The following is a 56,125-nucleotide window of genomic DNA, read 5'->3' as shown; positions in this document are numbered from 1 at the left end:
GCCGATGGTCCGATGCCTCAAACCCGTGAGCACATCCTGCTGTCCCGTCAGGTAGGCGTTCCGTACATCGTGGTCTTCCTGAACAAGGCTGACCTGGTAGACGACGCTGAGCTGCTGGAACTGGTCGAGATGGAAGTTCGCGACCTGCTGTCCACCTATGACTTCCCAGGCGACGACACCCCGATCATCATCGGTTCGGCTCGTATGGCGCTGGAAGGCAAAGACGACAACGAAATGGGCACTACCGCTGTTAAGAGGCTGGTAGAAACTCTGGACAGCTACATTCCTGAGCCAGTTCGTGCTATCGACCAGCCGTTCCTGATGCCGATCGAAGACGTGTTCTCGATTTCGGGTCGTGGTACCGTTGTTACCGGTCGTATCGAGCGTGGTATCGTCCGCGTTCAGGATCCGCTGGAAATCGTTGGTCTGCGTGACACCACCACCACCACCTGCACCGGTGTTGAGATGTTCCGCAAGCTGCTGGACGAAGGTCGTGCTGGCGAGAACTGCGGCGTTCTGCTGCGTGGCACCAAGCGTGACGACGTTGAGCGTGGTCAGGTTCTGGTCAAGCCAGGTTCGGTCAAGCCGCACACCAAGTTCACCGCAGAAGTCTACGTCCTGTCGAAGGAAGAAGGCGGCCGTCACACTCCGTTCTTCAAAGGCTACCGTCCACAGTTCTACTTCCGTACCACTGACGTGACTGGTAACTGCGAACTGCCGGAAGGCGTTGAAATGGTAATGCCAGGTGACAACATTCAGATGACTGTTACCCTGATCAAGACCATCGCAATGGAAGACGGTCTGCGCTTCGCTATCCGTGAAGGCGGTCGTACCGTCGGTGCCGGTGTCGTAGCAAAAATTATTGAATAAGTAGTTGATTTACTTGATCAGGCCGGTATAATGGCCGGCCTGATACAGCGTTACAGGTCAGTAGCTCAATTGGCAGAGCGACGGTCTCCAAAACCGTAGGTTGGGGGTTCGATTCCCTCCTGACCTGCCATTTCACCTCGGTGTGATGGCTTTCTTCTTACAGGATCCTCCTCGATGACCCCCAAAACTGAAGCCCAAGAATCGCGTTTTGATCTGTTCAAGTGGCTGGCTGTAGTGGCTTTGGTGGTTGTTGGTGTTGTGGGTAATCAATATTACTCCGCCTCTCCAATCCTGTATCGCGTTCTTGTGCTTCTCGTCCTTGCTGCTGTCGCGGGCTTTGTAGCTCTGCAGACTGCGAAGGGCAAGTCGTTCTTTGCGTTGGCGAAGGAAGCTCGTACCGAGATTCGTAAAGTCGTGTGGCCGACCCGCCAGGAAACCACCCAGACCACGCTGATTGTCGTGGCTGTCGTGCTGGTTATGGCACTGCTGCTGTGGGGGCTCGACTCCCTGCTCGGCTGGGCGGTCTCCTTGATCGTTGGCTAAAGGTGTCCCGTGGCTAAGCGTTGGTATGTTGTGCATGCTTACTCGGGTTACGAGAAGCATGTAATGCGCTCCCTCATCGAGCGCGTCAAGCTGGCTGGCATGGAAGACGGTTTCGGCGAGATCTTGGTCCCGACCGAAGAAGTCGTCGAAATGCGCAATGGCCAGAAGCGCAAGAGTGAGCGTAAATTCTTCCCTGGCTATGTACTGGTCCAGATGGAGATGAATGAAGGGACTTGGCACTTGGTCAAGGACACCCCTCGCGTGATGGGCTTTATCGGCGGTACTGCTGACAAGCCTGCGCCGATTACCGATAAAGAAGCTGAGGCCATCCTGCGTCGCGTTGCCGACGGTAGCGATAAGCCGAAGCCCAAGACGCTGTTCGAGCCAGGTGAAGTGGTTCGAGTCATTGATGGTCCGTTCGCTGACTTCAATGGTAGTGTCGAAGAAGTTAACTACGAAAAGAGTCGCCTGCAGGTTGCGGTGCTCATTTTCGGTCGCTCTACTCCGGTGGAGCTCGAGTTCAGCCAGGTCGAAAAGGTCTAGGCGGACGAAGCATCCCATACCCCGCAGCCCTGTGTGCTGCGGGGTTTTGTCGTCACTGGGATAAAACGCAAGTCATCCGGGGAGCCATCAGGCGTTCGTACCCGATTTTGGAGTAGCTCATGGCTAAGAAGATTCAGGCTTACATCAAGCTGCAAGTTAAGGCCGGCCAGGCCAACCCAAGCCCACCCGTTGGTCCAGCTCTGGGTCAACATGGTGTGAACATCATGGAATTCTGCAAGGCCTTCAACGCCCGTACTCAGGGTCAAGAAGCCGGCCTGCCGACTCCAGTGATCATCACTGTCTACAGCGACCGTAGCTTCACCTTCGAGACCAAGAGCACCCCTGCCTCGGTTCTGCTGAAGAAAGCTGCTGGCCTGACCAGTGGTTCGGCTCGCCCGAACACCGTTAAAGTCGGTACCGTTACCCGTGCTCAGCTGGAAGACATCGCGAAAGCCAAACAGGCTGACCTGACTGCCGCTGACCTGGACGCTGCTGTACGCACCATCGCTGGCTCTGCCCGCAGCATGGGCCTGAACGTGGAGGGTGTGTAATGGCTAAGCTGACCAAACGCCAAAAGGCAATCGCCGAGAAAATCGAAGCAGGCAAGGCCTACAACTTCGAAGAAGCGGCAACTCTGCTGGCCTCGCTGCCTGCTGCCAAGTTCGTCGAGTCCTACGACATCGCTGTTAACCTCGGTGTTGACCCGCGTAAATCCGACCAGGTCGTACGTAGCGCTACCGTGCTGCCACACGGCACTGGCAAGACCGTTCGCGTTGCTGTCTTCACCCAGGGTCCAGCTGCTGAAGCTGCTCTGGCTGCCGGCGCTGATCGCGTAGGTATGGACGATCTGGCTGCCGAAATGAAAGGCGGCGACCTGAACTATGACGTCGTTATCGCATCGCCTGATGCCATGCGCGTTGTAGGTCAGCTGGGTCAGGTTCTGGGTCCTCGCGGCCTGATGCCTAACCCGAAAGTTGGTACCGTGACCCCAGACGTAGCCACTGCCGTGAAAAACGCCAAGGCTGGTCAGGTTCGCTACCGTACCGACAAAAACGGTATCATCCACACCTCCGTTGGCAAGATCGGCTTTGAAGCTGACAAGCTGAAGGAAAACGTTGAAGCCCTGATCGCTGATCTGAAGCGTATCAAGCCAGCTTCCTCGAAAGGTATCTACGTTAAGCGCGTTACCCTGAGCACCACCATGGGCCCAGGTCTGGTCATCGATCAGAGCTCGCTGAACGTGTAAGAACATGGCGGCGCGACCAGTCGCGCCGCCAGCAAAAATTGGGGTCCCTGCCTGGCGGGGGCTATCCAAGACCGTAGGCGGCGCAAGCCTTAAAATATCAGCCCACGCAGATGGTGCTCCCGATTCGTTACCGAATCAGACACCAAAACGACATCCGGCCTCGGCCAGATGAAACGGTAAAAACCAGGAGTAAACCCGTGGCAATTAAACTCGAAGACAAGAAGGCCATCGTCGCTGAAGTCAACGAGGCTGCCAAAGTCGCTCTGTCCGCTGTCGTGGCTGATGCCCGTGGTGTGACTGTAAGCGCAATGACCGGACTCCGTAAAGAGGCCCGCGAAGCTGGCGTATACGTACGTGTAGTGCGTAATACCCTGCTCAAGCGCGCTGTTGAAGGCACCGAATTCTCGATCCTCAACGACGCGTTCAAAGGCCCGACCCTGATTGCTTTCTCCAACGAACACCCGGGCGCTGCTGCTCGTCTGTTCAAAGAGTTCGCCAAGGGTCAGGACAAGTTCGAGATCAAGGCAGCTGCGTTTGACGGCAATTTCATTGCAGCGAACCAGATCGACGTGTTGGCTACCCTGCCGACCCGCGACGAAGCTATTGCACGACTGATGAGCGTTATTCAAGGCGCCACCAGCAAGCTGGCTCGTACTCTGGCAGCCATTCGCGACCAGAAAGAAGCTACCGCCGCCTAAGGCGTGCGAACTCTTTCAAAATCATACGTTTAATTTGATGGCTGCGTAGGCTGTCACCCCAATACAGGATTGAGTCATGTCTCTGACTAACGAACAAATCATCGAAGCAATCGGCCAGAAAACCGTTCTGGAAGTTGTTGAGCTGATCAAAGCAATGGAAGAAACCTTCGGCGTTACCGCTGCTGTTGCCGCTGCTGGCCCAGCTGCTGCTGCTGCCGTTGTTGAAGAGCAGACCGAGTTCAACGTTGTTCTGGTTGAAGCCGGCGACAAGAAAGTGAACGTGATCAAAGCCGTTCGCGAACTGACCGGTCTGGGCCTGAAAGAAGCCAAAGAGAAAGTCGATGGCGCTCCTCAGGTTGTAGCTGAAGGCGTTTCGAAAGAAGCCGCTGAAGACGCTAAGAAGAAGCTGGAAGAAGCAGGCGCTAAAGTCGAGCTGAAGTAATCTCGACCTTGCGATGCCAGCCTGAGCGTTGAGCGAAAGGCTGATGGCTGGTGGCTTATGCCACCGGCCTTTTTCCGTTATTGGTGGCCGGTCAGGCCGGTCCCGATAACGAGCTGCAAGACACCCATGTGGGTGGCGCAAACCAAGGGGTTTGCACGATTTTCTGGCTGCTCCCGCCGGGAGAAGCCAAACAAGCAGGTGACCAAGCTGGGGAACGCTGATGGCTTACTCATACACTGAGAAAAAACGTATCCGCAAGGACTTTAGCAAGTTGCCGGACGTCATGGATGTGCCTTACCTCCTGGCCATCCAGCTGGATTCGTATCGCGAATTCCTGCAAGCGGGAGCATCCAAGGATCACTTCCGCGACGTCGGCCTGCACGCGGCCTTCAAATCGGTATTCCCGATCATCAGCTACTCCGGCAATGCTGCCCTGGAGTACGTAGGCTATCGCCTGGGCGAACCCGCCTTCGATGTGAAGGAATGTGTCCTGCGTGGCGTGACCTTCGCGGTCCCACTGCGGGTCAAGGTGCGCCTGATCATCTTCGACAAGGAATCGTCGAACAAAGCGATCAAGGACATCAAAGAGCAAGAAGTCTACATGGGTGAAATCCCCCTGATGACTGAGAACGGTACCTTCGTTATCAACGGTACCGAGCGTGTGATCGTTTCCCAGCTGCACCGTTCGCCTGGTGTGTTCTTCGACCACGACCGTGGCAAGACCCACAGCTCGGGCAAGCTGCTGTACTCCGCTCGCATCATCCCTTACCGCGGTTCCTGGCTGGACTTCGAGTTCGACCCGAAGGACTGCGTGTTCGTGCGTATCGACCGTCGCCGCAAACTGCCGGCCTCGGTGCTGCTGCGCGCCCTGGGTTACAGCACTGAAGAAGTGCTGAATACCTTCTACACCACCAACGTGTTCCACATTTCCGGCGAAAAACTCAGCCTGGAACTGGTGCCACAGCGTCTGCGTGGTGAAGTTGCAGTCATGGACATCCATGACGAAACCGGCAAAGTCATCGTCGAGCAAGGCCGCCGTATTACCGCGCGCCACATCAACCAGCTCGAGAAGGCCGGCGTCAAGCAACTGGACGTTCCAATGGAATACGTCCTGGGCCGCACTACCGCCAAGGCTATCGTGCATCCGGCTACCGGCGAAATCCTCGCCGAATGCAACACCGAGATGACCACCGAGCTGCTGATCAAGGTCGCCAAGGCGCAGGTTGTCCGTATCGAGACCCTGTACACCAACGACATCGATTGCGGTCCGTTCATCTCTGACACGCTGAAGATCGATACCACCAGCAACCAGCTGGAAGCTCTGGTCGAGATCTACCGCATGATGCGTCCAGGCGAGCCGCCAACCAAGGATGCAGCCGAGACCCTGTTCAACAACCTGTTCTTCAGTGCCGAGCGTTACGATCTGTCCGCCGTAGGCCGCATGAAGTTCAACCGTCGTATCGGTCGTACCGAGATCGAGGGTTCGGGCGTGCTGAGCAAGGAAGACATCGTCGAGGTTCTGAAGACCCTGGTCGATATCCGTAACGGCAAAGGTATCGTCGACGACATCGACCACCTGGGTAACCGCCGCGTACGTTGCGTCGGCGAGATGGCCGAGAACCAGTTCCGTGTTGGCCTGGTGCGTGTCGAGCGCGCGGTCAAGGAACGCCTGTCGATGGCGGAAAGCGAAGGCCTGATGCCGCAAGACCTGATCAACGCCAAGCCGGTAGCGGCGGCGGTGAAAGAGTTCTTTGGTTCCAGCCAGCTGTCCCAGTTCATGGACCAGAACAACCCTCTCTCGGAGATTACCCACAAGCGTCGCGTCTCTGCACTCGGCCCTGGCGGTCTGACTCGTGAGCGTGCCGGCTTCGAAGTCCGTGACGTACACCCGACCCACTATGGCCGTGTGTGCCCGATCGAGACCCCTGAAGGTCCGAACATCGGTCTGATCAACTCCTTGGCGGCCTACGCCCGCACCAACCAGTACGGCTTCCTGGAAAGCCCGTACCGCGTGGTGAAGGAAGGCGTTGTCAGTGACGACATCGTGTTCCTGTCGGCAATCGAAGAGGCGGATCACGTCATCGCACAGGCTTCGGCCGCGATGAACGACAAGAAGCAACTGATCGATGAGCTGGTAGCAGTTCGTCACCTGAACGAATTCACCGTCAAGGCGCCGGAAGACGTCACCCTGATGGACGTTTCGCCGAAGCAGGTTGTTTCCGTTGCAGCGTCGCTGATTCCGTTCCTCGAGCACGACGACGCCAACCGTGCGTTGATGGGTTCGAACATGCAGCGTCAGGCTGTACCAACCCTGCGTGCCGACAAGCCGCTGGTAGGTACCGGCATGGAGCGCAACGTTGCCCGTGACTCCGGTGTCTGCGTGGTTGCTCGCCGCGGTGGTGTGATCGACTCGGTCGACGCTAGCCGTATCGTTGTTCGCGTTGCCGACGACGAAGTGGAAACCGGCGAAGCAGGTGTGGATATCTACAACCTGACCAAGTACACCCGTTCGAACCAGAACACCTGCATCAACCAGCGTCCGCTGGTGAGCAAAGGTGACAAGGTTCAGCGTGGTGACATCATGGCCGACGGCCCGTCCACCGATATGGGTGAGCTGGCTCTGGGTCAGAACATGCGCATCGCGTTCATGGCGTGGAACGGCTTCAACTTCGAAGACTCCATCTGCCTGTCCGAGCGTGTGGTTCAGGAAGATCGCTTCACCACCATCCACATTCAGGAACTGACCTGTGTGGCGCGTGACACCAAGCTCGGCCCAGAGGAAATCACTGCGGACATCCCGAACGTGGGTGAAGCCGCACTGAACAAGCTGGACGAAGCCGGTATCGTTTACGTAGGTGCTGAAGTTGGCGCTGGCGACATCCTGGTTGGCAAGGTCACGCCAAAAGGCGAAACCCAGCTGACTCCGGAAGAAAAACTGCTGCGCGCAATCTTCGGTGAGAAGGCCAGCGACGTTAAGGACACCTCCCTGCGTGTGCCAACTGGCACCAAGGGTACTGTCATCGACGTACAGGTCTTCACCCGTGATGGCGTGGAGCGCGATAGCCGCGCGCTGGCCATCGAGAAGATGCAGCTCGACGAGATCCGCAAGGACCTCAACGAAGAGTTCCGCATTGTTGAAGGTGCAACCTTCGAGCGTCTGCGTTCTGCCCTGAACGGCCAGGTGGTTGATGGTGGTGCGGGCCTGAAGAAAGGTACCGTGATCACTGACGAGGTGCTGGACGGTCTGGAGCACGGCCAGTGGTTCAAACTGCGCATGGCTGAAGATGCACTGAACGAGCAGCTGGAAAAGGCTCAGCAGTACATCGTCGACCGTCGCCGTCTGCTGGACGACAAGTTCGAAGACAAGAAGCGCAAGCTGCAGCAGGGCGATGACCTGGCACCGGGCGTACTGAAGATCGTCAAGGTTTACCTGGCAATCCGCCGTCGCATCCAGCCGGGTGACAAGATGGCCGGTCGTCACGGTAACAAGGGTGTTGTCTCGGTCATCATGCCGGTTGAAGACATGCCGCACGATGCCAACGGTACTCCGGTTGACGTCGTACTGAACCCGCTGGGTGTACCTTCGCGTATGAACGTTGGTCAGATCCTTGAAACCCACCTGGGCCTCGCGGCCAAGGGTCTGGGCGAGAAGATCGACCGCATGCTCGAAGAGCAGCGTAAAGCTGCTGAGCTGCGCGTGTTCCTGACCGAGGTCTACAACGAGATCGGCGGTCGTCAGGAAAACCTCGACGAGTTCACCGACGAAGAGATCCTGGCCCTGGCTAACAACCTGAAGAAAGGCGTGCCGATGGCTACCCCGGTCTTCGATGGTGCCAAGGAGCGCGAGATCAAGGCCATGCTGAAGCTGGCCGACCTGCCAGAGAGCGGCCAGATGGTGCTGTTCGACGGCCGTACCGGCAACAAGTTCGAGCGTCCTGTGACCGTTGGTTACATGTACATGCTCAAGCTGAACCACTTGGTGGACGACAAGATGCACGCGCGTTCCACTGGTTCCTACAGCCTGGTTACCCAGCAGCCGCTGGGTGGTAAGGCGCAGTTCGGTGGTCAGCGTTTCGGGGAGATGGAAGTGTGGGCGCTGGAAGCATACGGCGCGGCATACACCCTGCAAGAAATGCTCACAGTGAAGTCGGACGACGTGAACGGCCGTACCAAGATGTACAAGAACATCGTGGATGGCGATCACCGTATGGAGCCGGGCATGCCCGAGTCCTTCAACGTGTTGATCAAAGAGATCCGTTCGCTCGGTATCGATATCGATCTGGAAACCGAATAACACGTGACGCGAAGGGGAGTGGGGCAGGTAATGCCCGCTCCCTGCTCCGCCAGGAGGAAAGGCCTTGAAAGACCTACTGAATTTGCTGAAAAACCAGGGTCAAGTCGAAGAGTTCGACGCCATCCGCATCGGTCTGGCGTCGCCTGAAATGATCCGTTCGTGGTCGTTCGGTGAAGTTAAGAAGCCGGAAACCATCAACTACCGTACGTTCAAGCCTGAGCGTGACGGCCTGTTCTGCGCCAAGATCTTTGGCCCAGTCAAGGACTACGAGTGCCTGTGCGGCAAGTACAAGCGCCTCAAGCACCGCGGCGTAATCTGCGAGAAGTGCGGCGTTGAAGTTGCCCTGGCGAAGGTTCGTCGTGAGCGCATGGCGCACATCGAGCTGGCCTCGCCGGTTGCCCACATCTGGTTCCTGAAGTCGCTGCCGTCCCGTATCGGCCTGCTGATGGACATGACCCTGCGTGATATCGAGCGCGTGCTCTACTTCGAGAGCTATGTCGTTATCGACCCGGGCATGACTACCCTGGAAAAGGGCCAGCTGCTGAACGACGAGCAGTACTTCGAAGCGCTGGAAGAGTTCGGTGACGACTTTGACGCCCGCATGGGTGCCGAGGCTGTCCGCGAGCTGCTGCACGCTATCGACCTGGAGCACGAGATCGGCCGCCTGCGCGAAGAAATTCCGCAGACCAACTCGGAAACCAAGATCAAGAAGCTTTCCAAGCGTCTGAAGCTGATGGAAGCTTTCCAGGGCTCGGGCAACCTGCCTGAGTGGATGGTCCTGACCGTCCTGCCAGTGCTGCCGCCGGACCTGCGTCCGCTGGTTCCGCTGGATGGTGGCCGTTTCGCGACTTCCGACCTGAACGACCTGTATCGTCGGGTGATCAACCGTAACAACCGTCTGAAGCGCCTGCTGGATCTGTCGGCGCCGGACATCATCGTGCGCAACGAAAAGCGCATGCTGCAGGAAGCGGTCGACGCCCTGCTGGACAACGGCCGCCGTGGTCGCGCCATCACTGGCTCGAACAAGCGTCCGCTGAAGTCCCTGGCCGACATGATCAAAGGTAAGCAAGGTCGCTTCCGTCAGAACTTGCTCGGTAAGCGTGTTGACTACTCCGGCCGTTCGGTAATTACCGTAGGTCCGACCCTGCGTCTGCACCAGTGCGGTCTGCCGAAGAAGATGGCCCTCGAGCTGTTCAAGCCGTTCATTTTCGGCAAGCTGGAAATGCGTGGTCTGGCGACCACCATCAAGGCTGCCAAGAAGATGGTCGAGCGCGAGCTGCCAGAGGTGTGGGACGTTCTCGCCGAAGTGATTCGCGAACACCCCGTACTGCTCAACCGTGCACCGACTCTTCACCGTCTGGGTATCCAGGCGTTTGAACCCGTACTGATCGAAGGTAAGGCTATCCAGCTGCACCCGCTGGTCTGTGCTGCGTACAACGCCGACTTCGACGGCGACCAGATGGCCGTTCACGTGCCGCTGACCCTGGAAGCCCAGCTCGAAGCGCGTGCGCTGATGATGTCGACCAACAACATCCTGTCGCCAGCCAACGGTGAGCCAATCATCGTTCCGTCGCAGGACGTTGTACTGGGTCTGTATTACATGACCCGTGAAGCGATCAATGCCAAGGGCGAGGGTCGCGTGTTCGCCGACCTGCAGGAAGTCGACCGCGTATTCCGCGCCGGCGAAGCCGCCCTGCACGCGAAAATCAAGGTTCGTATCAACGAAACCGTGAAGGAGCGTGATGGCTCGGTGGTCAAGAACACCCGCATCGTCGACACCACCGTCGGCCGTGCGCTGCTGTTCCAGGTTGTGCCAGCAGGTCTGCCGTACGACGTGGTCAACCAGCCGATGAAGAAAAAGGCGATCTCCAAGCTGATCAACCAGTGCTATCGCGTGGTTGGTCTGAAAGAGACCGTTATCTTCGCCGACCAGCTGATGTACACCGGTTTCGCTTACTCGACCATTTCTGGCGTTTCCATCGGTGTTAACGACTTCGTTATCCCGGACGAGAAAGCCCGCATCATCGGTAACGCTACCGACGAAGTGAAGGAAATCGAGAGCCAGTACGCCTCCGGTCTGGTAACCCAGGGCGAGAAGTACAACAAGGTCATCGACTTGTGGTCGAAGGCGAACGACGAAGTGTCCAAGGCGATGATGGCCAACCTCTCGAAAGAGAAGGTCATCGACCGCGAAGGCAAGGAAGTCGAGCAAGAGTCCTTCAACTCGATGTACATGATGGCTGACTCGGGTGCGCGGGGTTCCGCAGCCCAGATCCGTCAGCTGGCCGGTATGCGTGGTCTGATGGCCAAGCCGGACGGCTCCATCATCGAGACGCCGATCACTGCGAACTTCCGTGAAGGTCTGAGCGTACTTCAGTACTTCATCTCGACTCACGGTGCTCGTAAGGGTCTGGCGGATACCGCACTGAAAACCGCTAACTCCGGTTACCTGACTCGTCGTCTGGTGGACGTTGCCCAGGATCTGGTTGTGACCGAGATCGACTGCGGTACCGATCAGGGCCTGGTGATGACGCCACACATCGAAGGCGGCGACGTTGTAGAGCCGCTGGGTGAGCGTGTATTGGGTCGTGTCATCGCCCGTGACGTGTTCAAGCCAGGCACCGAGGACGTTATCGTTCCGGCCGGTACCTTGGTCGACGAGCAGTGGGTTGAGTTCATCGAGCTGAACAGCATCGACGAAGTGATCGTGCGTTCGCCGATCAACTGCGAAACCCGCTACGGCATCTGCGCCAAGTGCTACGGTCGTGACCTGGCTCGCGGTCACCAGGTGAACATCGGTGAAGCTGTCGGCGTTATCGCTGCCCAGTCGATCGGTGAGCCGGGTACCCAGCTGACCATGCGTACGTTCCACATCGGTGGTGCCGCAAGCCGTACTTCGGCTGCCGACAGCGTCCAGGTGAAGAATGGCGGTATGGTGCGTCTGCACAACCTGAAGCAGGTTGAGCGTGCCGACGGTAACCTGGTTGCCGTATCGCGTTCGGGTGAGTTGGCGATTGCCGACGAGTTCGGTCGTGAGCGTGAGCGCTACAAGCTGCCTTACGGTGCGGTGATTTCGGTCAAGGAAGGTGAAAAGGTCGAAGCTGGCGCCATCGTCGCCAAGTGGGACCCGCACACTCACCCGATCGTTACCGAGCTGAAAGGTACCGTGACCTTCGTGGGCATGGAAGAAAACATCACCATCAAGCGTCAGACCGATGAACTGACTGGCTTGACCAACATTGAAGTACTGGACGTCAAGGATCGCCCTGCCGCGGGCAAGGAAATCCGTCCAGCAATCAAGATGGTCGATGCCTCAGGCAAGGACCTGTACCTGCCAGGTACCGACGTACCTGCCCAGTACTTCCTGCCAGCCAACGCCCTTGTCGGTGTGGCTGACGGTGCGCAGATCGGTGTTGGTGACGTTATCGCGCGTATCCCGCAAGAAACGTCGAAGACCCGTGACATTACCGGTGGTCTGCCGCGTGTTGCCGACCTGTTCGAAGCGCGTCGTCCGAAAGAAGCCTCGATTCTGGCTGAAGTCAGCGGCACCATCGCATTCGGTAAAGAGACCAAGGGCAAGCGTCGCCTGGTAATCACTCCGACCGACGGTAGCGATCCGTACGAAGAGCTGATTCCGAAGTGGCGCCACCTGAACGTCTTCGAAGGTGAACAGGTAAACCGCGGCGAAGTTATCTCCGACGGCCCGAGCGATCCGCATGACATCCTGCGTCTGCTGGGTGTGAGCGCGCTGGCGAAGTACATCGTCAACGAGATCCAGGATGTTTACCGTCTGCAAGGCGTGAAGATCAACGACAAGCACATCGAGACCATCCTGCGTCAGATGCTGCGCAAGGTCGAGATCTCCGAGTCGGGCGATTCCAGCTTCATCAAGGGCGACCAGATGGAACTGACCCAGGTGCTGGTAGAGAACGAGCGTCTCGCTGGCGAGGACAAGTTCATCTCCAAGTTCACCCGTGTGCTGCTGGGTATCACCAAGGCCTCGCTGTCCACCGAGTCGTTCATCTCCGCGGCTTCCTTCCAGGAAACCACCCGCGTACTGACCGAAGCGGCTGTAACCGGCAAGCGCGACTACCTGCGCGGCCTGAAAGAGAACGTGGTCGTGGGTCGTCTGATCCCGGCTGGTACTGGTCTGGCCTACCACAGCGAGCGTAAGCGTCGCCGTGATGCCGACAAACCGCTGCGTGTAAGCGCCAGTGAAGTGGAAGCTGCACTGACCGAAGCGCTGAATTCCAGCGGTAACTAAGTACAGGGCAAGGCCCCGGCAAGCCTCGGGCGAGCATCGGCGACATGAAATGTTGCCGATGATCGGGCGGGGAGGGCCGGGGCCTCGTCTTGACTGGGTGCAAGATCCTCTTTAGACTTTTGTACCCTTAAATTTGGTGAGGCTCCGTCTCGCCAATTTTTGGCTTTCTTGCAAGACAATAGAGTCGCAAGACAATCAGTGGAGCTAGTAGATGGCAACTATCAACCAGCTGGTACGTCAGCCGCGTAAGCGTTCGGTCGAGAAGTCCGACGTTCCTGCGCTGCAGAACTGCCCGCAGCGTCGTGGCGTGTGCACCCGTGTGTACACCACCACGCCGAAAAAACCTAACTCGGCACTGCGTAAAGTATGCCGTGTGCGTCTGACCAACGGTTTCGAGGTTTCCTCGTACATCGGTGGTGAAGGCCACAACCTGCAAGAGCACAGCGTCGTCCTGATTCGTGGCGGCCGTGTAAAAGACTTGCCAGGTGTTCGTTACCACACCGTTCGCGGCTCTCTGGATACTTCGGGCGTTAAAGGCCGTAACCAGGGTCGTTCGAAGTACGGTACCAAGCGTCCGAAGTAATCGGTCGTTTGCAGACATCCATTTTTTTGAGTCGATAAGAGTAAGGTCGGGCGTGGGTCGAATGACCTGGTCCCGGGCTAACCTGAAGACCGTTTGAGGGCTTATCATGCCAAGACGTCGTGTAGCAGCAAAACGTGAGATCCTTGACGATCCGAAGTACGGATCCCAGATCCTCGCGAAGTTCATGAACCACGTGATGGAAAGCGGCAAGAAGGCCGTAGCCGAGCGCATCGTTTACGGTGCCCTGGATACCGTCAAAGCACGCAAGAACAGCGACCCCCTGGAAATCTTCGAGAAAGCTCTCGACGCCATCGCTCCGCTGGTCGAAGTAAAGTCCCGTCGTGTCGGCGGTGCCACTTACCAGGTTCCGGTTGAAGTTCGTCCATCCCGTCGTAACGCTCTGGCAATGCGCTGGCTCGTAGACTACGCCCGCAAGCGCGGCGAGAAGTCGATGGCTCTGCGTCTGGCCGGCGAGCTGCTGGATGCTGCCGAAGGCAAGGGTGCTGCAGTCAAGAAGCGTGAAGACGTTCACCGTATGGCTGAAGCCAACAAAGCGTTCTCGCACTACCGCTTCTAATTCAAGCATCAATCTTTTTGCGAGGGCTTTATGGCTCGTACTACAGCAATTAACCGCTACCGTAACATTGGTATCTGTGCCCACGTTGACGCGGGCAAGACCACCACTACCGAGCGGATCCTGTTCTACACAGGTCTGAGCCACAAAATGGGCGAGGTGCATGACGGCGCCGCGACCACCGACTGGATGGTGCAGGAGCAGGAGCGGGGTATCACCATTACCTCCGCTGCCGTTACCACCTTCTGGAAAGGTTCCCGTGGTCAGTATGACAACTACCGCGTAAACGTCATCGATACCCCTGGCCACGTTGACTTCACCATTGAAGTAGAGCGTTCGCTGCGTGTACTCGACGGCGCGGTCGTTGTGTTCTGTGGCACCTCCGGCGTTGAGCCGCAGTCCGAAACCGTATGGCGTCAGGCCAACAAGTACGGCGTTCCGCGTGTTGTTTACGTGAACAAGATGGACCGTGCTGGTGCAAACTTCCTGCGCGTCGTAGGTCAGATCAAGAACCGTCTGGGTCACACTCCGGTTCCTGTTCAGCTGGCCATCGGTTCGGAAGATAACTTCCAGGGTCAGGTTGACCTGATCAAGATGAAGGCTATCTACTGGAACGACGACGACAAGGGTACTACCTACCGCGAGGAAGAAATTCCTGCGGATATGGTCGAGCTGGCTAACGAATGGCGCAACAACATGGTTGAAGCCGCCGCCGAAGCCACCGAAGAGCTGATGAACAAGTACCTTGAAGAAGGTGAGCTGTCCGTCGAAGAGATCAAGGCAGGCCTGCGCGCGCGCACCCTGGCCAGCGAGATCGTTCCGGCTGTCTGCGGTTCGTCGTTCAAGAACAAGGGTGTTCCCCTGGTTCTCGACGCCGTTATCGACTTCCTGCCAGCTCCGACCGAGATCCCTGCGATCAAGGGTATCCACCCTGACCTGATCGATGTGCCTAAGGACGAAGTCAAGCCAGAGCAATTCGACGAGCGTCATGCTGACGACGACGAGCCGTTCTCGGCCCTGGCCTTCAAGATTGCCACCGACCCGTTCGTTGGTACTCTGACCTTCGTTCGCGTTTACTCGGGCTTCCTGACCTCCGGTGACTCCGTCATCAACTCGGTCAAGGGCAAGAAAGAGCGCGTTGGTCGTATGGTCCAGATGCACGCCAACCAGCGTGAAGAGATCAAAGAAGTACGTGCAGGCGACATCGCTGCTCTGATCGGCATGAAGGACGTCACCACTGGTGATACCCTGTGCAACGCCGACAAGCCGATCATCCTTGAGCGTATGGACTTCCCTGAGCCTGTGATTTCGCTCTCTGTAGAGCCGAAAACCAAGCAGGACCAGGAGAAGATGGGTATCGCACTGGGCAAGCTGGCTCAGGAAGACCCATCGTTCCGCGTCAAGACCGATGAAGAAACCGGTCAGACCATCATCTCCGGTATGGGTGAGCTGCACCTGGATATCCTCGTTGACCGCATGAAGCGCGAATTCAACGTCGAAGCCAACATCGGCAAGCCGCAGGTTTCGTACCGCGAGAAGATCACCAAATCCAACGTCGAGATCGAAGGCAAGTTCGTTCGTCAGTCGGGTGGTCGTGGTCAGTTCGGTCACTGCTGGGTTCGCTTCTCCGAGCCGGACGTGGACGACAAGGGCAACATCACTGAAGGTCTGGTGTTCTCCAACGAAGTCGTTGGTGGTGTGATTCCTAAGGAATACATCCCTGCGATCCAGAAGGGTATCGAAGAGCAGATGAAAAACGGCGTTGTTGCCGGTTATCCTCTGATCGGCCTGAAGGCCGCGGTATTCGACGGTTCGTACCACGACGTCGACTCCAACGAAATGGCGTTCAAAATCGCTGCTTCGATGGCGACCAAGCAACTGGCCCAGAAGGGCGGTGGCGTGGTTCTCGAGCCGATCATGAAAGTCGAAGTTGTAACCCCGGAAGACTACCTGGGTGACGTGATGGGTGACCTGAACCGTCGTCGTGGTCTGGTCCAGGGTATGGATGAGTCGGTCTCTGGCCGTGTCGTCCGTGCTGAAGTACCGCTCGGAGAGATGTTCGGTTACGCAACCGACGTTCGTTCCATGTCTCAGGGTCGCGCAAGCTACTCCATGGAATTCTCCAAATACGCCGAAGCTCCGTCGAACATCGTCGAAGCACTCGTTAAAAAACAAGGCTAATCCCCTTTAGGCAAGAGGTTCACTGTCGTGGCTAAAGAAAAATTTGATCGTTCCCTTCCCCACGTTAACGTCGGCACCATCGGCCACGTTGACCACGGTAAGACCACTCTGACCGCAGCTCTGACTCGCGTTTGCTCCGAAGTTTTCGGTTCGGCAATCGTTGAGTTCGACAAGATCGACTCGGCTCCGGAAGAAAAAGCGCGCGGTATCACCATCAACACCGCTCACGTTGAGTACAACTCGACCATTCGTCACTACGCTCACGTTGACTGCCCAGGTCACGCTGACTACGTGAAGAACATGATCACCGGTGCTGCCCAGATGGACGGCGCGATCCTGGTTTGCTCGGCCGCCGATGGTCCGATGCCACAAACCCGTGAGCACATCCTGCTGTCCCGTCAGGTAGGCGTTCCGTACATCGTGGTCTTCCTGAACAAGGCTGACCTGGTAGACGACGCTGAGCTGCTGGAACTGGTCGAGATGGAAGTTCGCGACCTGCTGTCCACCTATGACTTCCCAGGCGACGACACCCCGATCATCATCGGTTCGGCTCGTATGGCGCTGGAAGGCAAAGACGACAACGAAATGGGCACTACCGCTGTTAAGAAGCTGGTAGAAACTCTGGACAGCTACATTCCTGAGCCAGTTCGTGCTATCGACCAGCCGTTCCTGATGCCGATCGAAGACGTGTTCTCGATTTCGGGTCGTGGTACCGTTGTTACCGGTCGTATCGAGCGTGGTATCGTCCGCGTTCAGGATCCGCTGGAAATCGTTGGTCTGCGTGACACCACCACCACCACCTGCACCGGTGTTGAGATGTTCCGCAAGCTGCTGGACGAAGGTCGTGCTGGCGAGAACTGCGGCGTTCTGCTGCGTGGCACCAAGCGTGACGACGTTGAGCGTGGTCAGGTTCTGGTCAAGCCAGGTTCGGTCAAGCCGCACACCAAGTTCACCGCAGAAGTCTACGTCCTGTCGAAGGAAGAAGGCGGCCGTCACACTCCGTTCTTCAAAGGCTACCGTCCACAGTTCTACTTCCGTACCACTGACGTGACCGGTAACTGCGAACTGCCGGAAGGCGTTGAAATGGTAATGCCAGGTGACAACATTCAGATGACTGTTACCCTGATCAAGACCATCGCAATGGAAGACGGTCTGCGCTTCGCTATCCGTGAAGGCGGTCGTACCGTCGGCGCCGGCGTTGTGGCCAAAATCATCGAGTAATCACTCGACCGATTGAAAAAAACCCCCGCTCAGCGGGGGTTTTTTTTATTGGGTTGACACTAATTGGGGGCGTCTATAGAATCACGCCTCCTTTTAGCGGGCGTAGTGCGTCCGTTGGGAACAGCCTGGAGTCTGAAATCCAATGCAAAATCAGCAAATCCGTATCAGGTTGAAGGCTTTCGACCATCGCCTGATCGACCAATCCACCCAGGAAATCGTGGAAACCGCGAAACGTACTGGTGCACAAGTGCGTGGTCCAATTCCACTGCCTACCCGCAAAGAGCGTTTCACCGTTCTGGTTTCCCCGCACGTCAACAAAGACGCGCGTGACCAGTACGAGATTCGCACTCATAAGCGTGTTCTGGACATCGTCCAGCCAACGGATAAAACCGTTGACGCGCTGATGAAGCTTGATCTGGCGGCAGGTGTGGAAGTACAGATCAGCCTCGGCTAAGACTTCGGTCTAGTCGTGTAACGCTCTGAAATGGGCGGCCATAGCGGGTGAAAGCCCCGTACACTCATGAGGTTTACAACATGACTATTGGTGTAATCGGTCGCAAGTGCGGTATGACCCGCATTTTCACCGAAGAAGGTGTCTCCATTCCGGTCACGGTCATTGAGATCGAGCCGAATCGCGTCACCCAGTTCAAAACTGAAGAAACCGATGGCTACCGTGCAGTGCAAGTCACTGTCGGCGAGCGTCGTGCTTCGCGTGTGACTGCCGCTCAGGCAGGCCACTTCGCCAAGGCCAACGTTGCCGCTGGTCGCGGTGTTTGGGAGTTCCGTCTTGAAGAAGGCGATTTCCAGGCTGGCGATCTGATCAAAGCTGAACTCTTCACTGCAGGCCAGCTGGTTGACGTTACTGGTCAGTCCAAAGGTAAAGGCTTCGCCGGTACCATCAAGCGCTGGAACTTCCGTGGTCAGGACAACACCCACGGTAACTCCGTGTCGCACCGTGTTCCTGGTTCCATCGGCCAGTGCCAGACTCCTGGTCGTGTGTTCAAGGGCAAGAAAATGTCCGGTCACATGGGCGCCGAGCGCGTGACTGTTCAGTCCCTGGAAGTAGTTCGCGTAGACGCTGAACGCAACCTGCTGCTGATCAAGGGTGCCGTACCTGGCGCTACTGGCGGCGACGTGGTTGTACGTCCAGCTGTCAAGGCTCGCGGTTAAGGGGAAACTGACATGCAACTTAATGTAAATGACGCTCAGGCGATCGAAGTTTCCGAACTGACTTTCGGTGGCGAATTCAACGAGACGCTGGTTCACCAAGCAGTCGTGGCCTACATGGCTGGCGGCCGTCAGGGTACCAAGCAGCAGAAGACCCGTTCCGACGTGGCTGGTGGCGGTAAGCGCCCATGGCGTCAGAAGGGTACTGGCCGTGCTCGTGCTGGTACCACTCGTGGTCCGATCTGGCGTGGCGGTGGTGTAACCTTCGCAGCTCGCCCTCAAGATCACTCGCAAAAGCTCAACAAGAAGATGTATCGCGCAGCACTGCGCTCCATCCTCGCTGAGCTGGTGCGTAGCGACCGTCTGGTCGTGGTTCAGGACTTCGCTGTTGAAGCACCGAAAACCAAAGATCTGCTGAACAAGCTGAACGGCATGGGTCTGAGCGACGTATTGATCGTTTCCGACGCTGTTGATCAGAACCTGTACCTGGCTGCTCGTAACCTGCCGCACGTCGATGTACGTGACGTACAAGGTTCCGACCCGGTCAGTCTGATCGCATACGAGAAAGTGTTGATCACTGTCTCGGCCGTGAAGAAATTCGAGGAGCTGCTGGGATGAACCAGGAACGCGTATTCAAAGTCCTCCTTGGCCCGCACGTTTCCGAGAAGGCTACCGTTCTGGCTGAGAAAAAAGGCCAGTTCGTATTCAAGGTTGCTACTGATGCAACCAAGCTGGAAATCAAGAAAGCTGTCGAAGGCCTGTTCAACGTAAAAGTTGAAAACGTGTCGACTGTTAACGTTCTGGGTAAAACCAAGCGTACCGCACGTGGTCTGGGCAAGCGTAATGACTGGAAGAAGGCGATCGTCTCCCTTCAGCCAGGCCAAGATCTCGATTTCAGCAGCAGTGCTGAGTAAGGAAGGGGTGCATCATGGCAATCGTTAAATGCAAACCGACTTCCCCTGGCCGCCGTTTCGTGGTCAAGGTGGTCAACAAGGAGCTGCACAAAGGCGCTCCTCACGCACCGCTGATCGAGAAAAAATCGAAGTCTGGTGGTCGTAACAACAATGGCCGCATTACCACTCGTCACGTTGGTGGTGGTCACAAGCAGCATTACCGTCTGGTCGACTTCCGTCGCAACGACAAAGATGGCATTCCAGCCACTGTCGAGCGTATCGAATACGATCCAAACCGTACTGCTCACATCGCCCTGCTGTGCTACGCAGACGGTGAGCGTCGCTACATCATCGCGCCTAAAGGCGTGAGCGCTGGCGACCAGCTGATCGCAGGTGCCCTGGCCCCAATCAAGGCCGGTAACTCCCTGCAGCTGCGCAACATTCCAGTAGGTAGCACCATTCACGGCATCGAACTGAAGCCGGGTAAAGGTGCTCAGATCGCTCGTTCCGCTGGTGCTTCGGCTCAGCTGATCGCTCGCGAAGGTGTCTACGTGACCCTGCGTCTGCGCTCTGGTGAAATGCGTAAAGTCCTGGCTGAGTGCCGTGCGACCCTGGGCGAAGTCTCGAACTCCGAGCACAGCCTGCGTTCGCTGGGTAAAGCTGGTGCCAAACGCTGGCGCGGCGTTCGCCCAACCGTTCGTGGTGTTGCCATGAACCCGGTTGACCACCCACACGGTGGTGGTGAAGGTCGTACCTCCGGTGGTCGTCATCCGGTATCGCCATGGGGCTTCCCAACCAAGGGTGCTAAAACCCGTGGTAATAAGCGTACCGACAACATGATCGTCCGTCGTCGCAAGTAACTAGAGGGATACGACAGTGCCACGTTCTCTGAAAAAAGGTCCTTTTATCGATCTTCACCTGTTGAAGAAGGTCGAAGTGGCGGTGGAGAAGAACGATCGCAAGCCAGTTAAAACCTGGTCGCGCCGTTCGATGATCCTGCCACAAATGGTCGGTCTGACCATCGCGGTTCACAACGGTCGCCAGCATGTTCCAGTTCTCGTGAACGAAGACATGGTCGGCCACAAACTGGGCGAGTTCGCCGGTACCCGCACCTATCGCGGGCACGTGGCTGACAAGAAAGCCAAGCGTTAAGGGGTAAGGAAATGGAAGTAGCCGCTAAGTTGTCGGGCGCTCGCATCTCCGCCCAGAAAGCCCGCTTGGTCGCCGACCAGATCCGCGGGAAGAAGGTGGGCGAAGCGCTCAACCTGTTGGCCTTCAGCAGCAAAAAAGCCGCTGAAATCATGAAGAAAGTCCTCGAGTCGGCCGTAGCCAACGCCGAACACAACGAAGGCGCAGACGTTGATGACCTGAAGGTCTCCACCGTCTTCGTCAACGAAGGGCGTTCGCTGAAGCGCATCATGCCACGTGCCAAAGGCCGTGCTGATCGCATCGTCAAGCGGTCTTGCCATATCACTGTCAAGGTTGCGGACAAGTAACGGAGTCGATCAGATGGGTCAGAAAGTACATCCCACTGGCATTCGCCTGGGAATCGTCAAGGAGCACACCTCCGTCTGGTACGCAGACGGTGCTACTTACGCAGATTACCTGTTGAAGGATCTGAAAACGCGTGAGTACCTCCAAGACAAACTAAAAAGCGCGTCCGTAAGCCGTATCGATATTCATCGTCCGGCTCAAACTGCACGCATCACCATCCACACCGCTCGTCCCGGTATCGTTATCGGTAAGAAAGGTGAAGATGTCGAGAAGCTGCGTCAGGACCTGACCAAGCAGATGGGTGTGCCTGTGCACATCAACATCGAAGAGATCCGCAAGCCGGAACTCGACGCTATGCTGGTTGCGCAGAGCGTAGCTCAGCAGCTGGAACGCCGTGTAATGTTCCGTCGCGCCATGAAGCGCGCGGTACAGAACGCCATGCGTATTGGTGCCAAGGGCATCAAGATCCAGGTGAGCGGTCGTCTCGGCGGTGCTGAGATTGCTCGTACCGAGTGGTATCGCGAAGGTCGTGTGCCTCTGCACACCCTGCGTGCCGATATCGACTACAACACCTACGAAGCTCACACCACTTATGGTGTGATCGGTGTGAAGGTTTGGATCTTCAAAGGCGAAGTTATTGGTGGTCGCCAAGAAGAACTGAAACCACAAGCACCAGCGCCTCGTAAAAAAGCTGCTAAGTAAGGGGTACGCCAAATGTTGCAACCAAAGCGTACAAAATTCCGCAAGCAGATGACTGGCCACAACCGTGGTCTGGCACTGCGCGGTAGCAAAGTCAGCTTCGGCGAATTCGCCCTGAAAGCTGTTGCTCGCGGTCGCCTCACCGCTCGCCAGATCGAGTCCGCACGTCGTGCGCTGACCCGTCACGTTAAGCGTGGCGGTAAGATCTGGATCCGTGTGTTCCCGGACAAGCCGATCTCCAAAAAACCTCTTGAGGTTCGTATGGGTAAAGGTAAGGGCTCCGTGGAATACTGGGTTGCCCAGATCCAGCCAGGCAAAGTCCTGTACGAGATCGAGGGTGTTTCTGAAGAGCTGGCGCGCGAAGCTTTCGCCCTGGCTGCTGCAAAGCTGCCTCTCGCCACCTCCTTTGTTAAGCGGACGGTGATGTGATGAAAGCGAATGAACTTCGTGAAAAATCGGCACAGCAACTGAACGAGCAACTGCTCGGCTTGCTGCGCGACCAGTTCAATCTGCGTATGCAGAAAGCAACTGGCCAGTTGGGGCAGTCGCACCTGCTCTCGCAAGTTAAGCGTGACATCGCTCGCGTGAAAACTGTGCTCAACCAGCAGGCAGGTAAGTGATCATGGCTGAAGCTGAAAAAACCGTCCGTACGCTGACTGGCCGTGTCGTCAGCGACAAAATGGACAAGACCATCACCGTTCTGATCGAGCGTCGCGTAAAGCACCCGATCTACGGTAAATACGTTAAGCGTTCGACTAAGCTGCACGCGCACGACGAAGCCAACCAGTGCAAGATCGGCGACAAGGTTTCCATCCGTGAAACCCGTCCGCTGGCCAAGACCAAGTCCTGGGCACTGGTTGAAGTCCTCGAACGCGCTGTTGAAGTCTAAGGGCTAGGGGTCGGAGAAATTTTATGATTCAGACTCAATCCATGCTCGATGTGGCCGATAACAGCGGCGCTCGTCGCGTCATGTGCATCAAGGTGCTCGGCGGTTCGCACCGCCGTTACGCCGGTATCGGTGACATCATCAAAGTAACCGTCAAGGAAGCAATTCCGCGCGGTAAGGTCAAAAAAGGCCAGGTGATGACCGCTGTCGTCGTACGTACCCGTCATGGTGTTCGTCGCGCTGACGGTTCCATCATTCGTTTCGACGGCAACGCTGCTGTTCTGCTGAACAACAAGCAAGAGCCGATCGGCACTCGCATCTTCGGGCCAGTGACCCGTGAACTTCGTACTGAGAAGTTCATGAAGATCGTCTCGCTCGCCCCTGAAGTGCTGTAAGGAGATCCGACATGCAAAAGATTCGTCGTGACGACGAGATCATCGTGATCGCCGGCAAAGACAAAGGTAAGCGCGGTAAGGTGCTGAAGGTTCTGGCTGATGACCGTCTGGTTATCGGTGGCGTGAACCTGGTCAAGCGTCATACCAAGCCTAACCCGATGGCGGGCGTACAGGGCGGTATCGTCGAGAAAGAAGCGCCTCTGCACGCTTCCAACGTTGCCATCTTCAACGGTGAAACCAACAAGGCTGACCGCGTTGGTTTCAAAGTAGAAGACGGTAAAAAAATTCGTGTCTTCAAGTCGACCCAAAAAGCGGTTGATGCTTGAACACTGCTAGGTAGAAGACCATGGCACGACTGAAAGAGATTTACCGGAACGAAATCGCTCCTAAGCTTAAGGAAGAACTTAAGCTGTCGAACGTGATGGAAGTTCCGCGCGTTACCAAGATCACCCTGAACATGGGTCTGGGCGAAGCGATCGGCGACAAGAAAGTCATCGAGCACGCTGTTGCCGACCTGGAAAAGATCACCGGTCAAAAGCCGGTCGTGACTTTCGCTCGCAAATCCATCGCTGGCTTCAAAGTCCGCGAAGGCTGGCCGATCGGCGTCAAGGTGACCCTGCGTAGCGACAAGATGTACGAATTCCTGGACCGCCTGCTGGCGATCTCCCTGCCTCGGGTCCGCGACTTCCGCGGCCTGAATGCCAAGTCCTTCGATGGTCGTGGCAACTACAGCATGGGCGTGAAAGAGCAGATCATCTTCCCGGAAATCGACTACGACAAGATCGATGCTCTGCGCGGTTTGGACATCACCCTGACCACCACTGCTCGTTCGGACGACGAAGGCCGCGCTCTGCTGCGTGCTTTCAAGTTCCCGTTCCGCAACTGATTGGAGTAGGAAAATGGCCAAGAAGAGCATGAAAAACCGCGAGCTGAAGCGTCAGCTCACGGTAGCAAAGTTCGCTAAGAAGCGTGCTGAGCTGAAAGCGACCATCGTCAACCTGAACGCCTCTCCAGAAGAGCGTTTCGCTGCCGTTGTCGCTCTGCAGAAGCAGCCACGCGACGCTAGCGCCTCGCGCCTGCGCAACCGTTGCCGCCTGACCGGTCGTCCTCACGGTGTATACCGTAAGTTCGGCCTGGGCCGTAACATGCTGCGTCAAGCTGCAATGCGCGGTGACGTACCAGGCCTGGTCAAGGCCTCCTGGTAATCGCTGCAGGCAAGGCACGGGTGGAAGGGGAGCAATCTTCCGACCGCCGGTGACCTTGCCAACAAACAAGCCCCTATATGGGGCTTGTTTCGTTTCTGCCTTGTGTCTAGAATGACCGGCTCACCTGAGCCTGGGTTTTTGCCCAAACCGTTCGGGTGGTTGTCATAGCCGCAAGGCTAATAATTCTTGTATCAGGAGCATCTAGCCCATGAGTATGCAGGACCCGTTAGCGGACATGCTAACTCGCATCCGTAATGCCCAGATGGCTGAAAAGTCCGTCGTAAGCATGCCTTCCTCTACCCTGAAGGTCGCGGTTGCCAAAGTTCTGAAGGACGAAGGTTACATCGCTGGCTACCAGGTAACTGGTGAGGCCAAGCCTTCCCTGTCGATCGAACTGAAGTACTTCGAAGGCCGTCCGGTCATCGAGGAACTGAAGCGCTCCAGCCGTCCAGGCCTGCGCCAGTACAAGGCCGTCACCGATCTGCCGAAAGTACGTGGCGGTCTGGGCGTGTCTATCGTCTCCACCAACAAAGGTGTGATGACTGATCGCGCTGCGCGCGCTGCCGGTGTCGGCGGCGAAGTTCTGTGCACAGTGTTCTAAGGGGGGATAGACATGTCTCGCGTCGCTAAGAACCCCGTTAAGCTGCCATCCGGTGTCGAAGTCAAATTCGCCGGTCAGCAGCTTTCGGTGAAGGGTGCCAAAGGTACTCTCGAACTGAACGTTCACTCGTCTGTTGAAGTTACCGAAGAGTCTGGTGAGCTGCGTTTCGTCGCTCGCAATGGTGACCAGCAAGCTCGTGCCATGGCCGGTACCACCCGCGCTCTGGTCAACAACATGGTCCAAGGCGTAAGCCAAGGCTTCGAGCGCAAGCTCCAGCTGGTCGGTGTTGGTTACAAGGCACAGGCTAAAGGCACCGTCCTGAACCTGGCCCTGGGCTTCTCTCACCCAGTGGACTACGAACTGCCAGCCGGTATCACCGCTGAAACACCTAGCCAGACCGACATCCTGATCAAGGGTATCGACAAGCAGCTGGTAGGTCAGGTGGCCGCTGAAATCCGCGACTTCCGTCCGCCAGAGCCTTACAAAGGTAAAGGTGTGCGTTACGCGGACGAAGTAGTCCGTCGTAAAGAAGCCAAGAAGAAGTAGGGCCTAGTAAATGACCGACAAAAAAGTTATTCGACTGCGTCGCGCTCGCAAAGCACGTCTCAAGATGCACGAACTCGAAGTCGTGCGCCTGTGCGTGTTCCGCTCCTCGCAGCACATCTACGCCCAGGTCATTTCGGCCGACGGCAGCAAGGTTCTGGCAAGCGCCTCGACCTTGGACAAAGACCTGCGTGATGGCGCCACTGGCAACATCGACGCGGCCACTAAGGTTGGCAAGCTGGTAGCTGAGCGTGCGAAAGCCGCCGGTGTATCTCAAGTTGCCTTTGACCGTTCCGGCTTCAAGTACCATGGCCGCGTCAAAGCGCTGGCTGATGCTGCTCGTGAAGGCGGGCTGGAGTTCTAAGTTATGGCAAATAACGATCAAAAGCGCGACGAAGGCTACATCGAGAAGCTGGTTCAAGTTAACCGCGTTGCCAAAACCGTAAAAGGCGGCCGTATCTTCACCTTCACCGCGCTGACCGTGGTTGGTGATGGTAAAGGTCGTGTTGGCTTCGGCCGTGGCAAGTCGCGCGAAGTACCAGCCGCGATCCAGAAGGCCATGGAAGCTGCTCGCCGCAACATGATCCAGGTTGACCTGAAGGGCACCACCCTGCAGTACGCCACCAAGGCTGCCCACGGCGCCTCGAAGGTTTACATGCAGCCTGCCTCGGAAGGTACCGGTATCATCGCCGGTGGCGCAATGCGTGCTGTCCTGGAAGTTGCTGGTGTTCAGAACGTTCTGGCCAAGTGCTACGGTTCGACCAACCCAGTGAACGTGGTTTACGCCACCTTCAAGGGTCTGAAAGCCATGCAATCTCCTGAATCCATTGCCGCCAAGCGTGGCAAGAGCGTCGAGGAGATCTTCTGATCATGGCAACCGTAAAAGTAACGCTGATCAAGAGCGTCTCGGGCCGTCTGCCTAACCACAAGCTGTGTGTTAAAGGCCTGGGTCTGCGTCGCATCGGTCACACTGTAGAAGTCCAGGATACTCCCGAGAACCGCGGGATGATCAACAAGGCTTACTACATGCTGAAGGTCGAGGGCTAATCGATGAAACTCAATGATCTGAGTCCAGCGCCGGGTTCCCGTCGCGAGAAGCATCGTCCAGGTCGTGGTATCGGTAGCGGTCTGGGTAAGACCGGCGGCCGTGGCCACAAAGGTCAGACTTCCCGTTCGGGTGGTTCGATCGCTCCTGGCTTCGAAGGCGGTCAACAGCCGCTGCACCGTCGCCTGCCGAAGTTCGGCTTCGTTTCCCTGAAAGCCATGGACCGCGCTGAAGTGCGTCTGTCCGAGCTGGCCAAAGTGGAAGGCGACGTGATCTCCGTGCAATCCCTGAAGGATGCCAACGTGATCAACCAGCACATTCAGCGTGTGAAAATCATGCTGTCTGGCGAAGTTACTCGCGCAGTCACCATCAAGGGTATCGCAGCCACCAAGGGTGCGCGTGCGGCTATCGAAGCAGCTGGCGGCAAATTCGAGGAATAAATGGCTAAGCAAGGTGCTCTCTCTTCGCTCGGTAAGGGCGGGATGTCGGAACTCTGGGCTCGTCTGCGCTTTCTGTTCATGGCGATCATCGTCTATCGGATAGGTGCGCATATCCCGGTTCCCGGCATCAATCCGGACCGTCTGGCGGATCTGTTTCGGCAGAATGAGGGGACCATTCTTAGCTTGTTCAACATGTTTTCCGGTGGCGCGCTCGAGCGCATGAGCATCTTTGCACTGGGGATCATGCCGTACATCTCGGCATCGATCATCATGCAGTTGATGACGGCGGTCAGCCCGCAACTGGAGCAGTTGAAGAAGGAAGGTGAAGCTGGCCGTCGCAAGATCAGCCAGTACACCCGCTACGGCACCGTTATCCTGGCACTGGTCCAAGCCATTGGCATGTCCATTGGCCTGGCCAACCAGGGCGTGGCGTTTTCTGCAGGCCTGGGCTTCCACGTCGTCGCTGTTTCCACTTTCGTGGCAGGCGCGATGTTCATGATGTGGCTGGGCGAGCAGATCACCGAGCGCGGTGTGGGCAACGGTATCTCGATGTTGATCTTCGCAGGTATCGTTGCCGGTCTTCCGAGAGCAATCGGGCAGTCTTTCGAGTCTGCACGCACAGGCGATATCAACATTTTCGCCTTGGTCGCCATCGGTTTGCTGGCAGTAGCGATTATCGGTTTTGTGGTGTTCATTGAGCGTGGTCAGCGTCGTATCGCCGTTCATTACGCCAAGCGTCAGCAGGGCCGCAAGGTCTTCGCTGCGCAGACTAGCCACTTGCCGCTGAAGGTGAACATGGCGGGGGTTATCCCGGCCATTTTCGCGAGCAGCATTTTGCTGTTCCCGGCTTCGCTGGGTGCCTGGTTTGGTCAGTCCGAAGGTATGGGCTGGCTGCAGGACATCTCGCAGTCGATCGCTCCTGGTCAGCCGTTGAACATTCTGCTGTTTAGTGCAGGGATCATTTTCTTCTGCTTCTTCTACACAGCGTTGATGTTCAACCCGAAAGACGTAGCGGAAAACCTGAAGAAGTCCGGTGCCTTTATTCCGGGTATCCGTCCTGGTGAGCAGTCGGCGCGCTACATTGATGGCGTTCTGACCCGTTTGACCATGTTCGGTGCTCTTTACATGATGGCCGTCTGCCTTCTGCCCCAGTTCCTGGTGGTGGCAGCAAATGTGCCGTTCTACCTTGGCGGGACCTCGTTGCTGATTGTGGTAGTGGTTGTGATGGACTTCATGTCCCAAGTACAATCGCACCTCGTTTCGCACCAGTACGAATCCCTGATGAAGAAAGCCAACCTGAAAGGCTACGGTGGCAGCGGTTTGCTGCGCTGATACGCCCCTAAGGTTCGAGGAGTCGGTAATGAAAGTTCGTGCATCGGTGAAAAAGCTGTGCCGTAACTGCAAGATCATCCGTCGCGAAGGCGTCGTACGAGTGATCTGCAGCGCGGAACCGCGTCACAAACAGCGCCAAGGCTGAGTGTGATCTGCGCTTCAAACCCAGCAGCTAGTGTGCTGCTGGGTTGATTATTCGTTTCTACAGCGATATTATCTCGCGCCCTATTTCTTGGCTTCCGGGGCGTAGGTAGCTGTCAATTGGAGTCCCACTGAATGGCCCGTATTGCAGGCGTCAACATTCCAGATAACAAGCATACTGTTATCTCGCTGACCTACATCTATGGTGTCGGTCGCACAACTGCACAGAAGATTTGTGCAGACGCTGGTGTAAACCCAGCCGCTAAGATCAAGGATCTGAGCGACGAGCAAATCGAAACCCTGCGTGGCGAAGTCGCGAAGTTCACCACCGAAGGTGACCTGCGTCGTGACATCAACATGAAGATCAAGCGCTTGATGGACCTGGGTTGCTACCGCGGCCTGCGTCATCGTAAAGGTCTGCCGGTTCGCGGTCAGCGCACCAAGACCAACGCACGCACCCGTAAGGGCCCGCGTAAGCCGATCCGCAAGTAATCGCCCAGGAATATAGACATGGCAAAACCTGCTGCTCGTCCTCGTAAGAAAGTCAAAAAGACAGTGGTTGATGGCATCGCCCACATCCATGCTTCTTTCAACAACACCATCGTGACCATCACCGACCGTCAGGGCAATGCTTTGTCCTGGGCGACCTCCGGTGGTTCGGGTTTCCGTGGTTCGCGCAAATCCACCCCGTTCGCAGCTCAGATCGCTGCTGAGCGTGCTGGTCAAGCTGCGCTGGAATACGGTCTGAAGAACCTCGACGTTAACGTCAAGGGTCCAGGTCCAGGTCGTGAGTCCGCCGTTCGTGCATTGAACAGCTGCGGCTACAAGATCGCCAGCATCACCGACGTGACGCCAATCCCGCACAACGGGTGCCGTCCGCCGAAGAAGCGTCGCGTGTAATCAGGAGACAGAAGAATGGCACGTTACATTGGTCCAAAATGCAAACTGTCTCGTCGTGAAGGCACCGATCTGTTCCTGAAGAGCGGCGTTCGCGCTCTGGAATCGAAGTGCAATATCGAAGCAGCCCCAGGTATCCACGGCCAGCGCCGTGGCCGTCAGTCCGACTACGGCACCCAGCTGCGTGAGAAACAAAAAGTCCGTCGTATCTACGGTGTTCTGGAGCGTCAGTTCCGCGGTTACTACCAAGCTGCTGCCTCGAAAAAAGGCGCAACCGGTGAGAACCTGCTGCAACTGCTCGAGTGCCGTCTGGATAACGTCGTTTACCGTATGGGCTTCGGCTCGACTCGTTCCGAGTCCCGTCAGCTGGTTTCGCACAAAGCGATCAGCGTCAACGGTAAGACTGTAAACATTCCATCCTACCAAGTTCGTCCGGGTGACGTGGTCGCAGTCCGCGAGAAATCGCTGGGCCAGTTGCGCATTGTTCAAGCCCTTGAACTGTGCGCCCAGCGTGGCCGCGTTGAGTGGGTTGACGTGGATGCTGCTAAAAAGTCGGGCGTTTTCAAGAACGTTCCTGCTCGCAGCGACCTGTCTGCCGACATCAACGAAAACCTGATTGTCGAGCTCTACTCCAAGTAAGGGCTAGAAAATAGGTGCATCCATGCAGATTTCGGTAAATGAGTTCCTGACTCCCCGCCACATTGATGTGCAGGTAGTCAGTCCGACCCGCGCCAAAATTACGCTCGAGCCTCTCGAGCGTGGTTTCGGCCATACCCTGGGCAACGCGCTGCGCCGCATCCTGTTGTCCTCCATGCCTGGCTGTGCAGTAGTCGAGGCCGAGATCGATGGCGTACTCCATGAGTACTCCGCGATCGAAGGTGTTCAGGAAGACGTAATTGAAATCCTGTTGAACCTGAAAGGTCTCGCTATCAAACTGCATGGTCGTGACGAAGTTACGCTGACCTTGTCGAAAAAGGGTTCGGGGGTGGTTACCGCTGCCGATATTCAGCTGGATCACGATGTCGAGATCGTCAACCCCGATCACGTAATCGCGAACCTGGCGTCGAACGGCGCTCTGAACATGAAGCTCACTGTAGCTCGTGGTCGTGGTTACGAGCCGGCCGACTCCCGTCAAACCGACGAAGACGAAAGCCGTAGCATTGGCCGTCTGCAGTTGGACGCCTCCTTCAGCCCGGTGCGTCGTATCGCCTATGTGGTCGAGAACGCCCGTGTTGAACAGCGTACCAACCTGGACAAACTGGTCATTGATCTGGAAACCAACGGCACCCTGGATCCTGAAGAGGCTATCCGCCGCGCTGCGACCATTCTGCAACAGCAGCTGGCCGCGTTCGTCGACCTCAAAGGTGACAGCGAGCCTGTCGTAGTCGAGCAGGAAGACGAGATCGATCCGATCCTGCTGCGTCCGGTTGACGACCTGGAACTGACTGTACGTTCGGCCAACTGCCTCAAGGCGGAGAACATCTACTACATCGGCGACCTGATTCAGCGTACCGAAGTAGAGCTGTTGAAGACTCCTAACCTGGGTAAGAAGTCCCTGACTGAAATCAAGGACGTTCTGGCCTCTCGTGGTCTGTCTCTCGGCATGCGCCTCGACAACTGGCCGCCTGCAAGTCTTAAGAAAGACGACAAGGCGACCGCCTGATCGTCGTAATCACCGAACGTAGTGTTTGGTAAGGAATGAATCATGCGTCATCGTAAAAGTGGACGTCACCTGAGCCGTACCAGCTCTCACCGCAAGGCTATGTTCCAGAACATGGCAGTGTCGCTGATCGAGCACGAGCTGATCAAAACCACCCTGCCGAAAGCCAAGGAACTGCGCCGCGTTGCCGAGCCGCTGATCACCCTGGCCAAGGAAGACAGCGTTGCTAACCGTCGTCTGGCCTTCGACCGTACCCGTTCGAAGTCCGCTGTTGGCAAACTGTTCAACGACCTGGGCAAGCGTTACGCCACCCGTCAGGGCGGCTACCTGCGCATCCTGAAGTGCGGTTTCCGCGCTGGCGACAACGCGCCTATGGCGTACGTCGAGCTGGTTGATCGTCCGGTCGGCGGTGCTGTAGAAGCTGCTGAGTAAGACGTTCTGTCTGCTACAGAAAACCGGGCCTAGTGCCCGGTTTTTTGTTTTTACATCTATTGTTTATTTCTATTGATGTAAGTCATGTAATGAATTTGTTCCTGTAATCTTGCTCGTCAATACTCTCTCTACAGCCGATTAGCCGGCCCTTGAAGACCGAAAAGGAGAGCCCATGAGCAAGATTCTCACCACCGCCAGCGGTGCACCTGTAGCCGACAACCAGAACTCCCGCTCCGCCGGCCCGCGCGGTCCGCTGTTGCTCGACGACTTCCACCTGATCGAGAAGCTCGCCCATTTCAATCGCGAGAACATTCCTGAGCGTCGCGTCCATGCCAAAGGCTCGGGCGCCTACGGTACCTTTACCGTTACTCACGATATCACCGGCTATACCAGCGCCAAGCTGTTCGAAGAGGTCGGTAAACAAACCGAGACTTTCTTACGCTTCTCCACCGTTGGTGGCGAGCGCGGCTCTGCAGATACCGAGCGTGACCCGCGTGGCTTCGCGGTGAAGTTCTACACCGAGGAAGGCAACTGGGACATCGTCGGTAACAACACGCCAGTGTTCTTCATTCGCGACCCATTGAAGTTCCCGGACTTTATCCACACCCAGAAGCGCCACCCGCAGTCCAACCTGAAGAACGCTCAGATGATGTGGGACTTCTGGTCGCATTCCCCAGAAGCGCTGCACCAGGTCACCATCCTCTTTTCCGATCGTGGCATTCCGGACGGCTATCGCCACATGCATGGCTTTGGCAGCCACACCTACAGCCTGATCAATGCAAAGGGTGAGCGCACTTGGGTCAAGTGGCACTTCAAGACCCAGCAAGGCATCAAGAACCTCACCCCGACAGACGCTGCACGCCTGGCAGGTACCGACCCGGATTACGCTCAGCGCGACCTCTTCGAGGCCATTGAGCGTGGCGACTACCCGCGCTGGACTGTCTGCATTCAGGTGATGAGCGAAGCCGAGGCTGCCAGCCGCGACGAGAACCCATTCGACGTGACCAAGACCTGGTCGCAGAAGGATTATCCGCTCATCGAGGTGGGTGTGCTGGAGCTCAACCGCAACCCGCTCAACTATTTTGCAGAGGTCGAGCAGGCCGCGTTCGGCCCGAGCAATATGGTGCCCGGCGTCGGTCTTTCACCGGACCGCATGCTGCAAGGCCGTGTATTCGCCTACGCCGACGCGCACCGCTATCGCGTTGGCACCAACCACCAGCAATTGCCAGTCAACGCGCCACGTTGCCCGGTCAACAGCTATCAGCGCGACGGCTCGATGGCCACCGGCAGTTACGGTAGTGCACCGAACTACGAGCCAAACAGCTACAGCGATGCCCCGAAACAGTCGCCACGTCATGCTGAGCCAGCATTGGCCCTGAATGGTTCGGCTGATCGCTACGATCACCGTGAGGACACTGACTACTTCAGTCATGCCGGCGCGTTGTTCCGTTTGATGAGCGATGAGCAGAAAGCCCTGCTGATCAGCAACATCGCCGGTACCATGGCCGGTGTCAGCGAAGACGTGATTCAGCGTCAGCTACAGTACTTCTTCAAGGCGGATCCGGCCTATGGCGAAGGGATTGCGAAGGCTTTGGGCATCAATCTCGCCTAAGTCGAAGTGATAAGAAGAACCGCCCTCATTTGGGCGGTTTTTCAATGAATATCACTACTGTTTAACCGATTTTTTGCGTCTGATTGCGCGTTTTTCAGTGACCATAGGCAAAAGCTGGTTCACACTATGTGGCATAGACGTTTTCACATGGAGAATCAGGGCGATGCAAGGCCACCCGGATGTAATCAACTATCTCGTCACGCTGCTGAAGGGCGAACTGGCGGCACGCGACCAGTACTTCATTCATTCGCGCATGTACGAAGACTGGGGCCTGTCCAAGCTCTACGAGCGCATCAACCACGAGATGGAGGAAGAGACGCAGCACGCCGATGCCCTGATGCGTCGTATCCTCATGCTCGAAGGGACCCCTGACATGCGTGCGGATGACCTGGAGGTCGGTAGCACCGTGCCGGAAATGATCGAGGCAGACCTCAAGCTCGAATACAAGGTGCGCGGTGCGCTTTGTAAAGGCATCGAGCTATGCGAACTGCACAAGGACTACGTCAGTCGTGACATCCTGCGTGCGCAGCTGGCCGACACCGAAGAAGATCACACCTACTGGCTTGAGAAGCAGCAGGGCCTGATCAAGGCCATTGGGCTGGAAAACTACCTGCAGTCGCAGATGTAAGTTACCACAGGCTCAAGTAAAAGCCCCTGGCACCCTCGGTACCAGGGGCTTTTTCATTGCGCTGGCAACACTTAGGCCCGGTCCCGCTCCAGCAATGGTTTCAGGTAATGGCCGGTATATGACTGCTTCATCTCGCTCAGCTCTTCTGGCGTACCGCAGGCAATGATCTGCCCACCCTTGGAGCCGCCCTCAGGCCCCAGGTCAACCAGCCAGTCGGCAGTCTTGATCACATCCAGGTTATGCTCGATCACCACCACGGTATTGCCGTGGTCGCGCAGGCGATGCAACACATCCAGCAGCTGCTGGATATCGGCAAAGTGCAGACCGGTAGTAGGTTCGTCGAGGATGTACAAGGTCTTGCCGGTATCGCGCTTGGACAGCTCGCGCGACAGCTTCACCCGCTGCGCCTCACCGCCGGACAACGTGGTCGCTGATTGCCCCAGTTTGATGTACGACAGGCCCACATCCATCAACGTTTGCAGCTTGCGCGCCAGCGCCGGCACCGCATCGAAGAACTCGCGGGCATCCTCGATGGTCATTTCCAGCACCTCGTGGATGTTCTTGCCCTTGTACTTGATCTCCAGGGTTTCGCGGTTGTAGCGCTTGCTCTTGCACACGTCACACGGCACGTAGATGTCCGGCAGGAAGTGCATTTCCACCTTGATCAGGCCATCGCCCTGGCAGGCCTCGCAACGGCCCCCCTTGACGTTGAATGAGAAACGCCCCGGACCATAACCACGCGAGCGTGACTCCGGTACACCGGAGAACAGCTCGCGGATCGGGGTGAAGATGCCGGTGTAGGTCGCCGGGTTGGAGCGTGGTGTGCGGCCGATCGGGCTCTGGTCGATATCCACCACCTTGTCCAGGTGCTGCAGGCCGTCCATGCTGCTGTGCGGTGCGGCTTCCAGACTGCTTGCGCCATTGAGTGCCGTGGCGGCCAAGGGGAAAAGGGTGTTGTTGATCAGCGTCGATTTGCCCGAGCCGGATACACCAGTCACGCAGGTCAGCAGGCCGATTGGTACTTCCAGGTCGACGTTCTGCAGGTTGTTGCCACGTGCGCCTTTGAGCTTGAGCTGCAGCTTCTTGTTGCGCGGTGTGCGCTTGGCCGGCACGACGATCTTCTTGCGCCCGGACAGGTACTTGCCAGTCAGCGAATCGGGATGGTTCATGACCTCCTGGGGCGAGCCCTCGGCGACGATCTGCCCACCGTGAACACCGGCGCCTGGGCCGATATCGACCACGTAGTCGGCCAGCCGAATGGCGTCCTCGTCGTGTTCCACTACGATCACCGTGTTGCCCAGGTCGCGCAAATGGTTCAGGGTGGCCAACAGGCGGTCGTTGTCGCGTTGATGAAGGCCGATGGACGGTTCATCGAGGATGTACATCACCCCCACAAGACCGGCGCCGATCTGGCTGGCGAGTCGGATACGTTGCGCTTCACCGCCGGACAGGGTGTCGGCGCTACGATCCAGGGTCAGGTAGTCGAGGCCGACATTGACCAGGAACTGAAGTCGTTCGCAGATTTCCTTGAGGATTTTTGCCGCGATTTCGCCACGCCGGCCAGTAAGGGTCAGTTGACCAAAGTAGTTGCTGGCTTCACCGATCGGCAAATTGGTTACCGCCGGCAGGGTTTTCTCGCCCACCCACACATGGCGCGCCTCGCGGCGCAGGCGCGTACCCCGGCAATCCGGGCACGGTTGCGTACCAAGGAATTTGGCCAGTTCTTCACGCACGGTGGCCGATTCGGTTTCGCGGTAGCGGCGCTCAAGGTTCGGCACAATGCCTTCGAACGGGTGCGATCGCTTGACGATATCACCTCGGTCGTTGAGGTACTTGAAATCGACACTCTGCTTGCCGCTGCCCTGCAGGATCACTTTCTGGTGTTCGGCTGACAGCTCGCCGAAAGGCTCCTCCAGGCTGAAGCCGTAGTGCGCAGCCAACGAACCGAGCATCTGGAAGTAGTACACGTTACGCCGGTCCCAGCCGCGGATCGCGCCTTCGGCCAAGGTCAGTTCGGTGTTGACCAGGCGTTTGGTGTCGAAGAACTGCTTGACCCCCAGGCCGTCGCAAGTCGGGCAAGCGCCAGCCGGGTTGTTGAAGGAGAACAGCTTCGGTTCCAGCTCGCTGATCGCGTGGCCGCACACCGGACAGGCGAAGCGCGCGGAGAAGATCGTCTCTTCGCCTTGTTCGTCGTCCATCGGTGCCACCAGGGCAATACCGTCGGCCAGCTTCAACGCGGTCTCGAACGATTCGGCCAGGCGCTGTTGCAGGTCGGCGCGGACTTTGAAGCGGTCCACCACCACATCGATGCTGTGCTTCTTCTGTTTGTCCAGCTTGGGCAACTCATCGAGTTCGTAGAGCTTGCCGTTGACCCTGGCCCGCACGAAGCCTTGGGCCCGAAGCTCGTCAAACACTGCCAGGTGCTCGCCCTTGCGCTCGCGCACCACCGGCGCGAGCAGCATCAGCTTGCTGCCTTCCGGGCGCTCCAGCACCAGGTCGACCATCTGGCTGATCGTTTGCGCCTCCAGCGGGATATCGTGGTCCGGGCAGCGTGGAGTACCGACGCGGGCGTACAGCAGGCGCAGATAGTCGTAGATTTCGGTGATGGTGCCGACCGTGGAGCGCGGGTTGTGCGAGGTCGACTTCTGCTCGATGGAAATCGCCGGTGACAGGCCTTCGATGGTGTCGACGTCGGGCTTTTCCATCATCGACAGGAACTGCCGGGCGTAGGCCGACAGCGATTCCACGTAGCGGCGCTGGCCTTCGGCGTACAAGGTATCGAACGCCAGGGACGACTTGCCGGAACCGGACAGGCCGGTGATCACGATCAACTTGTCCCGGGGCAGGGTCAGGTCGATGTTCTTCAGGTTGTGGGTACGTGCCCCACGAATCAGGATCTTGTCCACTGCGGCCTCGCTTGGCGGGCATAAACAAGGAAGTATACGGCGCGCCAGTATGACGCGGCAAAGCGTCGCGTTGATGCCGTCAAGCTGTCGGACTGATAGAATCGCCGCCGGTTCACACGAGGTTAATCCATGCACGACACCCACAACGAGCGTATGAGTGGCGGCGAAACCCGCGCCGCTGGCGGCCTTGCCCTGGTCTTTGCCTTTCGTATGCTGGGCATGTTCATGGTCTTGCCGGTACTGGCCACCTACGGCATGGACCTGGCTGGTGCCACGCCTGCCCTGATCGGCCTGGCCATTGGTGCCTATGGCCTGACTCAGGCGGTATTGCAGATCCCGTTCGGGATGGTTTCTGACCGCATCGGTCGCCGACCGGTGATTTATCTGGGGCTGGTGATCTTTGCCCTGGGCAGTGTGCTGGCGGCCCAGGCTGACTCTATCTGGGGCGTGATTGCCGGGCGCATCCTGCAGGGCGCGGGGGCAATTTCTGCCGCGGTGATGGCACTGCTGTCGGACCTCACCCGCGAACAACACCGGACCAAGGCCATGGCCATGATCGGCATGAGCATCGGCCTGTCGTTTGCTGTCGCCATGGTCGTTGGTCCATTGCTGACAAGTGCCTTTGGTTTGTCAGGTTTGTTCCTGGTTACGGCCGGGCTTGCCTTGGTCGGCATCCTGTTGATCGCGTTTGTCGTACCCAACACCCACAGCATTTTGCAGCACCGCGAGTCGGGGGTGGCGCGCCAGGCCATCGGCCCGACACTGCGTCATCCGGACCTTCTGCGCCTGGACATAAGCATTTTCATCCTGCACGCCGTCCTCATGGCCAGCTTCGTTGCGCTGCCACTGGCGTTCGTCGAGCGTGGCGGCCTGCCCAAGGAGCAGCACTGGTGGGTGTACCTGACTGCGCTGTTCATCTCATTTTTTGCAATGGTCCCGTTCATCATCTACGGCGAAAAAAAGCGCAAGATGAAACGAGTGTTGGCCGGCGCAGTCAGTGTCCTGCTGCTGACAGAGATATACTTCTGGGAGTGGGCTGACGGTTTGCGCGGACTGGTGATTGGCACCGTGGTATTCTTTACCGCATTCAACCTGCTGGAGGCTTCGCTGCCTTCTCTGGTGAGCAAGGTATCGCCTGCCGGTGGCAAGGGGACGGCAATGGGGGTGTATTCCACCAGCCAGTTCCTCGGTGCAGCGTTAGGCGGGATCCTTGGCGGCTGGTTGTTCCAGCACGGTGGGCTGAACACGGTGTTCCTCGGTAGCGCGGTGCTGTGTGCTATCTGGCTGATCGTCGCCTTGCGCATGAACGAGCCGCCATATGTGACCAGCCTGCGCATGCCCCTGACGCCTGAGGCGGTCCGGGAAGCCGGCCTGACCGAGCGCCTGATGGCCGTGCCGGGTGTGACCGACGCTGTGGTGGTGGCAGAAGAAGCCGCCATCTATATCAAACTGGATACGAAAATTTTGGACCGTGCGACCCTCGAGCGACTGGTGAATCCAGCCTCTTCGGCGTGCGAAGCCTAGGAGAACGTTATGGCCCGTGGGGTTAACAAAGTCATTCTGGTCGGTACCTGTGGCCAGGATCCCGAAGTCCGCTACCTGCCCAACGGTAACGCCGTGACCAACCTGAGCCTGGCCACCAGCGAGCAGTGGACTGACAAGCAGTCGGGCCAGAAGGTCGAGCGTACCGAGTGGCACCGTGTGTCGCTGTTCGGCAAGGTTGCCGAAATCGCTGGCGAGTACCTGCGCAAGGGTTCGCAGTGCTACATCGAAGGCAAGCTGCAGACCCGCGAGTGGGAAAAAGACGGCATCAAGCGCTACACCACCGAGATCATCGTCGACATCAACGGCACCATGCAGCTGCTCGGCGGTCGTCCGCAAGGCCAGCAGCAGGGCGGCGACCCGTACAACCAGGGTGGCGGCAATTACGGTGGCGGCCAGCAGCAACAGTACAACCAGGCACCGCCACGCCAGCAGGCCCAGCGCCCGCAGCAGGCCCCTCAGCGCCCAGCGCCGCAACAGCCTGCGCCGCAGCCGGCGGCTGACTTCGACAGCTTCGATGACGATATTCCGTTCTGATCAGAGCGGTAAGGCGTTCAGCAAGACCAGAAACCCAGGGCAATTGCCCTGGGTTTTTTTATGGGCAGCACCGCGTATCTGGCATCGCTTTCAGTAGAACAACCGCGGCTCCGCCGAATCCAGCAGGCTTGCCAGCTTGGTCAGGGCAAAGCCCAGTGCCTGGCGGCTGGGTGCCATCAGGGCGATGCGCACACCGCTGGTGGGGTGGCTGCGTTCTGGCAGGAACTGGCTGCCGCTGACCACCGTTACGCCGTTATCACGCGCCAGGTTGGCAAACTCGTCGCTGGTCCACGGTTCTGGCAGCTCCAGCCAGATATGGAAGCTGTGAGGCTGGGTGCGGATCTTGTATTGGCCAAGAATCTCCCGGGCCATGTGCTGGCGCGCGGCCGCCTCCTGTTGCTGCATACGCACCAGCTGGTCGGCCTTGCCGCTGTTGATCAGGTTACTGGCCAGTTGCGCCATCAGTGGCGATGGCATCCACACGCTGCTGCGTACCATCGATGATAACCGCGACAGGGTTTGCGGCGGGGCGTACAGGTAGCCGATGCGCAGTGCCGGCAGCACGCTTTTGGACAGGCTGGTGAGGTACACCGAGCGTTCAGGCGCATACGCTGCAAGCGGCTTGTAGCCCGGGTCGGGCTCGAGAAAACCGTAGATATCGTCATCCACGATGAACAGGTCGAACTCACGGGCGATCTCGGCGATAGCCTGGCGCCTTGCTGGGGGCATGATCGAGTTGGTCGGGTTCTGGTGCGTGGTGACGCACACCAGCAGGGAAGGGCGGTGTTCCAGGCAGGCCGCGCGCAATGCCTCCGGGATGAGCCCGTGTTCGTCCATGGCGACGCTGCGCAGGCGCCGGCCCAGGCTGTGGGCCAGGGATATGATGCCCGGGTAGCAGAGCGACTCGCACAGCACCACATCGTCACTCTTCGACAGGCTGCTGATGGCCACCAGCAGCCCATGCTGGGCGCCAGCAGTCAGTACCACCTGCTGCCAGCGAGCATCAGGCAGCCAGCGCTGTATCCAGGTCGCACCGGCTTGTTTGTGGGACGTGTGGCCACCTTCTGTCACATAGTCGAGTACCTGCCCCAAGTCAGAGGAGGCGGCCAGTTCGCGGATAGCCGTGCCTAGCCACTCGCTCATGTGAGCGTCGTTGGGCTTGATGATCGAGAGGTCGATCTGGCTACTCTCGCCGGCAACGGGTGTGGGCACCGACGGGGCGGGTAATGGCTGCCGCAGTTGCCTGACAAATGTGCCTCGGCCTACCTCGCCAGCCACCAAACCACGCTTGGCTGCTTCGTCGTAGGCCCTGCCAACCGTGCCGGGGGTTACATTCAGCGCCTCGGCGAGGTCCTTGAGCGTGGGTAAGCGATCGCCTTCTGCAAGCCGACCACGTTCGATGTCCTGTTCAAGGGCATCAGCGATCATCAGGTAAACCGGCTGTGTTTGATGGCTGTATTGGGGGACCCACATGGAGATGGCACCAGGCTCTGCAAGAGCGCGAAAGCCTAGCATGAAAGCTCGGATGCAGGTAATGATGGTAATTGGTTAAATTGAGTTGAATTTATTTTAGATTGAATCGATTCAATTTTTGAAATTACAATCATCGCACCGATCAGGCCAGCCGCTCTCAGGCTGCGCCTGGCATAACGCTCCACTGGATGGACTTTGCTATGGACATGTTGGGTTCTTACTGGGCGGAGCACGGGTTGCTGGCAATCCTCATGCTTGGCGCGATCGCTTTTGTTGCGGGCTTCGTTGACAGCATTGCCGGGGGTGGAGGTTTGTTCCTGGTGCCGGGTTTTCTGCTGGTTGGCATGCCGCCCCAGGTGGCACTGGGCCAGGAAAAACTGGTCAGTACCCTCGGCACGCTGGCGGCTATCCGCAACTTCCTGGCCAACAGCAAGATGGTCTGGCAGGTAGCGTTGGTCGGGGTGCCGTTTTCGCTATTAGGCGCCTACCTGGGGGCTCACCTGATCGTATCGATCTCGCAGGAAACGGTGGGCAAGATCATCCTGGCACTGATCCCGCTCGGCATTCTCATTTTCCTTACCCCCAAGGATCGTCCGGTCGAGGAGCGCGAGCTGTCTTCGCGAATGCTGTACACCGTAGTGCCGTTGACTTGCCTGGTCATCGGCTTCTATGACGGCTTCTTCGGCCCCGGTACCGGCAGCATGTTCATCATCGCTTTCCATTACCTGCTGCGCATGGACCTGGTCTCCAGTTCAGCCAACTCCAAAACCTTCAACTTCGCTTCCAACATCGGTGCTTTGGTGGCGTTCGTCAGCGCAGGCAAGGTCGTCTACCTGCTGGCATTGCCACTTGTGGCCTGCAACATCCTCGGTAACCACCTGGGCAGTTCCCTGGCCTTGCGTAAAGGCAACGACGTGGTGCGCAAGGCGTTGGTGTTCTCGATGCTCTGTCTGTTCATCAGCCTGGGCGTGAAGTACCTGACCTGACCCATTGATAGGAGATAACCAATGAAAACCGCATTTGTAACCGGTGCTTCCTCAGGCTTTGGCCGCGCCATCTGCTGCACCCTGATCGGCAAAGGCTACCGGGTGATCGGTGGCGCCAGGCGCATGGACAAACTGAAAGCACTGGAGGCCGAACTGGGCGTAAATTTCATTCCGCTGGCGCTGGATGTCACTGACCCCGTATCGCTTGAGAAGGCGGTCGAGCAGCTGCGTGAGGCGTCGCTGCAGATCGATCTGCTGGTCAACAATGCGGGGCTGGCGCTGGGCGTGGACCGTGCCCAAACCAGCAGTGCCGCAAACTGGCAGCAGATGATCGACACCAACATCACCGGCCTGGCCATGGTCACCCACAAGATCCTGCCGCAAATGGTGGAAGCCGATAGCGGCATGATCATCAACATCGGCTCGATCGCCGGCACTTACCCCTACCCGGGCGGTAACGTGTATGGCGCCAGCAAGGCGTTCGTCCGCCAGTTCAGCCTCAACCTGCGTGCCGACCTGGCTGGCACCCGCGTGCGGGTGAGCAATATCGAGCCGGGGCTGTGCTCAGGCACTGACTTCTCGGTGGTGCGCCTCAATGGCGACCTGGACGCCGTGCAGGCCTTGTATCGGGATGTAGAGGCCCTCCTGCCGGAGGACATCGCAGCAACGGTAGCCTGGGTTGCCGAGCAGCCGGCGCATGTGAATATCAATACCATCGAGATCATGCCTGTGGCGCAGAGCAGTGCGGCGCTGAATGTGGTGCGCAACTTGCCACGTGCCTGATCGGGGCCGCACCACTGACCCAGGTCATCGCACCTTCTGGATTCTTGACTAGTCTTATCCTTTGGCGGCCATCAATTGGCCGCCACCGTGACTACCAAGAGGCGCCGGCAATGTTCCGCGCGTCCACCACCTGATCAGGAGTGCACGATGGACCTGAACCGTCGGCAGTTCTTCAAGGTCGCCGCCGTCGGCCTTGGAGGCTCGAGCCTTGCGGCGTTGGGCATGGCCCCAACGCCGGCATTCGCCGAGCAGGTGCGTCACTTCAAGCTGGCGCATACCAAAGAAACCCGTAACACCTGCCCCTACTGTTCGGTCGGCTGCGGCCTGATCCTGTACAGCCAGGGTGATGCGGGGAAGAACGTCAAACAGAACATCATCCATATCGAAGGGGACGCCGACCACCCGGTCAACCGCGGCACACTTTGCCCGAAAGGCGCCGGCTTGCTGGACTTTATCCACAGCCCGAGCCGCCTGCAGTACCCCGAGGTTCGCAAGCCGGGCAGCAAAGAGTGGGTGCGGGTCAGCTGGGACGAGGCGCTGGACCGCGTCGCCGACCTGATGAAGCAGGACCGCGATGCCAACTTCATCGAGAAGAATGCCCAAGGCCAAACGGTCAACCGCTGGCTCACCACCGGTTTTCTTGCCGCTTCCGCTGCTTCCAGCGAGGCTGGCTACCTGACCCACAAGGTCATCCGCGCAACAGGCATGCTGGGGTTCGATAACCAGGCACGTGTCTGACATGGCCCGACGGTGGCAAGTCTTGCCCCGACGTACGGCCGTGGCGCCATGACCAACCACTGGTCCGATATCGCCAACGCGAATCTGGTCCTGGTGATGGGTGGCAACGCAGCAGAAGCGCATCCGTGTGGCTTCAAGTGGGTGACCGAGGCCAAAGCGCACAACAAGGCGCGGCTTATTGTGGTCGACCCGCGGTTTACCCGTACCGCTTCGGTGGCGGACTACTACGCGCCGATCCGTACCGGCACCGATATCGCCTTCATGGGCGGGCTGATCAACTACCTGCTCAGCAACGACAAGATCCAGCACGAGTACGTGCGCAACTACACTGACGTGTCGTTCATCGTCAAAGAGAACTATGGCTTCGAGGATGGCCTGTTCAGCGGCTACGACGAGGCCAAGCGTGTGTACGCCGACAAGTCCGGCTGGGGTTACGAGCTGGGTGAGGACGGCTATGCCAAGGTCGACCCGACACTGCAGCACCCTCGCTGCGTGTTCCAGCTGATGAAGCAGCATTACAGCCGCTATACCCCGGAACTGGCGAGCATGACCTGTGGCATGCCACAGGACGCCATGATGAAGGTCTGGGAAGAGATCGCCTCCTGCTCGGTTCCGGGCAAGACCATGACGATCCTTTATGCGCTAGGTTGGACGCAGCATTCGATCGGTGCGCAGATTATCCGCAGTGCGGCCATGGTCCAGCTGCTGCTCGGCAACGTCGGCATGCCCGGTGGCGGGGTCAATGCCCTGCGCGGGCACTCCAACATCCAGGGCCTGACCGACCTCGGCCTGCTGTCCAACTCGCTGCCGGGCTACCTGACCCTGGCCGGTGACGCCGAGCAGGACTACGCCGCCTACATCGACAAGCGCGCTTCCAAGCCGCTGCGGCCTGGGCAGTTGTCGTACTGGCAGAACTACGGCAAGTTCCACGTCAGCCTGATGAAGGCCTGGTACGGCGCCAATGCCACGGCGGAAAACAACTGGGGTTATGACTGGCTGCCCAAACTCGATGTACCGGCCTACGACGTGCTGCGCATGTTCGAGATGATGGGCCAGGGCAAAGTCAATGGTTATATGTGCCAGGGCTTCAACCCCATCGCCGCGCTGCCGGACAAAAACCGCGTCACTGCGGCACTGGGCAAGCTCAAGTGGCTGGTGATCATGGACCCCTTGGCCACCGAGACCTCGGAATTCTGGCGTAACGTCGGGCCGTTCAACGATGTCGACACGGCCTCTATCCAGACCGAAGTGATCCGCTTGCCCACTACCTGCTTCGCCGAGGAAGACGGCTCGCTGGTCAACAGCAGCCGCTGGCTGCAATGGCACTGGAAGGGCGCAGACGGCCCCGGCGAGACGCGCACCGACGTGCAGATCATGAGCGAGCTGTTCCTGCGCCTGCGCCAACGTTACCAGGCCGAAGGTGGCGCCTACCCTGACGCGATAATGAATATCAGCTGGCCGTACAAGATCCCTGAAGAGCCCTCCCCGGAGGAGCTGGCCAAGGAGATGAACGGCTGGGCGGTGGCCGATGTCACCGACCCGACTGGCGCGGTGATCAAGGCGGGCCAGCAACTGGCGGGCTTCGGTCAGCTCAAGGACGACGGTAGCACCGCGTCTGGCTGCTGGATCTTTGCCGGTAGCTGGACCGAACAGGGCAACCAGATGGCTCGCCGCGACAACAGCGACCCGTATGGCATGCACCAGGTGCAGAACTGGGCCTGGGCCTGGCCGGCCAACCGCCGCATCCTTTACAACCGTGCCTCCAGCGACCCGCAAGGCAAGCCGTGGGACCCGGAGAAAAAGCGCCTGGTATGGTGGAACGGCAAGGCCTGGACCGGCACCGACGTGCCGGACTTCAAGGTCGACTCGCCGCCCGAGGCGGGGATGAACCCCTTCATCATGAACCCCGAAGGCGTGGCGCGTTTCTTCGCCATCGACAAAATGGCCGAAGGCCCGTTCCCCGAGCACTATGAGCCCTTCGAAACACCGATCGGCATCAACCCGCTGCACCCGCAGAACAAGAAGGCCACCAGCAACCCGGCCGGGCGCATCTTCGATTCTGTGTGGGACACCCTCGGCACGCACGATGAGTTCCCTTATGCGGCGACCACCTACCGGCTAACCGAGCATTTCCACTTCTGGAGCAAGCATTGCCGGCTCAACGCCATTGCCCAGCCCGAGCAGTTCGTCGAGATAGGCGAGGTGCTGGCCAACGAGAAAGGCATCAAGGCCGGCGACCGGGTACGGGTGTCGAGCAAGCGTGGGCATATCGATGCGGTGGCGGTGGTGACCAAGCGGATTCGCCCGCTGCAGGTCAACAATCAGACCGTGCACCAAATCGGCATTCCGCTGCACTGGGGCTTCACCGGCGCTACCCGGCATGGCTACCTGACCAATACCTTGGTGCCGTTCCTCGGTGACGGCAATACGCAGACGCCAGAGTCCAAGTCGTTCCTCGTGAAAGTGGAGAAACTCTGATGGCCAGCCAAGACATCATCGCCCGCTCGGCCACCACTACCGTGCCGCCCTCGGTGCGTCAGCAGGAGGAGGTCGCCAAGCTGATCGACACTACCAAGTGCATCGGCTGCAAGGCCTGCCAGGTGGCGTGCTCGGAGTGGAATGAACTGCGTGACGAGGTTGGCCACAACCACGGCACCTACGACAACCCCCAGGACCTCACTGCCGAGACCTGGACACTGATGCGCTTTACCGAGCACGAGCGCGACGACGGCAACCTGGAGTGGCTGATTCGCAAGGACGGCTGCATGCACTGTGCCGACCCAGGTTGCCTGAAGGCTTGCCCGAGCCCGGGTGCGATCATCAAGCACGCCAACGGTATCGTCGATTTCAACCAGGACCACTGCATCGGCTGCGGCTACTGCATCACCGGCTGCCCGTTCAACATCCCGCGTATCTCGCAAAAAGACCACAAGGCGTACAAGTGCACCCTGTGTTCCGATCGCGTCAGCGTGGGGCTGGAGCCGGCGTGCGTGAAAACCTGCCCGACCGGAGCGATCGTGTTCGGCAGCAAGGACGAGATGAAAGTGCATGCGGCCGAGCGCATCGTCGATCTGAAGTCGCGGGGCTACGACAAGGCCGGGTTGTACGACCCGGATGGCGTCGGTGGTACCCACGTGATGTACGTGCTGCACCATGCCGACACACCGAAGCTGTATGCCGGCCTGCCGGACCAGCCAGTGATCAGTCCGTTGGTGGGGTTGTGGAAGGGCTTCACCAAGCCGCTGGCGCTGTTGGCCATGGGCGCGGCGGTGCTGGCGGGGTTCTTCCACTATGTGCGGATCGGCCCACAGCGTGTCGAGGAGGATGAACACCCGACACCGCCGGACGAAAGCGTGCATCAAGTGGACCCGTCGGTCCATGTCTATGATCCGAAGCAGCCCGGTGGGCAAGGGGAGCAGCGGCCATGAACGACAACAAACCCATCCTGCGCTACAACGCCAACGAGCGTAGCAACCACTGGGTGGTGGCGATCCTGTTCATCCTGGCTGGGCTGTCGGGGCTTGCGCTGTTCCATCCGGCGCTATTCTGGCTCAGCAACCTGTTCGGCGGCGGGCCGTGGACGCGCATTCTGCATCCCTTCATCGGGGTGGCGATGTTCGTGTTTTTCCTCGGCCTGGTATTGCGCTTCTGGCGGGCCAACTTCATCACCGCCAATGACCGCCTGTGGCTGCGCCGGGTGGACCGGGTATTGCGCAACGAGGAGGAGGGCGTACCGCCGATCGGCAAGTACAATGCCGGGCAGAAGCTGCTGTTCTGGACCCTGCTGGTGTGCATGCTGGTGCTGCTGGTCAGTGGCGTGGTGATCTGGCGCGCATACTTCAGCCATTGGTTTGGCATCGATGTCATTCGCTTGTCTGCGCTGCTGCATGCGCTGGCGGCCTTCGTGCTGATTCTCAGCATCATCGTGCACATCTACGCCGGCATCTGGATCAAGGGCTCGATCGGCGCCATGCTGCATGGCTGGGTCAGCCGCGCCTGGGCCCGCAAGCATCATGAATTGTGGTACCGCGAAGTGACCGGCGACAAGACGCCGGGTGATCACGGACGAAAAGAAGGATGAGCGCTTGAGCATCATACTTGAACCCGGGCAGATCGAAGCGTCGGCAGTCACGCCGCCATTTCTGCACCTGCCTGCCGCCAACCTGTTTGAACTGCGCGCCGCCCGCCTGGAGCAACTGGCTGAGGGCAACGCGCTTGGCGACTACCTGAGGTTGATTGCGCGGTTATGCCGCATCCAGCAGCAGCTTGTGGATAATCCGCCCGGCGGCATACCGGTGGCCGAGGCGCGTCAGCGCCTGTGCATGGACCATGGTTTGCCGCCGCTGGCGGCTGACAGCCTGGTGCGTGAAGGGCCATGGCTGGTCTGGTTGCAGGCACTGCTAGAGCACCTCAGCGGCGAAACCCGTGGCCCGATGGGTGAGGCCCTGCAGGTGCTACGAGGCAGTGATGACAATCAGCGCAAGGGCTGGGGCATTGCTTTGCTGGCAGGCCAGTACGATGGTGTGCCTGCAGCACTGGTGCCGTTTCTCGGGGCCGCGTTGCAGGCGGCCTGGTCCAGCTGGTTGCTGGCGCTGCCCGCACACCAGCTCAAGCCTGCCGGCAGCCTGGCCCAATGCCCGGCTTGTGGTTCGCCGGCGATGGCCGGGGTGGTGCGCAACCGTGGAAAGCACAACGGCTTGCGTTACCTGGCCTGTTCGTTGTGTGCCTGTGAGTGGCATGTGGTGCGGGTCAAGTGTGTGTACTGCGAGTCGAGCAAGGATTTGCGTTACACCAGCCTTGAGGATGATCGCCATGCGCCAGGCAAAGCGCCGCTGCGCGCGGAATGCTGCCCCGGGTGCGACAGCTACCTGAAGCAGAACTACCTGGAGAACGATGCGGCGGCCGAGCCGCTGGCCGATGATCTGGCCAGCCTGGCCCTGGATATACGTCTGGACGGGGAGGGCTTCCATCGCCTGGCGCCCAACCTGATGCTCGCCCCGGGTAGTGGCTGAGGGTCTACACTGAAACACCGACTTGCCTTCGTACCTACAGGTAATTGCGCCAACCTTCCGGATCACGCTGTACTTGTAGGAGCGGGTTCACCCGCGAATGGGCCAGCACAGACAACGGATCAGTCCAAGGTAGTACCGCATGTCCAACAGCCTAGCCAGCGACACCCCACGCCTGCCGTCCATCGATACCCTCCTTCGCCACCCGGCTTGCCTCCCTCTGATCGATCGCCACGGCCGTGACGCCGTGCTGAATACCCTGCGCCAGTTGCTCGACGACCTGCGCGAGCCCGCCCGTCATGGCGAACTCGGCAGCGCCGAACTGGCTCCGGAAATCCTCCTTGGCCGCAGCGGCGAACGCCTCGTCCTCCAGCAACGCAGCCAGGTTCGCCGCGTGTTCAATCTCACCGGGACCGTGCTGCACACCAACCTGGGCCGCGCCTTGCTACCGGAAGAAGCCATCGAGGCCATGCAGACCGCGGCTCGTTACCCGCTCAACCTGGAATTTGACCTGGCCACCGGCAAACGTGGCGACCGTGATGACCTGATCGAAGGCCTGATCCGCGAGCTGACCGGCGCCGAAGCCGTCACCGTAGTCAACAACAATGCCGCCGCCGTGCTGCTAGCGCTCAACAGCCTGGGCGCGCGCAAGGAAGGCATCATCTCTCGCGGTGAACTGATCGAGATCGGTGGTGCCTTCCGCATTCCCGACATCATGGCCCGTGCCGGTGTGAAGCTGCACGAGGTTGGCACCACCAACCGTACTCACGCCCGCGACTACGAGGCCGCCATCGGCCCGCGCACTGGTCTGCTGATGCGGGTGCATTGCAGCAATTACAGCATCCAGGGCTTCACTACCCAGGTGCCTACTGCTGAGCTGGCACGTATCGCCCACCAACATCAACTGCCACTGCTTGAAGACCTGGGCAGCGGCAGCCTGCTCGACCTTACCCGCTGGGGCCTGCCCGCCGAACCCACGGTACGCCAGGCCCTGGCCGATGGTGCCGATATCGTCACCTTCAGTGGCGACAAGCTGCTGGGGGGGCCGCAAGCCGGGATCATTGTCGGCCACAAGGACTTGATCACCAGGATCAAGAAAAATCCGCTCAAGCGTGCCTTGCGCGTCGACAAGATCACCCTCGCTGCACTCGAAGCGGTGCTGGCGCTGTACCGTAACCCCGATCGCCTGGCCGAGCGCCTGCCCAGCCTGCGCCTGCTGACTCGCAGCCAGGCCGAGATCCAGGCCCAGGCCGAGCGCCTGGCGCCTGAGCTCCAGGCGCGCCTCGGCGAGCAATGGGCCATCCGTGTAGAGCCCGCGTTGGGCATGATCGGCAGTGGTAGCCAGCCGGTTGCACGCTTGCCCAGTGCCGCGCTGTGCCTGCGCCCGCAAGTGTCCAAGAAGTTGCGCGGGCGCAGCTTGCATGTGCTGGAGCGAGCCCTGCGTGACCTACCGGTGCCGGTGCTGGGCCGCATTGATGACGATGCCCTGTGGCTGGACCTGCGCCAGCTGGATGACGAAGCCCAGTGGCTGGCCCAGTTGCCAGCCCTGCAGCTGGGGCCGGTGCAGTGATCGTTGGTACCGCTGGCCACATCGACCACGGCAAGACCGCACTGCTGCTGGCGCTGACCGGCCAGGCCGGCGACCAGCGGCAAGAAGAGCGCGCCCGCGGCATGACCATCGACCTTGGCTACCGCTATGCGGCGCTGAGCGAAGGCGCGCCGCTGACCGGCTTCATCGATGTGCCGGGCCACGAGCGTTTTATCCACAACATGCTGGCCGGCGCCCATGGCATCGACCTGGTGTTGTTGGTAGTGGCGGCCGACGACGGTGTCATGCCACAGACCCGTGAACACCTGGCGATCATCGAGCTGCTGGGCATTCCCCAAGCGTTGGTGGCGATCAGCAAATGCGACCGGGTCGAGCCGTCGCGTCTGGCCGAGGTGCAGATGCAAGTCAGTGAATTGCTGGCGCCTGGGCCATATGCCGGTGCGCGGCAGTTTCCGCTGTCGAGCATCAGCGGGGAGGGCGTGGACGCGTTGCGTCAGGCCCTGCTGGAGGCCGAAGCAGGTACACGGCAGCGTAGTGTCTTCGGTGGTTTTCGCCTGGCCGTCGACCGTGCCTTTGCGGTTACCGGCGCCGGTGTGGTGGTCACCGGCACGGCACTGGCCGGGCGGGTCAGTGCGGGTGATACGTTGTTGCTGGGCAAGGCCGGCAAGGTGGTACGCGTGCGTGGCCTGCATGCACAGAACCAGGCCGCGTTGGTGGCAGAAGCAGGCCAACGGGTGGCGCTGAACATCGCTGCCGAGCGCCTGGCCGTGGAGCAGGTGCACCGGGGCGACTGGCTGGTGCCCGAATGGTTGCATGCGCCCAGTGTTCGGGTGGATATCGAGCTGAACCTGTTACCTGGCGAGAAGCGTGCTTTCGAACATTTCAGTGCTGTGCATGTGCACCTCGGCACCCAGGATGTAACGGCCCGGGTCGCCTTGCTCGAAGGCGAAAGCCTGGCTGCCGGCCAACGCATGTTTGCCCAGTTGTTGCTCAACGCGCCGTTGCAGGCCGTGCACGGCGACCGCCTGGTGCTGCGCGATCAGCGCGCCCAACGCACACTGGGCGGCGGCAAGGTGCTCGACCCGTTCGCCCCAAGCCGCCAACGCCGCAGCGATGCCCGTCTGCAGCAGTTGCAGGTGCTGCGCGATGCAGCGGATCTGGAGCAGGCACTGCCAGCACTGCTCGCCAGTGCACCGGGCGGCATTAGCCCGCAGCGACTCGAGCGGCAGTTCAACCGCCTGCGGGAAACCTGGCAGTTACCGGATGATGTGCGAGTGGTGGCCACCCGGCAGGGCCAACTGCTGTTCGCCAACACCCAATGGCAGGCGCTCAAGCAGCAGGTTCTGGAACAGCTGGCGCGCTTTCACGAGCAAGAGCCCGACCAGCTCGGCCCGGACCGCGATCGCCTGCGGCGCTTTGTAGCCTTGCCCCTGGAACGGCCGGCTTTCGTCAGCCTGCTGGATGAACTGCTCGACGACAGCGCCATCGCCAGCAGCGGGCCATGGCTGCATCTGCCCGACCACAAGGTGCAGTTGAGCGAAGCCGACAGTGCATTGTGGGCACGTCTGCAGCCGAAGTTGATCGCAGGGCAATACGACCCACCTTGGGTCAGGACGCTGGCGGGTGAGGAGAACCGTGCCGAAGCCGATGTGCGCCTGTTACTGCGCAAGTTGGCCCGGCTGGGCCTGGTGCATCAGGTGGTGCGCGACCTGTTCTATCCAGAGGCTACGCTGCAGCGCATGGCAGCGTTGATGCTGGGGCAGGCCAGCGAAACGCAGATAGTGCAGGTTGCCGCGTTTCGCGATATGTTGGGCATCGGTCGAAAGCGCAGTGTGCAGATTCTGGAATACTTCGACCGCATCGGTCTGACCCGGAGGGTGGCCGACCAGCGTCACATCCGCGCCGACAGCGCCCTGGCCCAACAGCAGGCCAGGCACTGAGTTCAAGGAAGGCAATCGCGCCCGGTGGCGCGGCCGGGCTTCAAACCCGGTTGGGGACGGCAGCCGTTCCCGGGCAGGTTCGACTCCCGCTGCCTTCCGCCATTTTTTACCCTTTAGGGCCTCTTCGCGGGTGAACCCGCTTCTACACAGGAAACGCAATCGTCGTAGGCGCGGGTTTACCCGCGAAGAGGCCCTCAAAGGCGCTGATCAAGCCCGTTCGCCACACAGGTCCAGGACAAACCAGCGGTCCGCTGCGTCAGCATCCAACCCTGCGCCCAGTAGCGCCACCATCTTGCCCAGCGCTGCTTCACGGGTCATGCCACCGCCACTGACCAGGCCGGCCCCGCGCAAGCGGTTGCCCGCTGCATAGGTGTCGAACACCACCGAGCCTTCCGGGCACTGGCTGATAGCCGCCAGCATCACGCCGCGCTGGCGCGCTGCGCTCAGCACATTCAGCAGCGCCTGGTCATCCGATGGCCCGGTACCGCTGCCGTAGCACTCCAGCAGCAAACCCTGCACACCACTGTCGATCAAGGCCTGCAAATGCCCGGCCTGAAGCCCCGGGAATACTGGCACAACCGCCAGGTTGACCGGCTTGCGCGGCTGCTTGTAGCCCAGTTCGGCAGGGATCGTATCGGCCCGCTCCGCGTCACGGTGGCGTGGCAGCGCAGCAAAGGCATCGAACGCTTCGCTGCGTAGCTTCGACGCCCGACAGCCATGCAGCAGCTGACCGTGGAAGTACAGCTGCACGCCATCTTCCAAGCCGTGTTCGAACTGGCGCAATGCGCCGCACAGGTTGTCCCAGGCATCGCTGTCCGGGGCACCTGCCGGCAGCATCGAGCCGGTCAGCACTACTGGTGCTGGCAGGCCCAGCAACAGGAACGACAACGCAGCAGCGCTGTAGGCCATGCTGTCGGTACCGTGCAGCACCAACACGCCATCGTGGCCCGCGACATCCACCGCCGCGACGATGGCATCGCGCATCGCCAGCCAGTTGTGCTGTTGCATATTGGCGCTGTCGAGCAGCGGGTTCAGCTCGTGCAGTGTCCATTGCACCTGGGGTGCATTGGCCATCTGGGCAAAGTGTTCACGCATCCGCGCGTCAAAACCACCGGCCGGTGCCAGGCCTTCGGGGGTTTCGAGCATGCCGATGGTGCCACCGGTATAGAGAACGAGAAGATTCTTTACTGCGCGCATGGAAAGCATCCGTAGCGGTGAGCGGACAAAGAAAAGCCGCCCGCGGAAGGGGCGGCTGGGCAGGGGAGGATATCAGCGCTGGGTCTGAACTTGGCCGACAGCGTTGTCAGTGGCTGTTTCCACCTGCGGATTGGCAGGCCAGGCATTGCGGTCCAGGTCCAGGTCGGCAAACTTGGACGAGTCGAACACAGGCTGCTTTACACCGGCCTTGCGCTGGTCGTCGTAGTCGCGCATGACCCGCAGGCCGACCTTGAACAGCAGGGCCAGGGCCACCAGGTTGACGAAGGCCAGGCAGGTCATGGTGATGTCGGCGAAGGCGAACACGGTCGACAGGTCTTGCATCGAACCCCACACGACCAGTGCCAGCACCAGGCCACGGAACACCATCAACACTGCGCGGTTACGGCTGAGGAATTGCAGGCTGTTCTCGCCGAGGTAGTAGTTGTAGAGGATGCAGGTGAAGACGAACAGCGACAGCGCCACGCTGACGAACACGCGCCCCCAGTCACCGACTACGGCGGCCAGCGAGTTCTGGGTCAGGACGATGCCGTCACCTTCGAAGCCCGGGGTGTAGAAGCCCGACAGCAAGATCAGCAAGGCGGTGCAGGTGCAGATCACGAAGGTGTCGAGGAACACGCTGAAGGCCTGGACCACGCCCTGTGCGCCCGGGTGTTTCACCGCGGCCACGGCGGCGACGTTCGGCGCGCTGCCCAGGCCTGCTTCGTTGGCGAACACGCCACGTTTCACGCCCATGACGATGGCGCTGCCGAGCAGGCCGGCAAACGCCGGGTCGAGGCCGAAGGCGCTCTTGAAGATGGTTTCCAGCATGGCTGGCACGTGTTCGATCTGGGTGCCGATCACGTACAGGGTCACGCCGATGTAGGCCAGGGTCTTGACGGGTACCAGCAGGTCCGACACCGCCGCGATGCGCTTGATGCCGCCGATGAAGGTGATGGCCAGCAGTACGGCCAGGACAATACCGGTGTGGCTTGGGTCGAAGGCAAAGGCATTCTGCAGCGAGTGGGTTACGGTGTACGACTGCAGGCCGATGAAGGCGAAGCCGTAGGTGACCAGCAGCAAGATCGAGAACACGATGGCCATGCTCTTGCGCTTCAGCCCGTGCTGGATGTAGTAGGCCGGGCCGCCACGGTACAGGCCGTCGCCATCAGCGCGCTTGTACACCTGGGCCAGGGTGCATTCGAAGAAGCTGCTGGACATGCCCACCAGTGCGGTAACCCACATCCAGAACACGGCACCAGGGCCACCCAGGGTCACTGCGATACCGACACCGGCGATGTTGCCGGCGCCCACGCGGCCGGCCAGGCTCAGCATCAGGGCCTGGAAGGAGCTCAGCTGGCCTGCCTGGCCACGCAGCGATTCCTTGAACACGCTGAACATATGGGTGAAGTGGCGGAACTGGACGAACCGGGAGCGGATGGTGAAGTAGCTACCCAGCCCGACGATCAGCACGATGAGGAGTTTCCCCGAAAGGAAATCGTTGATTACTTCGAGCATTGGAAAATGACCTCGATTCTTATTCTTCGTGTGGAAAGACCAGCGGACGGCAGGCGCACCGCTATTCGTTGGGGCGCATGGTTGGCTATGACAAGAGTGGTTACAATTTCGCGGATTGCTCTGACTTGATGCGACTTGATGCTACAATGGCGTCATTCGCGTCACCTGGATTCCGCATATGAGCGATCACTTCGCTACAAACCTCAAACTTGCCTGCAGTCACTACCGCTCTATTTCCGAAGTTTGCCGCCAGCTGTCGATCAACCGCGCGCAGTTCAACAAGTACCTGAGCGGGCAAAGCCGTCCGACGGCTTTCAACCTGAAGCGTATCGGCGACTTCTTCGGTGTCGAGGATTACGAACTGAACCTGCCCGCCGAGCAGTTCGCCCGTCTGATCGGTGCGCGGGTATCGCCCCAGGCCCAGCAACCCAGTGACCCGATCAGCGAGTTGTTCCGCCCGTTGCACGAACATGGCGGCAACCTTTCGCGCTATTGCGGTTACTACTTCGAGTACTCCAACTGCATGTCGGTGCCGGGCACGACCCTCGTGTCGCTGGTGCACCTGTGGGAAGAACGCGGCCGTTTTCTGTTCGAGCGTCAGGAACGGCAGGAGCGCTCCAGCGCCACCGATCAGCATGCCGAGGTACGCTGCCGCTACCTGGGGGCGGCGTTCCAGCTGCAGGACCGGATGTTCCTCATCGACTACGAGTCGCTGACATTCAACGAAATGAGCCAGACCATCCTCATCCCCAGCTTCAAAAGCCGCATTACCCGGCTGAATGGCCTGAAGGCCGGCGTATCCAGCGGTGACCGGCGCAACCCGGCCTGTACCCGGGTGGTGTGGGAATACCTGGGCGAGGAGATCAATCGCATCAATGCGTATCGGCAGGTGAAACTGTACCGGCCGGATGATCCGCGCATAGATGACGATGTGCGCGAGCGATTGAGCGTGGCGCCATTGCGCAATGGTCTGTTCGAGATCGAGTAATGCTCAACGCCTCAAGCATTGTCGAGGATGAACGTTGCTACTGCGTCCGCAACCTGGTCCGCTATTGTTGGAGTACTGCGCAAATGAGCCGCGATGCCATGGTCGCAGTCGGTAAGAAACAGGCATTGCAAACGTGACGCTGAAACTGCTCGCATCAAGGCGAGGGTAACTTCTTCAGGAATCGGGCTATAGCGTTCAGTGCCAGCAAGCCACAGGTTGCCAGCGCTGGTGCCGGGGCCTTTGCCGAATCGCTGAGAGTTGAGCCCGTCGTACTCGCCGATCACCATCAATACTCTTCCTCGAAACTGGTTGAGGAAGGTGTAGCTATCGCTCTCCAGAAAACCGAAAGGCTTGTTGATGGCGGCAGTGAATGCCGGGCCGAACGGCGCCTGGTGGGCATCGTCTGGATAAACAGCAGGGCAGATCAATACGATGCTGTCCACTTGTGGCAACTGTGCTGCAAGCTTAAGCGTAATGGCCGCGCCAAGGCTGTGGCCAATGAGCGTTCGGCATCGAGGCGCGATATGCGCGTGGAAACGCTTTGCTTCATCAAGGTTCGTCGCCAGTGACGGCGCCGTTGCGCCTGGCTCGCTGGCGAGGCTATGACCTGACAGATTGCCAGTGAGTGAACCAATGCCTGCGGTTTGCAGGCGATAAAGCAGAGGGTTGAGCCGGGTAAAGTCGGAACGCGCGCCCCCCAAAACGAATGCGGGGGCTGCGCGCTCGATATCAGGTACCAGCAATCGCGCCTGTTGCTGGTAGTTTTCAAAGACTTCATTGATGAACAGCTCTTTGCCCGGGGCGGGCTCGTCAAACTGCCACTTCACGCGCTGCGGGGAAGCCTTTTGAATGTGCATGGTGCTCTCTAGAAGAACTGGTTGAGCCAATCGCCGAGCGGGTTGCCGGTATCGAGCAGCAGTTTGAGTGCCATGATGCAGCAGACGCTGACCAGCAGCGGTTTTATGAGGCGTGAGCCGAAGCGAACTGCGCAGCGAGCCCCCAATTGTGCGCCCAGAAAGGCGGCGAGCGCCATTGCCAGCGCCAGCGGCCAGATGATCGCCCCGCTGAGAGAAAAAACTGACAATGCGCCCAGGTTACAGGCCGCGTTCAAAAGCTTGCTGGTGCATACGGCTTGAATGAGGTGCTGGCCCAAGAGGACCACGCAGGCCAGCATGAAGAACGAGCCGACTCCGGGGCCGAAGATGCCGTCATAAAAGCCAATGATGGGTGCAGCCGTCACGCAGAATAGGCTAGTCGATACCTTTGCCTTGCGCGCTTGTTCATTCGGCTTTGGACTGAAGGCAAAGTAGGCGGCGATCAGGATCAGCAGTGGTGGGACGCACGCCTGCAAAACGCTTTTGGGGACGTAAGTTATCGACAAGGCCCCCAACGCCCCACCGATGAACGACATGACAGCCATGGGACTGCCTCGT

60 protein-coding genes and 2 tRNA genes (2 of these 62 running past the window's edge) are annotated in these 56,125 nt (G+C 59.0%); 56 read left to right on the top strand and 6 right to left on the bottom strand.

The features are described from left to right. The 44 genes from tuf (AA098_RS25240) to bfr all read left to right on the top strand — a co-directional run. On the top strand, positions 1–870 hold the 3' portion of the coding sequence (gene tuf / locus AA098_RS25240) for an elongation factor Tu (RefSeq protein ID WP_064615079.1). The gene continues 324 nt to the left of window position 1, outside the view; only the last 870 of its 1,194 coding nucleotides appear in the window; its start codon lies off the left edge, out of view; it ends in the stop codon at positions 868–870. A gap of 54 nt (positions 871–924) precedes the next feature. After that, positions 925–1,000, top strand: a tRNA-Trp gene (locus tag AA098_RS25235). 44 nt (positions 1,001–1,044) lie between these two features. After that, positions 1,045–1,413 carry a preprotein translocase subunit SecE gene (gene secE / locus AA098_RS25230; protein ID WP_003255502.1) on the top strand — a complete coding sequence of 123 codons (369 nt, stop codon included), beginning with the start codon at positions 1,045–1,047 and terminating at the stop codon, positions 1,411–1,413. 9 nt (positions 1,414–1,422) lie between these two features. Further along, complete coding sequence (nusG, locus tag AA098_RS25225; protein WP_003255501.1) at positions 1,423–1,956, top strand: transcription termination/antitermination protein NusG; 534 nt, start codon at positions 1,423–1,425, stop codon at positions 1,954–1,956. Positions 1,957–2,075: 119 nt separating this feature from the next. Beyond that, positions 2,076–2,507, top strand: coding sequence for a 50S ribosomal protein L11 (gene rplK / locus AA098_RS25220; protein ID WP_003255500.1), 432 nt, complete (start codon positions 2,076–2,078; stop codon positions 2,505–2,507). After that, a complete protein-coding gene (gene rplA, locus AA098_RS25215; protein ID WP_003255499.1) occupies positions 2,507–3,202 on the top strand; it encodes a 50S ribosomal protein L1 in 696 nt (231 codons plus the stop codon). Before rplK ends, rplA begins: the two co-directional genes overlap by 1 nt. Positions 3,203–3,399: 197 nt before the next feature. Beyond that, positions 3,400–3,900, top strand: a complete 501-nt coding sequence (gene rplJ, locus AA098_RS25210) for a 50S ribosomal protein L10 (RefSeq protein ID WP_003255497.1) — start codon at positions 3,400–3,402, stop codon at positions 3,898–3,900. Positions 3,901–3,976: 76 nt separating this feature from the next. Further along, positions 3,977–4,342 (top strand): 50S ribosomal protein L7/L12, encoded by a 366-nt coding sequence (gene rplL, locus AA098_RS25205; RefSeq protein ID WP_003255496.1) that lies wholly within the window; start codon positions 3,977–3,979, stop codon positions 4,340–4,342. Positions 4,343–4,562: 220 nt separating this feature from the next. Next, entirely contained in the window at positions 4,563–8,636 is a 4,074-nt protein-coding gene (gene rpoB / locus AA098_RS25200; RefSeq protein WP_003255495.1) for a DNA-directed RNA polymerase subunit beta, read from the top strand. Positions 8,637–8,700: 64 nt separating this feature from the next. Then, positions 8,701–12,900: a DNA-directed RNA polymerase subunit beta' gene (rpoC, locus tag AA098_RS25195; RefSeq protein ID WP_003255493.1), complete on the top strand. Its 4,200-nt coding sequence runs from the start codon at positions 8,701–8,703 to the stop codon at positions 12,898–12,900. 211 nt (positions 12,901–13,111) lie between these two features. Beyond that, positions 13,112–13,483, top strand: coding sequence for a 30S ribosomal protein S12 (gene rpsL / locus AA098_RS25190; protein ID WP_003255492.1), 372 nt, complete (start codon positions 13,112–13,114; stop codon positions 13,481–13,483). A gap of 106 nt (positions 13,484–13,589) precedes the next feature. Beyond that, on the top strand, positions 13,590–14,060 hold the full coding sequence (rpsG, locus tag AA098_RS25185; protein WP_003246741.1) for a 30S ribosomal protein S7: 471 nt from the start codon (positions 13,590–13,592) through the stop codon (positions 14,058–14,060). Positions 14,061–14,090: 30 nt separating this feature from the next. Then, positions 14,091–16,238, top strand: coding sequence for an elongation factor G (fusA, locus tag AA098_RS25180; protein WP_003255490.1), 2,148 nt, complete (start codon positions 14,091–14,093; stop codon positions 16,236–16,238). A 27-nt stretch (positions 16,239–16,265) separates the two neighbouring features. Continuing rightward, a complete protein-coding gene (gene tuf, locus AA098_RS25175) occupies positions 16,266–17,459 on the top strand; it encodes an elongation factor Tu (RefSeq protein ID WP_003255489.1) in 1,194 nt (397 codons plus the stop codon). 142 nt (positions 17,460–17,601) lie between these two features. Beyond that, positions 17,602–17,913, top strand: a complete 312-nt coding sequence (gene rpsJ / locus AA098_RS25170; protein WP_003186070.1) for a 30S ribosomal protein S10 — start codon at positions 17,602–17,604, stop codon at positions 17,911–17,913. Positions 17,914–17,993: 80 nt separating this feature from the next. Then, the gene (gene rplC, locus AA098_RS25165) at positions 17,994–18,629 is read left to right on the top strand and encodes a 50S ribosomal protein L3 (protein ID WP_003255486.1); all 636 of its coding nucleotides are present in this window, start codon (positions 17,994–17,996) and stop codon (positions 18,627–18,629) included. Between the two features lie 12 nt (positions 18,630–18,641). After that, positions 18,642–19,244, top strand: a complete 603-nt coding sequence (rplD, locus tag AA098_RS25160; protein WP_003255485.1) for a 50S ribosomal protein L4 — start codon at positions 18,642–18,644, stop codon at positions 19,242–19,244. After that, positions 19,241–19,540: a 50S ribosomal protein L23 gene (gene rplW / locus AA098_RS25155; RefSeq protein WP_003255484.1), complete on the top strand. Its 300-nt coding sequence runs from the start codon at positions 19,241–19,243 to the stop codon at positions 19,538–19,540. Before rplD ends, rplW begins: the two co-directional genes overlap by 4 nt. A gap of 14 nt (positions 19,541–19,554) precedes the next feature. Continuing rightward, a complete protein-coding gene (rplB, locus tag AA098_RS25150) occupies positions 19,555–20,379 on the top strand; it encodes a 50S ribosomal protein L2 (RefSeq protein WP_003255483.1) in 825 nt (274 codons plus the stop codon). Between the two features lie 16 nt (positions 20,380–20,395). Further along, entirely contained in the window at positions 20,396–20,671 is a 276-nt protein-coding gene (rpsS, locus tag AA098_RS25145) for a 30S ribosomal protein S19 (protein WP_003255482.1), read from the top strand. Positions 20,672–20,682: 11 nt separating this feature from the next. Beyond that, positions 20,683–21,015, top strand: a complete 333-nt coding sequence (gene rplV / locus AA098_RS25140) for a 50S ribosomal protein L22 (RefSeq protein WP_003103908.1) — start codon at positions 20,683–20,685, stop codon at positions 21,013–21,015. A gap of 13 nt (positions 21,016–21,028) precedes the next feature. Further along, positions 21,029–21,715, top strand: coding sequence for a 30S ribosomal protein S3 (gene rpsC / locus AA098_RS25135; RefSeq protein WP_003255481.1), 687 nt, complete (start codon positions 21,029–21,031; stop codon positions 21,713–21,715). 12 nt (positions 21,716–21,727) lie between these two features. After that, complete coding sequence (gene rplP / locus AA098_RS25130) at positions 21,728–22,141, top strand: 50S ribosomal protein L16 (protein WP_003255479.1); 414 nt, start codon at positions 21,728–21,730, stop codon at positions 22,139–22,141. Beyond that, on the top strand, positions 22,141–22,332 hold the full coding sequence (gene rpmC, locus AA098_RS25125) for a 50S ribosomal protein L29 (RefSeq protein ID WP_002555481.1): 192 nt from the start codon (positions 22,141–22,143) through the stop codon (positions 22,330–22,332). Before rplP ends, rpmC begins: the two co-directional genes overlap by 1 nt. Positions 22,333–22,334: 2 nt before the next feature. Next, complete coding sequence (rpsQ, locus tag AA098_RS25120) at positions 22,335–22,601, top strand: 30S ribosomal protein S17 (protein WP_003255478.1); 267 nt, start codon at positions 22,335–22,337, stop codon at positions 22,599–22,601. A gap of 23 nt (positions 22,602–22,624) precedes the next feature. After that, entirely contained in the window at positions 22,625–22,993 is a 369-nt protein-coding gene (gene rplN / locus AA098_RS25115) for a 50S ribosomal protein L14 (RefSeq protein WP_002555479.1), read from the top strand. Between the two features lie 11 nt (positions 22,994–23,004). Further along, the gene (rplX, locus tag AA098_RS25110; protein ID WP_003255476.1) at positions 23,005–23,319 is read left to right on the top strand and encodes a 50S ribosomal protein L24; all 315 of its coding nucleotides are present in this window, start codon (positions 23,005–23,007) and stop codon (positions 23,317–23,319) included. Positions 23,320–23,339: 20 nt separating this feature from the next. Beyond that, positions 23,340–23,879 carry a 50S ribosomal protein L5 gene (gene rplE / locus AA098_RS25105; RefSeq protein WP_003255474.1) on the top strand — a complete coding sequence of 180 codons (540 nt, stop codon included), beginning with the start codon at positions 23,340–23,342 and terminating at the stop codon, positions 23,877–23,879. 13 nt (positions 23,880–23,892) lie between these two features. After that, positions 23,893–24,198: a 30S ribosomal protein S14 gene (gene rpsN, locus AA098_RS25100; protein ID WP_003255472.1), complete on the top strand. Its 306-nt coding sequence runs from the start codon at positions 23,893–23,895 to the stop codon at positions 24,196–24,198. Between the two features lie 208 nt (positions 24,199–24,406). Then, a complete protein-coding gene (gene rpsH / locus AA098_RS25095; RefSeq protein ID WP_003255471.1) occupies positions 24,407–24,799 on the top strand; it encodes a 30S ribosomal protein S8 in 393 nt (130 codons plus the stop codon). 12 nt (positions 24,800–24,811) lie between these two features. Next, complete coding sequence (gene rplF, locus AA098_RS25090; RefSeq protein ID WP_003255469.1) at positions 24,812–25,345, top strand: 50S ribosomal protein L6; 534 nt, start codon at positions 24,812–24,814, stop codon at positions 25,343–25,345. 10 nt (positions 25,346–25,355) lie between these two features. Continuing rightward, positions 25,356–25,706 carry a 50S ribosomal protein L18 gene (rplR, locus tag AA098_RS25085; protein ID WP_003255467.1) on the top strand — a complete coding sequence of 117 codons (351 nt, stop codon included), beginning with the start codon at positions 25,356–25,358 and terminating at the stop codon, positions 25,704–25,706. Positions 25,707–25,709: 3 nt separating this feature from the next. Then, entirely contained in the window at positions 25,710–26,210 is a 501-nt protein-coding gene (rpsE, locus tag AA098_RS25080; protein ID WP_003255465.1) for a 30S ribosomal protein S5, read from the top strand. A 2-nt stretch (positions 26,211–26,212) separates the two neighbouring features. After that, on the top strand, positions 26,213–26,389 hold the full coding sequence (rpmD, locus tag AA098_RS25075) for a 50S ribosomal protein L30 (protein ID WP_003255463.1): 177 nt from the start codon (positions 26,213–26,215) through the stop codon (positions 26,387–26,389). Between the two features lie 3 nt (positions 26,390–26,392). Then, entirely contained in the window at positions 26,393–26,827 is a 435-nt protein-coding gene (rplO, locus tag AA098_RS25070; RefSeq protein WP_003255461.1) for a 50S ribosomal protein L15, read from the top strand. Then, positions 26,828–28,159 carry a preprotein translocase subunit SecY gene (secY, locus tag AA098_RS25065; protein ID WP_003255459.1) on the top strand — a complete coding sequence of 444 codons (1,332 nt, stop codon included), beginning with the start codon at positions 26,828–26,830 and terminating at the stop codon, positions 28,157–28,159. 28 nt (positions 28,160–28,187) lie between these two features. Beyond that, entirely contained in the window at positions 28,188–28,304 is a 117-nt protein-coding gene (gene rpmJ, locus AA098_RS25060) for a 50S ribosomal protein L36 (RefSeq protein WP_002555468.1), read from the top strand. 131 nt (positions 28,305–28,435) lie between these two features. Next, positions 28,436–28,792, top strand: a complete 357-nt coding sequence (gene rpsM, locus AA098_RS25055; RefSeq protein ID WP_003255457.1) for a 30S ribosomal protein S13 — start codon at positions 28,436–28,438, stop codon at positions 28,790–28,792. Positions 28,793–28,810: 18 nt separating this feature from the next. Then, entirely contained in the window at positions 28,811–29,200 is a 390-nt protein-coding gene (rpsK, locus tag AA098_RS25050) for a 30S ribosomal protein S11 (protein WP_003255454.1), read from the top strand. Between the two features lie 15 nt (positions 29,201–29,215). Further along, positions 29,216–29,836 (top strand): 30S ribosomal protein S4, encoded by a 621-nt coding sequence (gene rpsD, locus AA098_RS25045; RefSeq protein ID WP_003255453.1) that lies wholly within the window; start codon positions 29,216–29,218, stop codon positions 29,834–29,836. 22 nt (positions 29,837–29,858) lie between these two features. Continuing rightward, positions 29,859–30,860 (top strand): DNA-directed RNA polymerase subunit alpha, encoded by a 1,002-nt coding sequence (rpoA, locus tag AA098_RS25040; protein ID WP_003255452.1) that lies wholly within the window; start codon positions 29,859–29,861, stop codon positions 30,858–30,860. Between the two features lie 42 nt (positions 30,861–30,902). Next, on the top strand, positions 30,903–31,289 hold the full coding sequence (gene rplQ / locus AA098_RS25035; RefSeq protein ID WP_003255451.1) for a 50S ribosomal protein L17: 387 nt from the start codon (positions 30,903–30,905) through the stop codon (positions 31,287–31,289). A gap of 172 nt (positions 31,290–31,461) precedes the next feature. Next, positions 31,462–32,901 (top strand): catalase, encoded by a 1,440-nt coding sequence (locus AA098_RS25030; RefSeq protein WP_014860902.1) that lies wholly within the window; start codon positions 31,462–31,464, stop codon positions 32,899–32,901. 163 nt (positions 32,902–33,064) lie between these two features. Further along, positions 33,065–33,529 carry a bacterioferritin gene (gene bfr, locus AA098_RS25025; RefSeq protein WP_003255449.1) on the top strand — a complete coding sequence of 155 codons (465 nt, stop codon included), beginning with the start codon at positions 33,065–33,067 and terminating at the stop codon, positions 33,527–33,529. 71 nt (positions 33,530–33,600) lie between these two features. On the opposite strand, the gene uvrA is transcribed toward bfr, so the two are convergent. Further along, positions 33,601–36,435, bottom strand: coding sequence for an excinuclease ABC subunit UvrA (uvrA, locus tag AA098_RS25020; protein ID WP_060538760.1), 2,835 nt, complete (start codon positions 36,433–36,435; stop codon positions 33,601–33,603). Between the two features lie 129 nt (positions 36,436–36,564). Here uvrA and AA098_RS25015 point away from each other — a divergent pair, with 129 nt between their 5' ends. Together AA098_RS25015 and AA098_RS25010 are read left to right on the top strand one after the other, a co-directional pair. Continuing rightward, on the top strand, positions 36,565–37,959 hold the full coding sequence (locus AA098_RS25015; protein ID WP_003255447.1) for an MFS transporter: 1,395 nt from the start codon (positions 36,565–36,567) through the stop codon (positions 37,957–37,959). A gap of 9 nt (positions 37,960–37,968) precedes the next feature. Then, positions 37,969–38,514 carry a single-stranded DNA-binding protein gene (locus tag AA098_RS25010; RefSeq protein ID WP_003255446.1) on the top strand — a complete coding sequence of 182 codons (546 nt, stop codon included), beginning with the start codon at positions 37,969–37,971 and terminating at the stop codon, positions 38,512–38,514. 90 nt (positions 38,515–38,604) lie between these two features. On the opposite strand, the gene AA098_RS25005 is transcribed toward AA098_RS25010, so the two are convergent. Further along, the gene (locus tag AA098_RS25005) at positions 38,605–39,987 is read right to left on the bottom strand and encodes a PLP-dependent aminotransferase family protein (protein WP_004576895.1); all 1,383 of its coding nucleotides are present in this window, start codon (positions 39,985–39,987) and stop codon (positions 38,605–38,607) included. 200 nt (positions 39,988–40,187) lie between these two features. Between AA098_RS25005 and AA098_RS25000 the strand changes: the two genes are divergently transcribed. From AA098_RS25000 to AA098_RS24955, 9 genes are all read left to right on the top strand, one after another. Further along, entirely contained in the window at positions 40,188–40,973 is a 786-nt protein-coding gene (locus tag AA098_RS25000; RefSeq protein WP_003255443.1) for a TSUP family transporter, read from the top strand. A 21-nt stretch (positions 40,974–40,994) separates the two neighbouring features. After that, a complete protein-coding gene (locus AA098_RS24995) occupies positions 40,995–41,756 on the top strand; it encodes an SDR family NAD(P)-dependent oxidoreductase (RefSeq protein ID WP_003255442.1) in 762 nt (253 codons plus the stop codon). 147 nt (positions 41,757–41,903) lie between these two features. After that, a complete protein-coding gene (fdnG, locus tag AA098_RS24985; protein WP_143494999.1) occupies positions 41,904–44,972 on the top strand; it encodes a formate dehydrogenase-N subunit alpha in 3,069 nt (1,022 codons plus the stop codon). Then, positions 44,972–45,922, top strand: coding sequence for a formate dehydrogenase subunit beta (fdxH, locus tag AA098_RS24980; RefSeq protein WP_003255436.1), 951 nt, complete (start codon positions 44,972–44,974; stop codon positions 45,920–45,922). The genes fdnG and fdxH overlap by 1 nt, the downstream gene beginning before the upstream one ends. Then, a complete protein-coding gene (locus AA098_RS24975) occupies positions 45,919–46,575 on the top strand; it encodes a formate dehydrogenase subunit gamma (protein ID WP_060538758.1) in 657 nt (218 codons plus the stop codon). The genes fdxH and AA098_RS24975 overlap by 4 nt, the downstream gene beginning before the upstream one ends. Before the next feature lie 4 nt (positions 46,576–46,579). Beyond that, positions 46,580–47,506 (top strand): formate dehydrogenase accessory protein FdhE, encoded by a 927-nt coding sequence (fdhE, locus tag AA098_RS24970; protein WP_054889434.1) that lies wholly within the window; start codon positions 46,580–46,582, stop codon positions 47,504–47,506. A 139-nt stretch (positions 47,507–47,645) separates the two neighbouring features. Beyond that, on the top strand, positions 47,646–49,073 hold the full coding sequence (gene selA, locus AA098_RS24965; protein ID WP_060546309.1) for an L-seryl-tRNA(Sec) selenium transferase: 1,428 nt from the start codon (positions 47,646–47,648) through the stop codon (positions 49,071–49,073). Further along, a complete protein-coding gene (gene selB / locus AA098_RS24960) occupies positions 49,070–50,992 on the top strand; it encodes a selenocysteine-specific translation elongation factor (RefSeq protein WP_064615267.1) in 1,923 nt (640 codons plus the stop codon). The genes selA and selB overlap by 4 nt, the downstream gene beginning before the upstream one ends. Positions 50,993–50,998: 6 nt before the next feature. Further along, positions 50,999–51,094, top strand: a tRNA-Sec gene (locus tag AA098_RS24955). 105 nt (positions 51,095–51,199) lie between these two features. On the opposite strand, the gene AA098_RS24950 is transcribed toward AA098_RS24955, so the two are convergent. After that, a complete protein-coding gene (locus AA098_RS24950) occupies positions 51,200–52,198 on the bottom strand; it encodes an asparaginase (RefSeq protein WP_011953333.1) in 999 nt (332 codons plus the stop codon). A gap of 63 nt (positions 52,199–52,261) precedes the next feature. Then, on the bottom strand, positions 52,262–53,704 hold the full coding sequence (locus AA098_RS24945; protein ID WP_004576900.1) for a sodium:alanine symporter family protein: 1,443 nt from the start codon (positions 53,702–53,704) through the stop codon (positions 52,262–52,264). A gap of 178 nt (positions 53,705–53,882) precedes the next feature. On the opposite strand from AA098_RS24945, the gene AA098_RS24940 reads away from it, so the two are divergent. Then, complete coding sequence (locus tag AA098_RS24940; RefSeq protein ID WP_003255426.1) at positions 53,883–54,692, top strand: helix-turn-helix transcriptional regulator; 810 nt, start codon at positions 53,883–53,885, stop codon at positions 54,690–54,692. An 11-nt stretch (positions 54,693–54,703) separates the two neighbouring features. On the opposite strand, the gene AA098_RS24935 is transcribed toward AA098_RS24940, so the two are convergent. Both AA098_RS24935 and AA098_RS24930 read right to left on the bottom strand, forming a co-directional pair. Then, entirely contained in the window at positions 54,704–55,549 is an 846-nt protein-coding gene (locus tag AA098_RS24935; RefSeq protein WP_004576901.1) for an alpha/beta hydrolase, read from the bottom strand. Between the two features lie 8 nt (positions 55,550–55,557). After that, positions 55,558–56,125 carry the 3' portion of a TSUP family transporter gene (locus AA098_RS24930; protein ID WP_060538755.1) on the bottom strand. The gene runs 224 nt beyond the window's last position, so 568 of the gene's 792 nt are visible here — the last part of the coding sequence; the start codon falls outside the window, past its right edge; the stop codon is at positions 55,558–55,560.

Source organism: Pseudomonas sp. JY-Q, assembly GCF_001655295.1.
Taxonomy (GTDB): Bacteria; Pseudomonadota; Gammaproteobacteria; order Pseudomonadales; family Pseudomonadaceae; genus Aquipseudomonas; species Aquipseudomonas alloputida.
Note: the sequence above shows the minus strand (reverse complement) of the source record. Positions and strands in the feature narration are given on the sequence as shown.

Coding starts and splice junctions, on each gene's coding strand:
- secE (WP_003255502.1), top strand. CDS start 1,045: ATGACCCCCAAAACTGAAGCCCAAGAATCGCGTTTTGATCTGTTCAAG.
- rplK (WP_003255500.1), top strand. CDS start 2,076: ATGGCTAAGAAGATTCAGGCTTACATCAAGCTGCAAGTTAAGGCCGGC.
- rplA (WP_003255499.1), top strand. CDS start 2,507: ATGGCTAAGCTGACCAAACGCCAAAAGGCAATCGCCGAGAAAATCGAA.
- rplL (WP_003255496.1), top strand. CDS start 3,977: ATGTCTCTGACTAACGAACAAATCATCGAAGCAATCGGCCAGAAAACC.
- rpoB (WP_003255495.1), top strand. CDS start 4,563: ATGGCTTACTCATACACTGAGAAAAAACGTATCCGCAAGGACTTTAGC.
- rpsL (WP_003255492.1), top strand. CDS start 13,112: ATGGCAACTATCAACCAGCTGGTACGTCAGCCGCGTAAGCGTTCGGTC.
- rpsG (WP_003246741.1), top strand. CDS start 13,590: ATGCCAAGACGTCGTGTAGCAGCAAAACGTGAGATCCTTGACGATCCG.
- fusA (WP_003255490.1), top strand. CDS start 14,091: ATGGCTCGTACTACAGCAATTAACCGCTACCGTAACATTGGTATCTGT.
- rpsJ (WP_003186070.1), top strand. CDS start 17,602: ATGCAAAATCAGCAAATCCGTATCAGGTTGAAGGCTTTCGACCATCGC.
- rplC (WP_003255486.1), top strand. CDS start 17,994: ATGACTATTGGTGTAATCGGTCGCAAGTGCGGTATGACCCGCATTTTC.
- rplD (WP_003255485.1), top strand. CDS start 18,642: ATGCAACTTAATGTAAATGACGCTCAGGCGATCGAAGTTTCCGAACTG.
- rplW (WP_003255484.1), top strand. CDS start 19,241: ATGAACCAGGAACGCGTATTCAAAGTCCTCCTTGGCCCGCACGTTTCC.
- rplB (WP_003255483.1), top strand. CDS start 19,555: ATGGCAATCGTTAAATGCAAACCGACTTCCCCTGGCCGCCGTTTCGTG.
- rplV (WP_003103908.1), top strand. CDS start 20,683: ATGGAAGTAGCCGCTAAGTTGTCGGGCGCTCGCATCTCCGCCCAGAAA.
- rpsC (WP_003255481.1), top strand. CDS start 21,029: ATGGGTCAGAAAGTACATCCCACTGGCATTCGCCTGGGAATCGTCAAG.
- rplP (WP_003255479.1), top strand. CDS start 21,728: ATGTTGCAACCAAAGCGTACAAAATTCCGCAAGCAGATGACTGGCCAC.
- rpmC (WP_002555481.1), top strand. CDS start 22,141: ATGAAAGCGAATGAACTTCGTGAAAAATCGGCACAGCAACTGAACGAG.
- rpsQ (WP_003255478.1), top strand. CDS start 22,335: ATGGCTGAAGCTGAAAAAACCGTCCGTACGCTGACTGGCCGTGTCGTC.
- rplN (WP_002555479.1), top strand. CDS start 22,625: ATGATTCAGACTCAATCCATGCTCGATGTGGCCGATAACAGCGGCGCT.
- rplX (WP_003255476.1), top strand. CDS start 23,005: ATGCAAAAGATTCGTCGTGACGACGAGATCATCGTGATCGCCGGCAAA.
- rplE (WP_003255474.1), top strand. CDS start 23,340: ATGGCACGACTGAAAGAGATTTACCGGAACGAAATCGCTCCTAAGCTT.
- rpsN (WP_003255472.1), top strand. CDS start 23,893: ATGGCCAAGAAGAGCATGAAAAACCGCGAGCTGAAGCGTCAGCTCACG.
- rpsH (WP_003255471.1), top strand. CDS start 24,407: ATGAGTATGCAGGACCCGTTAGCGGACATGCTAACTCGCATCCGTAAT.
- rplF (WP_003255469.1), top strand. CDS start 24,812: ATGTCTCGCGTCGCTAAGAACCCCGTTAAGCTGCCATCCGGTGTCGAA.
- rplR (WP_003255467.1), top strand. CDS start 25,356: ATGACCGACAAAAAAGTTATTCGACTGCGTCGCGCTCGCAAAGCACGT.
- rpsE (WP_003255465.1), top strand. CDS start 25,710: ATGGCAAATAACGATCAAAAGCGCGACGAAGGCTACATCGAGAAGCTG.
- rpmD (WP_003255463.1), top strand. CDS start 26,213: ATGGCAACCGTAAAAGTAACGCTGATCAAGAGCGTCTCGGGCCGTCTG.
- rplO (WP_003255461.1), top strand. CDS start 26,393: ATGAAACTCAATGATCTGAGTCCAGCGCCGGGTTCCCGTCGCGAGAAG.
- secY (WP_003255459.1), top strand. CDS start 26,828: ATGGCTAAGCAAGGTGCTCTCTCTTCGCTCGGTAAGGGCGGGATGTCG.
- rpmJ (WP_002555468.1), top strand. CDS start 28,188: ATGAAAGTTCGTGCATCGGTGAAAAAGCTGTGCCGTAACTGCAAGATC.
- rpsM (WP_003255457.1), top strand. CDS start 28,436: ATGGCCCGTATTGCAGGCGTCAACATTCCAGATAACAAGCATACTGTT.
- rpsK (WP_003255454.1), top strand. CDS start 28,811: ATGGCAAAACCTGCTGCTCGTCCTCGTAAGAAAGTCAAAAAGACAGTG.
- rpsD (WP_003255453.1), top strand. CDS start 29,216: ATGGCACGTTACATTGGTCCAAAATGCAAACTGTCTCGTCGTGAAGGC.
- rpoA (WP_003255452.1), top strand. CDS start 29,859: ATGCAGATTTCGGTAAATGAGTTCCTGACTCCCCGCCACATTGATGTG.
- rplQ (WP_003255451.1), top strand. CDS start 30,903: ATGCGTCATCGTAAAAGTGGACGTCACCTGAGCCGTACCAGCTCTCAC.
- AA098_RS25030 (WP_014860902.1), top strand. CDS start 31,462: ATGAGCAAGATTCTCACCACCGCCAGCGGTGCACCTGTAGCCGACAAC.
- bfr (WP_003255449.1), top strand. CDS start 33,065: ATGCAAGGCCACCCGGATGTAATCAACTATCTCGTCACGCTGCTGAAG.
- AA098_RS25015 (WP_003255447.1), top strand. CDS start 36,565: ATGCACGACACCCACAACGAGCGTATGAGTGGCGGCGAAACCCGCGCC.
- AA098_RS25010 (WP_003255446.1), top strand. CDS start 37,969: ATGGCCCGTGGGGTTAACAAAGTCATTCTGGTCGGTACCTGTGGCCAG.
- AA098_RS25005 (WP_004576895.1), bottom strand. CDS start 39,987: ATGTGGGTCCCCCAATACAGCCATCAAACACAGCCGGTTTACCTGATG.
- AA098_RS25000 (WP_003255443.1), top strand. CDS start 40,188: ATGGACATGTTGGGTTCTTACTGGGCGGAGCACGGGTTGCTGGCAATC.
- AA098_RS24995 (WP_003255442.1), top strand. CDS start 40,995: ATGAAAACCGCATTTGTAACCGGTGCTTCCTCAGGCTTTGGCCGCGCC.
- fdxH (WP_003255436.1), top strand. CDS start 44,972: ATGGCCAGCCAAGACATCATCGCCCGCTCGGCCACCACTACCGTGCCG.
- AA098_RS24975 (WP_060538758.1), top strand. CDS start 45,919: ATGAACGACAACAAACCCATCCTGCGCTACAACGCCAACGAGCGTAGC.
- selA (WP_060546309.1), top strand. CDS start 47,646: ATGTCCAACAGCCTAGCCAGCGACACCCCACGCCTGCCGTCCATCGAT.
- AA098_RS24950 (WP_011953333.1), bottom strand. CDS start 52,198: ATGCTTTCCATGCGCGCAGTAAAGAATCTTCTCGTTCTCTATACCGGT.
- AA098_RS24945 (WP_004576900.1), bottom strand. CDS start 53,704: ATGCTCGAAGTAATCAACGATTTCCTTTCGGGGAAACTCCTCATCGTG.
- AA098_RS24940 (WP_003255426.1), top strand. CDS start 53,883: ATGAGCGATCACTTCGCTACAAACCTCAAACTTGCCTGCAGTCACTAC.
- AA098_RS24935 (WP_004576901.1), bottom strand. CDS start 55,549: ATGCACATTCAAAAGGCTTCCCCGCAGCGCGTGAAGTGGCAGTTTGAC.